Origin of the sequence: Deinococcus sp. YIM 77859 (assembly GCF_000745175.1) — a bacterium.
Lineage (GTDB): Bacteria > Deinococcota > Deinococci > Deinococcales > Deinococcaceae > Deinococcus.
The window spans coordinates 342,501-397,981 of sequence record NZ_JQNI01000002.1 but is presented as its reverse complement, the minus strand read 5'-3'; the positions used below and the strand labels follow the sequence as shown (position 1 = coordinate 397,981).

The window sequence follows — 55,481 nt, the reverse complement described above, 5'->3', positions numbered from 1 at the left end:
ACGGCAGCAGCACGTCCACCGGCACGGGGGCGTCCGCGCGGCCCGCCTGGAGATGCGTGGGACCGGGAGTGGTGACGGGCCGCAGCACGCCATCCGCCGTGAAGGGCGAATACACGCTGCTCGTCACCCAGTAGGCGTACTGGGCGGGCGGAATGGCCGCGTCGATCACCACGCTGTTTCCCACGACCCGCACGGCCGGGGTCGGCAGGCGCACCACTCCCCCGCCCTCCTCCGCGGCGCGTTCCAGGGTGCTTCCAAAGCCGGTCACGCGCAGGTGGTAGGTCCAGCCACCGCCCCGCGTGTCGAGCCGCAGCTCATCCAGGGTCCGCCGCCCCCCCAGCGCGCTCCCCGCAAAGAGGTCCAGGACACCGGCCGAGAAGCCTGCCGGCGCGTTCCAGGGGTTCTCGATGCGGCCCAGCGTGACCGTCAAGCGCATCCCCGCCCCCCGCGGCTCTGCCCGCAGGCCCCGCAGGTCCAGCGCCTGCGCGCTCACAGCGGGCCGGCTGGGCAGGACGTACCCCCCGTCACCCCGCGCGTCCCCCGCAGGATCAGCAAGAGACAGGACCGCAGCGGCGAGAAGTGTCCACACGCGCGCCAGCATAGCGGCTGAGGACGAAGCTTGAGGAGGGGGTGTGGGGGGGTGCCCTTCTTCAGGTTCCCCCGCGCTTGCGGGCGAGCACCGCCAGCAGCGCCTGGGCGAGGGCAGCGGGATCATGGCGGGCGACCGCACCCGCCTGCAGCAGGGGCGCCCGCCACACCCGGTCCCGCAGGCCACGGCTCGCCCCCTCCAGGGTGAGCATCTGCGCGCCTTCGGCAGCGTAGCGGGCCTGGACATCGGGGGGAATGGGCGTGCTGTTCACCAGCACCCAGTCGGGCGTGCGGCCTAGGTGCCGGCTGATCGCGTTCACGTGGTCTTCAAGGGTCAGGCTGGTCGTCTCGCCGGGCTCGGTCATCAGGCTGGCGACGTACACCACCGGCACGCCTGAAGCGCGCACCGCCCGCGCGATGCCGGGCACCAGCAGTGCGGGCAGAATGGACGTAAAGAGGCTTCCTGGCCCCAACACAATCAGTTCGGCGTGCGCGATGGCGTCGAGCACCGCGGGCAGGGCGGGCAGGTCGGGCGGCTCCAGCCGCACGTCCTCCACGCGGGCGTCCCCCACCTGCCGGGCCAACTCACTCTCGCCGCGCACCTCGCGCCCGTCCGAAAGCCGCGCGACCAGGGTAACGGGCGTGGTCGTGGCCGGAAAGACCTGGCCACGCACGCGCAACACCTCGTGCACGTCCCTCATGGCGCCCTGGAGTCCGCCCTGTTCCTCGCTGAGGGTGGCGAGCAGCAGGTTGCCGAAGGTATGTCCCTCCAGGCCGTCCCCACGCCCAAAGCGGTGCAGCAGCAGCCGAGCGAGCACCGGGCTGTCAGAGAGGGCGGCGTAGCAGTCGGTGAGATCCCCCGGCGCGATCATGTCGAGCGACTCGCGCAGCCGCCCGCTGGACCCACCGTCATCGGCGACCGTCACGATGGCCGTGATGTTGGCCGTGTGTTCCTTGAGGCCGGAGAGCAGGTTCGAGAGGCCCGTTCCGCCCCCAACCGCCACGATCCGCGGTCCGCGCGCCAGGGCCCGCCGGGAATAGATCACGTCCACCGCCGTATCGGGGGCCGTGCCGGTCGAGTGCAGGATGGAGCGGTTGAGCATCACGATGCTGGCCAGAGCGCCCAGCAGCGCCAGGGCCATCACCGTCATACCGCCCACATAGAGGGGCATGATGTCGGGCTCGGTCAGCGCGTTCAGCCACAGAATCCAGCGGGTGGCCACGAAGTGCAGCGGCCCCGTCCAGGTGAAGTGCAGGAAGCCCACCGCACCGATCAGCGTGCACACGACAAAAAGGAGCAGCCAGCGTTTGACGCCCATGCCGGGCGTGAGCCACATCCGGGCCCGGCGGCCCGCTCGCCAGGCCTGCGATCGCCCCCGCGGCCAGTCGCTCACGCTTCTTCTCCCAGCTGCACGTCACGGTGCTCCGTGACCTGTGCATTCAGGTCCGTCAGGTCACGAGCGAGCCGCTCGGCCACCGATACCGAGCGGTGTTGCCCGCCCGTGCAGCCGACCGCCACCGTGTAGCTGTGCCGCCCCGCCGCCCGCGCCCGCTCGGCTGCCAGCCGCACGAAGTCGCGCACCTCGCGGTAAAAGGCTTCGGACGACTCGTCGCGGAAGACGTAGCCGGCCACATCCGCCTCCAGACCGGTGCGGGGGCGCAGTTCCGCCACGTAGTACGGATTGGGCAGCGAGCGCACGTCCACCACCAGGTCTGCGTCCCGCGGCGGCGCGTGCTTGAAGCCGAAACTCAGCAGCCGCAGGTCAAAGTCGTACTCCAGCCGCAGAGCCCGCAGCACCCGCTGTGCGAGCTCAGGCGCACTGAGCTGGGTTGTGTCGATCACGATGTCAGCGAGGGCGCGCAGCGGCGCGAGCAGCTCACGTTCCCGCGCAAAATCCATCAGCAGCGTCTCGCCGAGGGGATGCACCCGCCGGGTTAGGTTGTAGCGGCGCAGCAGCACCTCTGAGGTCGCCTCCAGAAACAGCACCCGCAGATCCTCCCGGCGGCGCGAGAGCCGCAGGTAACTCGCCTCCAGCGCCCCCAGGAAATCCCGTGTGCGGGCGTCCGTGCTGACCGCCACCCGGGTTAGCCCCCGCGCCTGCGCGAGATCGTGCATCGCCCCCCACAGCTCGGGCGGCAGGTTGTCGGTGGTAAAAAAGCCCGCGTCCTCTAGGGTGCGCAGCGCGGTGCTCTTTCCGCTTCCCGACAGGCCCGACACGATCACGAACGGCATGGGGGCAGTCTAGCGGCTCGTGACGTGGGGCCCGCCTCCCCAACGGCCTGAGCCTCACACCCGCCGCGGGGAAGCGCAGCTCAGCGCACCTTTGTCCCGCTCGGCAGGTCCAGCCGCGTCCCCACCAGGTCGAGATTCCCTTCCTCGTCCTCGGCGGCCAGGATCATGCCCTGCGACTCGATACCGCGCAACTTCGCCGGTTTGAGATTCGCCACCAGGATCACCCGGCGGCCCACCAGGTCTTCAGGTGTAAACCACTTGCGGATGCCGCTCACCACCGTGCGCGTCTCGTCACCCATCTTCACGGTGAGTTTGAGGAGCTTGTCGGCCTTTTCCACGGTCTCGGCGGCAACCACCTCCGCGACCCGCAGATCCACGCGGGCAAACTCGTCGATGGAGATCAGCGGTTCGGTCGCCGCGGGTGTGTCGGTGGGCGTAGGGACTGTGGGCTCCTCGGCGCGGTGGGTCACGGCTTTTTTCTCCTTCTTCGGGGCAGGGGGTTCGGAGGCGGGCTGTTCGGGTTTCAGGAAGAGCACCGGGCCACCCACCACTGACGTTCCGGCGGGGGTCAGGCCCCAGGCCCCGCTGAGGCGGTACGACTGCCCGCCCAGCCCCAGCTGGGCACGAAGTTCACGGGCTTTGGCGGGAATGACGGCCTCCAGCGCCACACTGGCCACCCGCAACCCTTCGGCCGCGGTGTACAGCACGGTATCGAGGCGGCGGGCCGTCGCCTCCGACTTCGCGAGGTTCCAGGGCTGGCTCTCGGCGATGTAGCGGTTGAGGTCCCGCACGAAGTTCATGGCCGCCTCAAGGGCCATATTCACCTTGAGGTCACGCACCAGCGCCATCACCTCGCTGGGCAGCGCCAGGGCCGCCGCCTCAATCTCGCGCTCGCGCTCACCCACGTCCAAGGCGGCCGGAATCACTCCACCCCGGTACTTTTGGATCATGCTGACCGTGCGCGACAGCAGGTTCCCCAGGTCGTTGGCGAGATCGCTCTTTAGACGCGACACCAGAATGCCTTCCCCGTAGGGGCTGTCCGCGCTTAGGGTCGCCTCGCGCAGCAGGCTGTAGCGAATAGCGTCCGCCGGGTACTTCGCCGCCAGCTCTTCCGGGTCGATCGCATTGCCCAGGGACTTGCCCATCTTGCGCCCGTCCTCGGCGAGGATATGGCTGTGGACGACCAGGCGGCGGTAGAGGGGCAGCCCCGCCGCGCGCAGCATGGTCGGCCAAAAGACCGCGTGCGGCTTGAGGATGTCCTTGCCAATCACGTGCCACGCCTTGCCGATGACGTCCTCGCGGCGGCCCCGGCTCACCGGCGCAGACACGTAGTTCAGCAGCGCGTCAAACCAGACGTACGTCACGTGGTCGGGATCCCAGGGAAGCTCGATGCCCCACGGCACGCGCGACTTGGGACGGCTGATGCTGAGGTCGCCGATGGGTTCGCGAAGCATCTCCAGCACCTCATTGCGGTACCCGGCAGGCTGGATAAAGTCAGGGTTCTGCTCGATGTACTCGCGCAGCCAGTCCTGATACTTCTCCATGCGGAAGAAGTAGTTCGCCTCGCGGCGCAGCTCGGGGGGGTCTTTGTCACCGGGGTAACGCCGCACGCCGTCCGGTCCCTCGACAAGCTCCTTTTCCGTCACGTAGCGCTCGGCCCCCACGGAGTACAGGCCCTCGTACTGCGCGAAGTAGATGTCTCCCGCGTCGTACACGCGCTGCAAGACGTCTTGCACGTACCGTTTGTGACGGCCCTCGGTCGTGCGAATAAAGTCGTCGTAGCTGATTTCCAGGCGGTCCCACAGGCTGCGGAAGGCATTGTGGCTGAGGTGATCGGCAAAGGCCTGCGGCGTGACGCCCTCCTGCGCCGCGAGTTTCACGATGCGCTCGCCGTGTTCATCCGTGCCGGTCAGAAAGGTCACGTCGTACCCGGCAAGGCGGTGGTAGCGAGCCAGGGCGTCGGCCAGAACCTTTTCGTAGACGTGCCCGACATGGGGCGGGCCGGTCAGGTAATCAATCGCCGTCGTAATAAAAAACTCTTTGTCCTGGGCTTCAGGCTGTCTCGTCATGCTCGGCTCCCCGCCCGGCCGGTCCCTGCGCAGAGGGCCCCGGGCAACCCTGCCAGGATACGGAAAAACGGCAAGGAACACGTGGAAACGCCCAGGCAGGCGCCCGTGACGGTCCGGCGTCGCCTGCGGGGCTCCGGTCCGCTCGTGCCCCAGCGAGGAGTCACGGCGCGGGCCAAACCGCCTATCCCACGCTGGGTGTTCCCAGAGCGCTCAACACCGCCTGTGTAAAGGTGCGCGTGTCCGCCCGGCCACCCAGGTCACGCGTCGGATGTTCGCGCAGGGCCAGTGCCACCGCCCGCTCGACCTGGTTGGCCACCACCGGGCGGTCCAGGCCGTGGCGCAGCAGCATCGCCACGCTCATGATCGCGGCGGCGGGGTTGGCGACCCCCTGACCAGCGATATCGGGGGCGCTGCCGTGGATGGGCTCGAAGAGGCCGGGGCCGTCACCCAGCGAGGCACTCGGCATCAACCCCAGCGAACCGGGAATCACGGCGGCCAGGTCGGAGAGGATGTCCCCGAAGAGGTTCTCGGTAAGGATCACGTCGTAGCGGCTGGGATTGGCGACGATGAGCATGGCGACAGAGTCCACGTACTCGTGGCTCAGGTGGACGTTGCGGTACTCGCGGTCACGCAGGGCCTGCACGTCGCGGCGCCACAGCTCGGACACTTCCAGCACGTTCGCCTTGTCCACGCTCGTCACGCGGCCCCGGCGCTGCTCGGCGGCCCAAAAGGCGACCCTGGCCACGCGCTCGACCTCGGGCGTGGTGTAGCGCATGGTGTTGTAGGCCGTATCCCCCTCGATCCGGCGGTCACCGTCGAAGTAGATGCCGCCCAGCAGCTCACGCACGATCAGGATATCCACGCCGCGCGCGAGTTCGGGCTTAAGCGGCGAGAGGTGTTCGAGGCCCGGCAGCACCCGCACGGGCCGCAGGTTGGCGTAGCAGCCCAGCGCCTTTCTGAGGGCGAGCAGGCCGCTTTCGGGGCGCAGGTGGCGCGGCAGAGCGTTCCAGGGGCTGTTCTGCGGGCCGCCCACGGTGCCCAGCAGCACGGCGTCCGCGTCCTCCAGGGCGTCGCGGGTTCGCTGCGGGAAGGGCTCGCCGTCCCGCTCGTAGGCGGCACCACCGATGGCGTGTTCCTCGATGCGCACGTCGGGCGCGACCTCGCGCAGCACTGCGGTGGCGGCGGCGGTGACCTCGGGGCCGATCCCGTCGCCGGGCAGGGTGACGACTTTAGGCATGCTGCTCCTCCTGTTGGGGCTGCTGGCTCTGCTTCTGGTCCTGCTCGCGCATGTATTCCAGCCAGCCTCCGGCTCGCTGCACGTCCAGCGCAAACTGGGGCACGGGCACGAAATGCAGCGTCTGCCCGGTGCGCGTATTCGTGATGGTGCCCCCCGTGAGGTCAAGCTCTGCCGGGTCGCCGTCCATAAAGGTCTCGACGACGTTCTCGCACTCCAGCGCCAGAAAGCCGTTGTTGATCGCGTTGCGGTAAAAGATGCGGGCGAAGTTGGGGGCGAGCACGGCGGCCACCCCCGCGCCGCGCAGCGCCCAGACGGCATGCTCGCGGCTGGATCCGCAGCCGAAATCCGCTCCCGCCACGATGATGTCGCCGGGCTCTACGCGCCGCACGAAGTTCTTGTCGTAATCCTCCATCGCGTGGGGGGCGAGTTCGGCTTCCACGTCGGTCGTCAGGTACCGGGCGGGGATGATCTCGTCGGTGTTGATGTGGTCGCGGGCAAAGACGTGAACGGTGGGCATGGGAACTCCTTGGAGAGGGCTCAGTTCTGCGGCAGCCGCAGGGCGAGTTCTGCGGGCAGGTCGCCGTAGAGGTCACGCCAGGTCTGGCCGTCGAAGGTGACCTCCGACTCGATCAAGGCCTGCGCGAGGGGGTCGGGGTCGGTCAGGGCGTCGACCGGAATGTCGAGGCGAATCGCCTGGGGGACCGGCAACTCGTCCACGTCCTCCAGGGCGGGCGTGTCGGGCGTGAACATGTCGCGCAGCACCTCCTCGGTAAAGGCGGCCCAGGCGTCCGGGTTCCCGGCCCCGGTCGCCCGCAGCAGGTCGGCGCGCACCCGCTCGGCCTGGTCTTCGGGGACGTCCCCTTCGGCCCAGTCCACGCGCCCGTCGGCCCAGACCGTCACCTCCACGGTGTCCACGTCGAGCATGTTCTGGATGAGTTCGCTCAGCTCGCCGCCCTTCCCAGACAGGTCAACACTCGCCAGCTCGGCCTCCGGATCCTCGTAGGCATGCCAGGTTTCGCCGTCCAGGGTGTAGAAGCGGTGTTCCAGGGGGATATGAACGTCATGCTCGCCCAGGGACGCAAAGGCCAGGTTGACCAGAGAGCTGAGGGGGACGCGCTCGCGCAGTTCCAGGCGGACCCGGCGGGCAAGGGGAATCAAGGCTTCGTCCTCCTCCTCTTCGGGGAGGTCGAGCGCCTCGAAGTGCGTCTCGGCCCAGCCCTCCGGCGTCTCGCCGTGCCACAGCCGCACCAAGCGTTCCAGTTCCTCGAGCTGCTCGGCCGGGGGGTCCGGCTCGAAGTCGATGCGGCCCTCGCGCCACTGGGTCGCGTCGTAGGTGGCGATGAGCGCGCCCTGCTCGCGAGTCAGGGGGTGCTGCATGAGATACCCGAAGCCCTCAAAGGGGTTTTTGGTGTCTGGGAGGCTCTCCCAGCGCCGCCCGTCCCATGACGTCTCCTGGCGGCGCAGGTGCAAAAAGGCGCCGCCTTCCAGCGGGAGGTACTCCGGCATGGCCCGCAGAGAGCGGTCCCGCAGCGTCTTTGGGTCCAGGTTGAACACGAGTTCGCCCGTCAGCCGCCGCCGTGGGGGCACCGGGATGGCCTCCAGGTCCTCGCGGGTGCGGATGAGTTGTTCGGGCAGGCCCGCCATGATGTAGGCCCGGCGGTAGGCCCGCGCCCAGTCCTCCCCAGCCGGCTGCGTGTCCCGCAGCGCGGCCACGATCTGCTCGCGCAGCGCCGCCTCCACGGGTCCGCGCGTAAGGGCCACATTGCCCCCCGCGTCCAGCTCGGCCTCAAAGGGGTGAACAACCGGCATCAGGCCGAGTTGTTTGCGGCGTTTGGCTTCTCCCATGGCCCCAGCTTAGTGGACGAAGTCTCCAGCGGCTTCTGATCTCGCCGCGTTGTACTCGCGCGGGTCGCTGATGTACCCGGCCACAGCACTTGCCGCCACGGTGGCGGGGCTCGCAAGGTAAATCTGCGCGCTGGGATCGCCCATGCGGCCCACGAAGTTGCGGTTGGAGCTGGAGATACACACATCATTCGGTCCCAACACGCCCGAGTGCATGCCCAGGCAGGCACCGCAACTGGGATAGCTCACGCTCGCGCCCGCCTCCACAAAGATTTCTAGCAGGCCTTCCTGGGCGGCCTGCTTCCAGATCGCCTGGGTCGCGGGCACCACGATCATCTGCACGCCGTCCGCCACCCGGCGGCCCTTGAGGATGCGGGCCACGTCGCGTAGGTCGCTGATGCGCCCATTCGTGCAACTGCCGACATAGGCGTGTGTGACGGGAATGCGGTCCTGGCCCGCCACCCGCCCATTGCTGGGAATGTGCGGATAGGCGACGGTGGGTTCTACCGCCGAGGCATCGAGGTCGATGACGACCCTATACCGCGCGTCGGGGTCGGAGGTGTATTCGGTGTACTGGTCAGGGGTGACGCCACGGGCCGCGAGGTACGCGCGCGTCGTGTCGTCCACAGCCACGATGCCGGTCTTGCCACCCGCCTCGATCGCCATATTCGTCAGGGTGAAGCGGCCCTCCATATCCATCCGCTCGATGGTGTCCCCCACCCACTCCATCACCAGGTAGTTCGCCCCGTCCGCGCCAATACGCCGGATAACTTCGAGCACGAGGTCTTTCGGCGTCACCCCAGGTTGCAGCTCCCCCGTCACGCGGATCAGCATCGTTTCGGGCACCTTGAACCACACCTTGCCCGCATAGATCGCCCCGGCGAGGTCGGTGCTGCCGACACCCGTGGCGAAGCAGCCCAGCGCGCCCGCGTTGCAGGTGTGCGAGTCACCGCTCACGAGCGTTTGCCCGGGCTTGACCAGGCCGGTGTTTTCGAGCACGACGTGGGCAATGCCGCCCCTCCCGACGTCGTAGAAGTGCCGAATGCCCTTTTCCTGCACCCAGGACTTGAGCTTCTGGTACATCTTGGCGGCTTTGATGTTCATGGCGGGCACGGAGTGGTCGGGCACGGCCACGATTTTTTCGGGGTCGAACACCCGGTCCATGCCGCGCTCTTCGAGCATCCGCAGGGCGGCAGGGGTGGTGATCTCGTGGCACAGCACCCAGTCGGTCGTGCACTCGATCAGCTGCCCCGGCACCACCCGGTCATGGCCGCTGTGGGCCGCCAGAATCTTTTCCGCAATCGTCATTCCCATAGGCACAACTCCTCTCCGGCTCCCTCACGAGGGCGCCCCCGAAGCTTGCTGCGGCTTCGGGGGCGATGCGGGCAAACGCTGGGCTTGCGCTCACCGCCCCCAACGAAGAAGAAGCGCCGCGCGGGCGTTCGTGTTGGCGAGCGGGCGGGTGAGCATCAGGAGGAAGTGTAGCGCGGCTGACTTGGCGCCCAGCAGCAGACGTGTAGACGGGCTACCCCTCGGTCCAGGGAACAGCCACAAAGCCTCCCCTCTTCCCCTCCTCCAGCCGCGCAAAGGCTACGTCGGGGTCATGGGGCGTCACGATCACGGCCCCCTCCTCAAACCACTGCGGGAAGTACCGCCTGCGGGTTTCCAGGGTGGTCACGGGGTAGAGGTCGTAGCCCATGATGTAGGGGAAGGGAGCGTGGGCCAGGGTGGGCAGCAGGTCCGCCACGTACACCAGGGTCCGGCCGCCCGAGCGCAGAATCACCCCCTGCTGCCCAAGGTTATGCCCCGGCAACGGCAGCACGCTCAGGCCAGGGAGCAGCTCATGTTCGCCCTCCACCACTTCGAACAGGCCGGCATCCAGAATGGGCTGGATGGTGCCGGGAATGTAGCTCGCGCGGCTGCGTTCGTGGGTGTGGAGGGCGTCGTGAAGTTCTTGCCGCTGCACCACATAGCGGGCGTTTGGAAAGGTCGGCTCGCCCAGCGCGGTCACGTTGCGCCCCGCATGGTCAAAGTGCAGGTGGGTATTCACCACGAGGTCAATGTCCTGTGGCGTGAGGCCAAGGTCCGCCAGGCCCCGGAACACTGTCTCGTCGCGGTCCACAGCGTACATGCCCTCGAACTTCTCGCCGCCCTGGTCCCAGAAGCCGGTTTCGACCAGCACGTTTTTGCCGTGTAGGCGAAGCAAGAGGGGGTTGATGCGCAGCCGGATGCGGTTGAGCTCATCGGCGGGAGCCACGCGCTCCCACAGGACTTTGGGCACGCTGCCGTACATCGCGCCGCCGTCCAGCCGGAACTGTCCGTCAGTGAGGGAAAACACGTCGGCGTCACCGATGCGGAGGAATCGCGTCCAAGACATGCGGTGCAGCATACCTATTGTTCCCAGCGGGGAGCGGTAGGGTGGCGCGCGTGACGGACCGTTCCACCTCACCCGAACCTGCTGCCGTCAGCCTGGCGGACGTGTGGCGCCTGCCGCAGCTCCCTCGCCTGGCGACCAGCGTCCTGTTTCTGGGGCTGGCCCTGTCGTTCGCCAGTCCGTACCTCGCGCTGTTTGGCGTCGACCGGGCCGAGATGTCGCCGCTACACCTGGGGCTTTTTCTCACGGTGACTGCCGTGAGCAGCGTTTTGATCAGCACCCGGCTCGCCCGCCTGTCTGACCGGCTCCTCGACCGTAAGCCGCTGGTGCTGCTCACCCTGGGAGCGGCGGTCGTGGGGTACGGGCTCCTGAGTGTCTTGCGGGCCTATCCGGCACTCCTGCTTGTCGGCGCGCTGCTGCTCGGAACAGGAGCGGCGGCCTTTCCCCAGCTGTTCGCCTTCGCGCGCGCGCAGCTGGCAGAGGCGACCGGCGCCCTGCCTGACCGCGCCATCACGCTGCTGCGCTCGGTGTTCTCGCTCGCCTGGGTGGTCGGGCCGGGCGCGGGCGCACTCGCACTGGCGCGCTGGGACTTTCCAGGGCTCTTCCTGCTCGCGGCGACCTGCTTCGTGCTGGCGGCCGTGGCGGTCGGGCAAATTCGCGGCACACGAGCGCCCGCTCCCATCACAACGCCCCCGGCTCCTGTCCCCGACCAGGAGGCGATCAGCCCCCGGCGGCCTCTGGCGTGGGTCGCGCTGGCCTTTGTGCTGTACGGGATGAGCATGAGTATGGGCATGAGCATGTTTCCGCTGTTCATCACCCATGACCTGAAGGGCACGGAGGAGCAGGTGGGCTTTTTGGTCGGTCTGTGCGCCCTGCTGGAGATTCCCTTGATGCTCGCCTTTGTGGTGGCCCGGCGCCTGCCACCCCTGGAACGGCTGGTGAAGTACGCGCTGGGGCTGTTCGTGCTGCACTTCGCGCTCATCTTCCTCGCGGGGGGGATGCCCCTTCTCGTCGTCACGCAGGTTGTTCGGGCGATTGTGCTGGCGGTGACGGCGGGCCTGGGCATGGCGTACTTTCAGGAGCTGCTGCCGGGAAGGGTAGGAGCTGCCACCACGCTTTTTTCCAACACCACCAACGTCGGGGCGATGCTCGCGGGGATCGTCTCGGGCACCTGCGCCCAGCTGTTCGGGTACCGCGCGGTGTTTCTGCTGTGCGGCCTGCTGACGCTCGCCGCCTGGCTGGTGATGCAGGCAGTCACCCGGAGGCGCGCTCCCGGGGCGGATGAAGCGGCGTTCACAACCCGCCCATGACCCGGGGGTGTCCTGGCCGGAAGACTGGGAGCAGCACCTGACCGAACAGGAGCGGGGCAAGGAGGGCAGCGATGACGCCAATGAGCATCCAGATGACAGACCTGCAAGACCTCTACCTAGAGCAGCTTCAGGACGTGTACTCGGCCGAGCAGCAGCTTCTGGAAGCTCTTCCCCGGATGGCGCAGGCGGCGAGCAGCGCGGAGCTGCGCCAGGGCTTCGAGCTTCACACGCAGCAGACCCAAGAGCAGCTGCGGCGGCTGGAACAGATCTTTGAGGCTCTGGGGCAGCCCCCCGGCGGCAAAACCTGTCAGGCGATGCGGGGCCTGGTCGCCGAGGGCCAGGAGATGACCGAGAAAAAGGCCAACCCCGCCGTGCGTGACGCGGGGCTGATCGCGGCCGCTCAGCGCGCCGAACACTACGAGATCGCGGCCTACGGCACCCTGCGCACCTACGCGGAGCTTCTGGGCCGAACGCAGGACGTGCAACTGCTCCAGGCGAGCGAGGACGAAGAAAAGGCCACCGACCAGAAGCTGACCGGCCTCGCGCGCAGCATCAACATGGAAGCGCTGGGCTGAAGGCGGCCATCACGGCAGAGGGGGGCTGTCAGCCGTCCCGGCGGCACCCCTCTGCGATCTGTGCCGCCAGTGCCCCCACGTCCTGCCCGCCCCGAAGGGCGTTGATAAAGGCACTCCCCACAACCACACCGTCGGCCACCTGCGCGACCTGCTGGGCGGTCTGACGGTCTTTGACGCCAAAGCCCACGGCGACGGGCACGCGGGCGTACTGGCGGGCCAGGGCAACCATCGCGGGAACCTCGCTCAGGGCGGAACCCTCCCGCGCTCCGGTCACGCCCGTCACGCTCACCGCGTACAGGAAGCCGGTGCAGGCGTCCGCCACGAGCCGCACCCGCTCGGGCGTGCTTGTCGGGGCGATCAGAAAGGTGACGGCCAGGCCATGTTCGGCGGCGAGGTCGGCGAGTTCGAGATCCTGATCGGGCGGGAGATCAGGAAGAATCAGACCGTCAACTCCGGCGTCCTGAGCGAGGCGCATAAACTCGCGCGGCCCGACCGCATAGATCGGATTCACGTAGGTCATAACCACGATGGGCTTGTGATGCCGCTGACGCAGGTCTCTGACCAGTTCTAGGGTACGCCGGGTGCTGGTGCCGCCCGCCAGGGCCTCCTCACTGGCCCGCTGGATGGTGGGGCCGTCACCCAGGGGGTCACTGTAGGGAATGCCGACTTCCAGCAGATCGGCCTGCGCAAGCAGCGTCTCCGCCACCCTGGGGAATGCTGCGGCGCTTGGATACCCGGCAGTCAGAAAGGGGATAAAGGCGGCGCGGCCCTGGGCCCTCGCCCGGTCGAACGCGGCGTGGATGCGCGCCGCTCCTCTCGTTGTGGTCGCGGTCATGCGCTGACCTCCTCGTGGGTGTGGTCGAGAGCGAGCAGCCGCATCACCTCGGCCACGTCCTTGTCACCGCGCCCGGAGAGGTTGACCACGATGACCTTGCCCGGCCCCAGTTCCCGGGCGAGCCCTACGGCGTAATAGACCGCATGGGCACTCTCGAGCGCGGGGATGATGCCTTCGAGCCGGGTGAGGAGTTGCAGGCCCTCCAGCGCCTGCGCGTCGGTTACCGGCACGTACTCGGCCACGCCCGTTTCACTGTAGTGGCAGTGTTCGGGGCCGATGCCGGGATAGTCTAGACCCGCGCTGATGGAGTGCGGGGGGACGATTTGGCCTTCAGCGTCGTTAAGCAGGTACATCATCGCGCCGTGCAGCACGCCGACCCGCCCGCCCGCCACGCTCGCGGCGTGCTTTCCGCTCTCCACTCCCTCCCCGGCCGCCTCGGTGCCGATCAGACGCGGGCGCTCCCCTGCCGGGAGGTAGGCGTAGGGCGCGAAGATGCCGATGGCGTTGCTGCCGCCGCCCACACAGGCGACGATGGCATCCGGCACCGCCCGGCCTTCCAGCGCCTGAAGCTGAACTTTCACCTCTTCGCCAATCACGCTCTGAAAGTCGCGAACCATCGCGGGGTAGGGGTGGGGTCCCACGACGCTCCCCAAGATGTAAAAGGTGTCGCGTACGTTGGTCACCCAGTCACGGATGGCCTCATTGGTAGCGTCCTTGAGGGTGCTGGTGCCGCTCTTGACCTCGCGCACCTCCGCGCCCAGGAGCCGCATCCGAAAGACGTTCATCGCCTGACGGCGGATGTCTTCGGCCCCCATGTACACGATGCACTCCAGACCCAACAGAGCGGCGGCGGTCGCGGTCGCAACGCCGTGTTGCCCCGCTCCCGTCTCGGCGATCACCCGGCGTTTGCCCATGCGCTTGGCGAGGAGGGCCTGCGCCAGGCAGTTGTTGATCTTGTGGGCACCGGTGTAGTTCTGGTCCTCGCGCTTGAGGTAGATTTTGGCTCCCCCCGCGTACGCGGTGAGCCGCTGGGCATAGTAGAGCCCGCTGGGGCGGCCGACAAAGTCCCGCAACAGGCGCGCGAGCTCGTCCAGGAATTCCGGGTCGTGTTTGGCAGCCGCATACGCCCGCTCGAGCTCGTCAAGCGCCGGAATGAGCGTCTCGGGCACGTAGCGTCCGCCAAAGCGTCCGAACCTTCCCCGCGCGTCCGGCTGCGGGTAGGTGGGAAGAAGCAAAGACATATGCTGTTAGGGTAGAGCCCACCGCCAAACACCTGTTAGGGAAACTTAGACATCCCGTCTAAATTTGTGAGGAGGGTGGGATTTGCGGCGAAGAGCCGGCCTCGCCACAGCGGCAGCAAGTCGCGGGCCGTCACCACCTCGGGGACGTCCCACCCCAGGGAGCGGGCCAGAGCCGCGAGGAGACGCCCCGCCTCCTCTCCCCCCTCCCGCAGCGCCTGCACGGGCGGCGCCCCCCCGCGTTTGGCGAGCCGCTCCCCACGAAAATCGGTCATCAGCGGCACGTGCAGGTAACGGGGCGTAGGAAAGCCCAGGGCTCGCCCCAAGGCGACCTGCCGCGGCGTGGCTGCCCAAAGGTCTGCGCCGCGCACCACGTCGGTCACGCCCATGAGCGCGTCATCGACCACCACCGCGAGGTGATAGGCGTACACGCCGTCATTGCGCCGCAACACGAAGTCGCCCGCCGCCGCAGGGAGGTGCTGGCAGAGCGTCTCACCGGTGAGGGCGTCCGTCACACAGACCGTCTCGTCGGGCACATGCCAGCGGATCGCGGCGGGGCGGCCGGGACTTGCCGGATGCAGGCGGCAGGTGCCGGGGTAGACGGGTTCCTGGCCGTGCGGCGCCCCGGCGCTGTCCTCGATCGCCTGCCCAATCTCGCGGCGGGTGCAGGTGCAGGCGTACGTTTCCCCTGCCGCCGCGAGCCGGGCCAGCGCCTGCTCGTACAGCTCCTGCCGCTCGGACTGCAAAGACTCCGCGTCCCAATCCAGGCCCAGCCAGTCCAGGTCACGCCGAATGGTGTCGTAGGCCCAGGGACGCACCCGCCCGGTGTCCAGATCCTCAAAGCGCAGGAGGTACCGGCCCCCCAGCGCCCGCGAGTGCAGCCAGGCGAGCAGGGCCGTCCGGGCATTGCCCAGGTGCATCGCCCCGGTCGGGCTGGGCGCGAAGCGGCCCACCACCGGAAGGACGTTCATTCTTCTAGGCTAGCGCGGCATCATGGCCCCATGACCGAGGACCGCTTGCCGACACTGCTGGGCTCCGAGACGTACTGGACCGCGCGGGCGATGCGCGAGCAGGGCAGCCGCTTCTACCGCGCCCTGGGCGAAGCGCTGGAGGCCGCCGACCTCACCAACCGCCGCCGGATCTACGAGACGTGGACCGAGGAACTCTGGGATTTCTACAAGCGCGGCTTGCGCCTGGAAGAAGCGGCGCGGGCTTCAGGCGACGGCTGAAGGGTGAGGGCGTAGAACGCCTCGCGGGCGGCGATTCGCAGGGCACCCAGGGCACCGATCCGGCCCGTTTCCCGCTGCATCTGCTCCTTCTGCCGGAGATTCCGTTCGCGTTCCGCGCGGCTCTGCCCCGGCAGCAGCAGTTGCGGGAGCAGGGTCCAGAGGGCGCGGAGCATGGCCTTCATGCTGGCGGGTACGTCCCCTGAGGCCGGGAAGTTTCCGGCGTACACTGCCGCCCATGACCTCTCAGCCTCAAGCGACCCTTCTGGCCGTGTTCGCACACCCCGACGACGAGGCGTTCAGCGTCGGCGGCACCCTCACCCACTACGCCCGGCGGGGCGTGCGGGTGGTGCTCGCCTGCGCCACACGCGGCGAGGCGGGCAAAATCACGGTCCCCGGCATGACCGTGGACGATCTGGGCCAGCAGCGCGAGCGGGAGCTGCGGGCCGCCTGCCGCGCCCTGGAGATTCCCGAACCCGTCTTTCTGGACTACCACGACTCAGGCCGCTATGAGCGCACCCGCTTTGATGACCCGCTCGCTCTGATGAACGTGAACCCGCTTGACATAGAGACCAAGATTCGCGCCCTCATCGCGGACGTGCAGCCGCAGGTGATCGTGACCTTTGATCCGCACGGCGGCTATGGGCATGTCGACCACCTCCAGATCCACCGCGCGGCGACGGCGGCTTTTTTCAGCACCGGGCACCTTCCCGGAGGCGGCCCCCAACGGCTGTACTACACCGCCCTGCCCCACGCTGCGGCGCAGGGCCTGGCGCGCATGGGCCAGAACCTTGATCCGCTGGTGTATGGCGTGAGCGAAGGCACCGTGGCCGTCCGTATGAATGTGGCTCCCTACGCCGCCAACAAGAGGGCGGCCCTCATCGCCCACGGCACCCAGACGGGCGAGCAGAGCCTGCTGGGCCAGATGACCCCCGAAGAACGCGCCGCGATGGAGACTCGGCTTCTGGGCACGGAAACCTTTGCCATCGGCGGTACGCGCACGCCCCTGCCGCAGTACCCGCTGCGTGGCCTCTTCGACGGGTTGCCGGGGCTGGAGGACCTGGACGGCGAGCGCCGGTGACGGCAGGGATGACCACCCGGGCGCTAGCCCAGCAGCCGCCTGACTGCGAACCGGATCCGCCCCAGGCTCGCTACGTCGTCAAAGGCCGTGAGCAGCACCTGATCCCCGTGGGGCGTGAGCAGGACGGGACCGTCCTCCACCGCAAGCAGCAGGTCCTGCCACTCACCCCCGCCGAGCGCCGCTTTGAGGCTGGCGACGATGGCGCGCCCAGCCTGCGCCACCGTGATGTCCGCGCCGCTTCCCGCGCTTTTGACAATGCCGCCCTGCGCGTCGATCAGGGCGACGTGCCGAATCCCCCGCACCTCCAGAAGCTGCCCGATCATACGGCCTCCGGCCGGGGCAGATCGGTGAGGTCGAGGGCCAGGCGAGCGAGAAGCTGCTGCGCGGCGCGGGTATCGGTACCGCGCGTCTGCGCTGCCCCAAGGATAAAGTCGCCGCTGATCACCGCCACCACCTCTACCCGCTCGCTCGTCAAGGCGAGGCGGGTGATGTTTCCCGCGCCCAGGCGGCGGCCGATGCGGTCTAGGCCCACCCGCAGCGAGGCGAGTTCGGCAGCCAGGGCCTCGCCCCCCTCTCCCACGACTTCAAGCGGCAGGCCGTCCGGGCCGACCAGAGCGCTCGCCACGACCCCCGGCACACCCCGCAAAGGATTCAGGCGAGCACTCACAGGTACCCCTCCAGCTGACGAGCGGTCTCGCGGCCATACAGCCGGGCCTGGCCCAGGTTGCTGCGGCCGTCAAGCGCCAGCAGCAGGAAAAAGTCCGGGGTAATCGGGTGCAGGTACACGCTGAGGCGCTCGCCGCGCAGATAGAGCTCACAGGCGTTGCCGACGCCGAGGGTACCCCCGTAGGCCGTCTGGGCCGCGCGCAGCAGACCCGCGTGCTCGGCGACAAGAAGATTCAGGTCCGTGTTGGCCGCGCTGTGGCCCTCGACCAGCAGGCCGTCAAGCCCGCCGATCGCCGCCGCCCACGCGCCATCCACGTCCGCTACCAGTTCTCTGAGATGAGACAGCATCGGCAGGCATGATAGGGGGCGCCGCAGTGCAAAATTCTCACAAGGGGCCTCCTCGCTCGTGCGCTAGAATGTCGGGAGCGAAAGGCGTAGGGAGTCGTTACGCTATCAGCGTAATGTGCTATACTCATTCCATTCCCGGCGAGGGTGCCGGGCCTCTTTCTCCTGCGCTCAGCCGGTGTTCTTCTCCGACTGGCGTGCCCATGACTGGAGCCTTATGACTGGAATCCATCCCGTTGACATCACCAGCGAAGTCAAGACCAACTTCATCAACTACGCGATGAACGTGATTGTAGACCGCGCGCTTCCCGACGTGCGCGACGGTCTTAAGCCCGTGCAGCGGCGGATCATGTACGCCATGCTGCAAGAGGGCTTGGCGAGTCACCAAAAGCACGCCAAGTCCGCGGCGGTCGTCGGCGAGGTGATGAAGAAGTACCACCCGCACGGTGACGCCTCCATCTACGACGCGATGGTGAGGCTGGGCCAGTGGTGGAACATGCGCTACCCCCTGGTGGACCCGCAGGGGAACTTCGGCTCGATCGACGGCGATCCGCCCGCCGCGATGCGCTACACCGAAGCGCGGATGACCAAGGTGGCCGAGGAGGTTCTCGCCGACCTCGAAAAGAACACGGTTGACCTCAAGCCCAACTACGACGAGACGACCGAGGAACCCACGGTGCTGCCCTCGGCGGTCCCGAATCTGCTGATCAACGGCGCGGCGGGGATCGCGGTGGGCATGGCGACAAATATTCCGCCCCACAACCTCACCGAGATCTGTAACGGCCTCCTTGCCCTCATCGATAAGCCCGGCATCACCCTGGACGAGATGATGACGCACGTGCTGGGGCCCGATTTCCCCACGGGTGGCCGCATCTCCCGGCAGGGGATCCGCGAGGCGTACGCGACCGGGCATGCGGGCCTCAAGGTGCGCGGCAAGGCGCGCATCGACGAGAAGAACGGCCGCGCGCAGATCGTCATCACCGAAATCCCGTATCAGGTCAACAAGACCAACCTCATCCAGACGATCAGCGCGATGTACAAGGCCGGGAAGATTCCCGATATCGCCGCCCTGCGTGACGAGTCTGACCGCAAGGAACCCGTGCGCATCGTCGTAGAGCTCAAGCGCGGCGCTCTTCCTACGCTGGTCTTGAATCAGCTCTACAAGTACACCCAGCTCCAGAGCACCTTTACGGTCATCAACCTCAGCATCGTGAACGGCGAGCCGCGCGTGCTGCCCCTGATCGACACGATGCGCGCCTTCCTGGACCACCGCCGCGACGTCGTGACTCGCCGAACGCAGTACGACCTGAACAAGGCCAAGGAACGCGCCCATGTGCTTGAGGGGCTGATCAAGGCGCTCGACCACATCGATGAGGTCATCTCGCTGATTCGCGGGAGCAACACGGGGGCAGAGGCCCGTGACACCCTGATGGTCCGCTTCGGCCTCACCGAGATTCAGGCGCAGGCGATCCTGGACATGCGCCTGCAACGCCTCGTCGGCCTGGAGCGCGAGAAGCTCCTCGCGGAATACGACGAGCTTCAGAAGACGATCACCCGGCTGCAGGCCATCTTGGGTGACGAGCGGCTGCTGTGGCGCGAAATCAAAAAGGAGATTCGCGAGATTCGCGACCGCTACGGCGACGAACGGCGCAGCACCATCACCGATCTGGAAGACGACATCTCCAAAGAAGACCTGATCGCCGTCGAGGACATGGTGATCACCATGACGCGGGCGGGGTACCTCAAGCGCACCAAGCTGGACGCCTACCGCGCCCAGAGCCGTGGAGGGCGCGGGTCGTCGGGCGGCAGGCTGCGCGACGAGGACGCGAACACCAGCGTCTTTGTGGGTTCCACACACGACTACCTGCTGTTTTTCACCGACCAGGGCCGCGTCTTCCACGAAAAGATCTACGACCTGCCGGAAGCGGGCCGAGACGCCAAGGGCACACACATCCGCAACCTGCTGCCGGGGCTGCGCGAGGACGAGAACATCGCGTCCGTGCTCAGCGTCAAAGGCTTTAACGAGCCGGGCAGCTTTATCTTCGCCACCAAGCGCGGCATGATCAAAAAGACCCTGATCACCGAATACGGCAACATCACCTCGGCGGGCCTCATCGCGATCAACCTTCAGCCTGGAGACGAACTGATCGGCGTCGCGATTCAGCGCGATGGGGACGACGTGGTGTTGGCGACCCGGGAGGGCCAGGCCATGCGCTTCGCGGCGACCGAGGTGCGTGACACGGGCCGCGCGACCCAAGGTGTGATCGGCATACGCCTGCGCGAGGGTGACGAGGTGGTCAGCATGGCCCTGGTGCCCGGCGACGAGGGCAGCGAACTCCTCGCCGTCAGCGAGTACGGCCTGGGCAAGCGCACGCCCGTCAGCGATTACCCCAGCAAGGGCCGCGGCGGCCTGGGCGTGATCACGCTGGACGTGACCGACAAAACCGGCAAGCTGGTCACCCTGACCCACGTGGCCGGCAACGAGGAGCTGATGGTCCTGACCGAGAAGGGCACCGTGATTCGCACCCGGGTCGAGGAGGTCCGCGTGACCGGCCGCAACGCGCAGGGCGTGAAAGTGATTAACCTCGGTGACAAGGACCGCGTCATCAGCGCCTTCCCCATCCGCCGCGAGGACGAGCTGTAACAGGTTCTTGCCCCTCACGGAACTCGAGGCTTCTGCTCGGCGTGCCCGGCCCGCGTGGTCGGGCACCTCTTGTCGCGGAGCGGGCAGGCTTGGCCCAATGAGGCCAAAGTGAGGAAAAGATACCCACCCGCTTCCCCTTTTTCTTCGTCCTGGTGGGCGCGGCCAGCCCGGGGCCTACCGCCGAGCTTTGTAAGCTAAATGCTGCTTAAAGAAACAAAAGTGTTTACAAAATAGTGATCTTGGCTTACACTGTGACCTGTACCGGGATGGCCCCGGCAACACGACACCAACGCCCAGGAGGCGAGCACAATGACGCAAAGCAACCTCACTTCCTCCCTGAACAAGACGTTTGTGGACACGGTCACCTACCGTCCTGGTGCAGTGATTCTGTACCCCGGCAAGAGTGACATGCTCTACCGCGTCGCCAGCGGCCTGGTGCGCATCCACACCATGGACGATGACGGAAACGGCCTGACCCTGCGCTACGTCAAGCCCGGCGAGTACTTCGGCGAGGAGGCGCTCGCGGGGGTGAACCGCGCCTACTTCGCGGAGGCGGTCACCGACTCCACCGTCGACGTGATCAACCCTGCCCTGATGAGCGGCGAAGACAACCTGGTGGTGATCACCCACCTGGTCAGGACGCTGGAACGCGCCTACGAGAGCATCTACCGCCTGGTGGGCAAGCGGCTGCGCGCCCGCATCGCCGGTGAGCTGCTCGAACTCAAGGACACCGCCCTCGCCACTCGGCTCGATAGCGGCGAGACGATGATCTACGCCACCCACGACGAACTGGCCGCCGCCGTGGGTTCCGTGCGCGAGACCGTCACCAAGGTCGTCGGCGAGCTCAGCCGCGAGGGTGTGATCAGCGCCGGTTACGGCAAGATCACCCTCAAGGACGAACGGGCCCTGGCCGAGATCGCCGCGGCCTAACGTCCACCCCTCCCCAACCGTCCGGTGCACGCCGGGCGGTTGTTGTTGTGCAAACCCGAGTGGATTCGTCCAGATTCCTCAGACGGCGCCACCGCACGGGCCCGCTAGACTCAGCCTGATGACGAGTGCTCTTCCCTTTACACCGGAACGGCCGCTGCGGGTGGCCGTGATCGGCAGCGGTCCCAGCGGCATCTTTGCCACCGAAGCGCTGCTCAAGCAGCAGGACGTGCCGGTCGAGGTGGACGTCTTTGACCGCCTCCCCACCCCCTACGGGCTGGTTCGTTACGGCGTCGCGCCCGACCACCTCACCATCAAAAGCGTCACCCGGGGCTTTGAGAAAACCCTCTCGGATCCCCGCGTGCGCTTCTTGGGTAACGTCGAGTTCGGGACGGACCTCACCTATGAGGAGGCAAAGGCCCACTATGACGCTCTGGTGTACACCGTCGGGGCATCCTCAGACCGCCGGCTGGGCATCCCCGGCGAGCACCTCCAGGGCTCCATGAGCGCCACCGAATTCGTCGCCTGGTACAACGGCCATCCTGACGCCGCCACCCGCGAGATAGTGCTTCATGCCACCGGCGTCGCCGTGATCGGTGTGGGCAACGTGGCGCTGGATGTGAGCCGCATCCTGGTGAAGACCGTGGACGAGCTGCGTGAAAGTGACATCGCCACCCACGCCCTGGGCGCCCTGGAGCAGAGTCACGTCAAAGACGTGTGGGTGTTGGGCCGCCGCGGTCCTCTCCAGGCCAAGTTCACCACCAAGGAACTGCGCGAGTTCGGGGAGCTGAGCGGCGCGGACCCCGTTGTCCGGGCGGAGGAGATCGCCGTGACTGCCGCAGAAGAGGCTAGGGTGACCGACAACGTGGTCAAAAAGAACCTGGAGGTGCTGCGTGACTTTGCCGGGCGCACCCCGGAGGGCAAGGACCGGCGCATTCATCTGCGGTTTCTGGTGTCGCCGGTGGAGATCCTGGATGACGGTCAGGGTCACGTGGGCGGCCTCAAGGTGGAGAAAAACCGCCTGGACGAACAGGGGAACGCGGTGGGAACCGGCGAGTACGAGGTGCTCCCCGTGCAGATGGTGCTGCGCTCGGTCGGGTACAAGGGAGTCGCTCTGCCCGGCGTGCCCTTTGACGAGCGCCAGGGGGTCATCCCCAATGTGGAGGGCCGGGTTGCAGGTCGGGTGGGCGAGTACACGGCCGGATGGATTAAACGCGGCCCCAGTGGCGTGATCGGCACCAACCGCAAGGACGCGGTGGACACGGTCTCTCACCTGCTGGAGGACGCGAACACCGGCAGGCTTCCCCTCGCGCCTCAGCCTGCACGCGCAGCAGTGGACGCTCTGCTGCGTGAAAAGGGCGTGGACGTGTACACCTTCCACGACTGGCAGGTGCTCGACGCCCACGAACTCGCCCAGGGGCAGGCCCAGGGCCGTCCCCGCGCCAAGGTCGTCCACAGGCACGAGATGCTTCAGCACCGCCGAACGGCAACGCAGGAGACGGAGGGCTGACTTCTCCATGCCGACTCGGGCGCCGCTGGGCGCGGACATTGTGGTGATCGGTGGCGGCCCAGCAGGGCTTCACGCCGCCTTTTATGCAGCCTGGCGGGGGCTGAGCGTGCGCGTGCTGGAGGCGCGGAGCGAACCGGGCGGACAACTGACGGCCCTCTACCCCGACAAGACGGTGTACGACGTGCCCGGCGTGCCGCAGGTGCGCGCGGGCGAATTGGTCGCGGCGCTCCTGCGGCAACTCTCGCCGCTGGATGTCGAACTCCACACCAGTGAAGTGGCCCGTACCCTCAAGCCAGACGGGGCGAGCGGCTGGGTGGTGGAGACGAGCCAGGCACGCTACGTGGCGGGCGCGGTGATTCTCGCGGCGGGCATGGGCGCGCTCCTGCCGCGCGAGGTCCGAATTCCCGGCGCAGCTGCGCACCCCGACGTGCGGACCGACCTGCCCGAACCCGGCGAGTTCGGCGGACGAACGGTTCTGGTCGTGGGCGGCGTCCCCCAGGCCGCGCGAGCCGCGCTCGAGCTCGCCGCGGCGGGTGCGGCCGTGACGCTGACCCATCGCCGGGTGGGCTTTCGGGGAGACCCCCAAACCCTGTCCAGCCTGGAGACGGAGCGGCGGGCGGGGCGGGTGCGCGTGCTTGCCCCGGCCACGCTGCAACGCCTAACCCCGACCGGAGCGGAGCTGACGGCAGACGAGCAGCTCATCCACGTGCCGGCGGACACGGTCTTTGTGTTGAACGGTTATCTGCCCGACCTCTCGCCCCTGCTGCCCTGGCCGCTCGCCTGGGACGGCGAGTACGTGCCCGACGGTCCCGGTGGCCGCACGGCGCTTCCGGGGGTGTACGTCGTTGGCGACCTTGCCCGTTCGGGGGGAGACTTCAAGCTGCTCTCGGTGGCCTTTGCGCAGGCCGCCATTGCCGCCAACCACGCGGCGCGGCACGTCCGACCAGAACTGAAGGTACGCCCGGGCCACAGCAGCGAGCGGGGTGGGTATCCGGCGAAAAAGGCGTAGGCCTCTGCCACCCAGCTAGAATGCCCCGCATGGCCTTTTTGTCCGTGCTGCTCCTGGGGATCTCGTTTGTGGTGGGGAGCCTGCCGCTGGGGTACTGGCTGCTCTCGCGGATGGGTGTGGACCCACGAGTGAACAGCGCGTACAACCTTGGTGTCGAAAACGTGCTGCGGCGGGTGGGGCCCGGGCTGGCCCTGGCGAGCGCTGCCCTCGATTTCAGCAAGGGGTTTTTGGCCGTGCTGATGGCCTCGGCGCTGGGCTCGCCCGAACTCTGCGTGCTGGCAGCACTTGCGGCGTACCTGGGGCACCTCAACCCACCCCACGTTCTGTACGGCGACACGCCGCCACGTGGCCGCGGCAACCTGGTGCTGCTGGGCGTGCTGGCCGGGCTTGCCGTGGCGGGCGGCCTGGGCTTGTGGCTGACGGTGCTGCCCGTGGTCGTGTATGCGGGAGCGCTGGGCTTCTGGGGCTACGTGAGTGGGGCGACGCTGGCAGGCCTGCTGGCCTTTGCCGTGCTTGTCGCGCTCTCACCGCTGGGCATTCCCGCGAAGCTGGCGGCGCTCGCTCTGCTTGTGGCGGCCACCTGGCGCTTCAAGGAGAATCTGGGCCGCATCCTGGACGGCACCGAGCCGCGGCTGGGCGAAGATGTCCCGGTCGCCGGAAGGCGGCCTGACCAGGTGGTGACGGCCTTTATGATTCATCCCATGACGCTCGCGGACTTCTGGCAGTCGCCCCGGTTCGCGTGGATGCGGCCCCTCGTCGAACGCGGCGTCCTCAGCGAGGCGAGCGTGCGCCGACTTGCGCAAAATATCCGGCCTATGAAGGTCGGAGAGCTGCACGGCATCCGAACGGTGGAGGGCAAGGAAATCCGCTGTTACCTGCTGAGTAGTCCTCTTCTGCCGGACGTCTTTCGGGAACAACCCGAGCTCGCGACCCGGCGGGCAATCGAAGGCGCGCGGCTGGCGCGCGAGCTGGGCGCAGAAGTGTTCGGTCTGGGAGCCTTTTGGAGCGTGGTCGGCAACAAGGGCCTGGACGTGCAGGCGGCGGTCCCAGAGATCACGGTCACGAACGGCGGGGCATACACCAGCGGCACCATCAAGGCGGCCATTCCCGGTATCCTCAGGCACTTCGAGGAGACGGGGCGCGACCTGAAGGGGGCGACGGCGGGCATCGTCGGGGCGAACGGCGTGGTGGCCTTTGGCATCGCGCGCACCATCGCCCCGCAGGTCGGGAAGGTCATTCTGATCGGGCGGGACATGGAGCGGCTCACACGCAGCGCGAACACCCTGCGCCGGGCCGCAAAAGAGACGGAGATCGTCGCCACCACCGACTACAGCCTGTTGAGGGAGGCGGATTTGATCTTCAGCGCGACCTCTGACCCCAACCCGGTGATTTTCCCGCAGCATGTCAAGCCCGGCACCTGGATCTTCGACGAGGGCCGCCCTGCCGACGTGGACGAGAGCGTGCGGGAGGTCCCTGGCGTGCGCGTTATTCCCGGCGGCGTGGTGCGCCCACCTGGGGGCATGACGAGCAACATCGACCTGCAATTCGGGGAGGGCGCGGTTCCTGCCTGTCTCGCGGAAACGCTGATCATCGCCGCTACGGGTGAACACCAGCGCAAGAGCCTGGGGCCTCAGACCCTCACGGAGAACATCAATTTCTTCGTGGAGCAGGCCGACCGGCTGGGCTTCACGGTCGTGGACTAGGAGCTTTCCCGCAAAGCTTCACGGATCGTCAGGAACCTCATCCTTGCCGTCAGGTGGGCCGCCGTATCCTCCGGGCGTGAAGGTACGTCTTCCCCCGCCCGCGCGCTGGCTTCTCGCTGCTCTGGGTGTGTTGGGAGGAGGAGCCGCCGCCGCCGAGTTTCCGGTGGGGCTAGGCGGGGTGGCCCCGGCGCTGAGCCTCAATCCCTCCGGCCTGACCTGCGCTGCCCCCACGGATCCGCTGGAACGGGCCCTCTGGCAGGTGACCACCGAGGGCGGACGACCGGACCATTCCTGCCACAATGCCTTTGTGGGCTTCCTGCGAACCCCGCGGGGGCCCGGACAGGCGGACGCCTTTGAGGTGACGGCCGAACAGGTGAGGCAGGCCCGCGTGGAGGTCCTGCTCGCCAGCATGGAGTGGCACGCGGGTGAGGGACACCCCGGCTGGACGTTTGCCGAAGCGGTCCGCGACCTGTACCGCGGCGTCAAGGCCAACCCCGGCGCCTACCCGCAGGGCATGACCGTACGCGTCTCGCTGGGCGGCTTTCCCGACCTGAAACGCGAGGACGGCGGCACGCAGGCGCTGGAACTGGTGCGCGACCTCACGCGCCTGGGCGTACCGCTCAACGACGCGGCGGCCGGGTGGCATCTGGCGGTGGCGAACTACAACTACTTTCCTCACAGCCACGTCAAACTGCACGTGATCGACGGGCAGGACCTGACGGTCGCCGGGTACAACTACACCGACTGGCACCTTCCTGACACCTCCCCGGGTGGGCGGAACCTGCACGACCTGGGGCTGCGGATGCGTGGCCCCGTCGCGCAGGACGGCGTGGCCGCCTTCGACGACCTGTGGCGGCACTCGCGGCAGGTGAGCTGCCCTCCGGCGCTTACGGCCGAAGCCGTCGGGCTTGCCTGCACGCTCGTTCCGGCAGAACAGCCCACGCACCCGGCGGCGGCCCGCACGCTGACACCCGCTGGAACTGCGCGGGCCTTTCTGCTGTACCGCCGTCCCGGCTTCGACCAGGGAGACCGGGCCCAACTGGCGCTCTTCGGTGCGGCGGAGCGGCGCATCGACCTGATGCAGGCCAACTTTAGCCCCAGCCTACACTGCTGGTACGCCTACCTGAACCCCGATGGCTGCCCGGTCGAGGAATGGCCGCCCTACCTGCGCGCCCTGCTTGCAGCGCTGGAGCGGGGCGTAAGGGTCCGCGCCCTCATGGTCGATTACGGCTTTGACCGGGTGGCCAACCGCAGCGGGGTAGCGTTGCTGCGGCTGGAAGCGCGCCGCCGCGGCCTAGAAGACCGCTTCGAAGCGCGCTACGTCACCTTGAATATGCACACCAAGGCCATGACGGTGGACGACCGAATGGTGCTCGCAGGCAGTCAGAACCTGCATTTTTCTGCCTGGGGCCCCTTGGGCCTGAACGAGGCGATGCTGGCGACCACAGACCCGCAGGCCGTGGCCGAGCAGCGCAGGAGCTTTGAGGACGTCTGGACCCAGCACAGCCGCGACGTGCCGCAGGAATGGTGGATGCGGAACGTGACACCGGGGGGCGCTGGGCTTCCGGGACTTCCTGCACCCTCGGGCATGGCTGCGCCCCCTACACTGGGAGGGATGAGGAAGGGGCAGCATGGTTGAACGCATTCATCTCGCCAAACCACGCGGCTTCTGCGCGGGGGTGGTCATGGCGATCCAGGCCGTCGAGAAGGCGGCGCGGACCGAGGAGAAGCCGGTCACGGTCTATCACTCCATCGTGCATAACCACACCGTCGTAGAGCGGCTGGAGCGGCAGCACAACGTACATTTCGTGGAGAGCCTAGACGATATCACGGCCCTTCCCGAGGGCAGCGAGACCGTCGTGTTCAGCGCCCACGGCATTAGCCCGGCGGTGCGCGAGCGAGCACGTCAACTGGGCCTGGCCACCATCGACGCGACCTGCCCCCTCGTCACCAAGGTCCACACCGAGGCCAAAAAGTACGCGCGGGAAGGCTATACCATCCTGCTGATCGGTGACAGCGCCCGGCATCAGGAGGTGATCGGCACGCGCGGCGAGGCCCCCGAACAGACCATCGTGGTGGGCGTGCTGGGCAAGACCGGCGAGGGCCTACACGACCCGCACACGGTCGAGGTACCGGACCCGGCGCGGGTGGTGGTCCTCACCCAGACCACCCTCAGTGTGGACGACACCCGGCGCACCATCGAGATCCTCAAGCGCCGCTTTCCAAAGCTGGTGGTCCCTCCCAGCGAGGACCTCTGCTACGCCACCAAAAACCGCCAGGACGCCGTCAAGGCCATCGCCCCGCAGGTGGACGCCTTTTTGGTGCTGACCAGCCCACACTCCAGCAACGGCATGAGGCTCCTAGAACTCGCCCGTGACCTGTGCGGTCGGGCCGAGCGGCTAGAAACAGACGCAGACCTCGCGCTTCTCGATCTCAGCGGCGTGCGCTCCCTGGGCATCACGAGTGCCGCCAGCACACCCGAGGACCTCGTGCAGAACGTGGTCACACATTTCCGCCGCCTCAACCCCGCGTTGGAAGTGATCGAGGAGGGCGAGTGGGAGAACATCGAGTTCCGCGAGCCGAAGAAGATCGGGCCGGGGCAGGCGCTCCCGCGCACGCTGCAGTAGGCGCCGCTCGCCTACCCTTCTCGGATATACCCCGTTCGCAGGTACTCCTGCACGAGCGGTTCGAGGTCGTGGAGGGCGAGATCACTGCGCATGGCGTACTCTGCCGGGGTCAGTTTCTCGTGCAGGGCCCGCAGGAGGGCCAGGCCCGCCTCGCCGTACTGCGTGCGAAAGGCACGGTGAACGTCCAGGATGGGATTGAGGGCATCACGGCCGCGCAGCATCAGGCGGTAGGGACGGTGGGCCCAACCGGCGAGGCTACTGGGCAGAATCAGCGTCTGGGGACGCAGGGGGGCGGGAAAGGCCCCCTCGTAGGGCAAAGAGGCGGGCATGGTCGCGATGATCTTGCCCAGGGCATAGAAGATGGCGCCGCTTGGCCGGGCATACAACCCGGTGAAGTCCTCGGTCAGGTTGAATTTCCAGGCGCGGCTGCCGACCCCGCTGAGCACGTGCGCATGCGCTCGCGGGAGGGGATGCGCGCTGAGGGACGCCCCCTGCTCGTAGAGGTTGAGGAGTTCCCCCAAAGCCTGTTCACCCGTGGTGCTCGCGGCAGCGGCGGTGACGGCCCGGCCCTCAAAAATCAGCACCACTGCATGCTCATCGTCGAGCCGGGCGTGCAGGTAGCCGTACCACGACCGCTCGTGCAGGTGCTTGAGAAAGGCATGCAGGTCACAGAAGTGGACGTTCAGGCCAGTGTGCGTGGGCGGCGAGTGCGGCAGAAAGCGCGCGAGAAACGGTCCCGCGCCGGGGAACATCGGCGCGAGTTCCGGAATCAGCTCGGTCTCCTCAGGCGGAAAGGAGGGCTTGCGGTCAGGACGAGGGCCCTCCCTCCCGGTGCCCCCCTCGTGCAGGCCGTCACCGGGAGGCATCCGCTGTCTCCTCTGCTTCTGCTCGCGTGAGGCTCTGGCGGTAGCGGGCCGCGTTCTCCACGTAGCGCGCGGCGTTGTCCATGCGCTCCACCTTGCGGACCACGCGGGCGGGCACGCCCACGGCGAGCATCCCAGCCGGGACATGCTGCCCCTCGCGCAGCAGGGCGCAGGCGGCCAGCACCGCCCCAGCACCCAGGCGGGACCCGTTGAGCATCACGGCCCCCATCCCCACCAGGCTGCCGGGCTCGCAGTGTGCGCCGTGGACAACCGCGCGGTGCCCAACCGTCACGTCCGCTTCCAGAACACAGGGAAAGCCAGGATCGCTGTGCAGCACCGCCCCGTCCTGCACGTTGCAGCGCGGACCGATGGTGATGGCTTCGGTATCCCCGCGCGCGACCGCTCCAAACCACACGCTGGCCCCCTCGCCGACCGTGACACGCCCGATCAGGTCAGCGCTGGGCGCGAGAAAGGCGGTGGGATGAATGTCGGGGGACTCTCCAGCGAGGGCGTACAGCGGCATGGTTCCTCCAGGAGCCGGGCTCACGAGCTCCCCGCCGAGAGGGCGGGGCCGAGCGCGGCGCGCAGCAGTTGCTGATCTTCAGGGTAGGTTAACATCCTGGCAGCCACGTCTACCGGGTAAAAGCCGCCTTCTGGGAAAGTGTCTTCCAGGGTGGTGGGCGCTCCGGGAGCGGCCTGCATGACAAACCAGTGAATCACACGTGCCTCGCCCCGGTCGTTGGTATAGCGCGTCTCGAACAGGGGGCGCACGACCGTCGCGCGGATGCCCGTTTCCTCACGCACCTCGCGCACGGCGGTTTGTTCCAGCGTTTCACCGGGTTCGAGGTGGCCTTTGGGAAAGGCCCAGGCGCCGCTGCGGTAGCGCACCAACAGCACCTGCCCATCACCGTCAAACACCACGCCACCCGCACCGGGGATGGGCACAGAACCAGGAGAAGTCATGCGGGGAGTATAGGCGCACCCTACCGCGCCTCAGCAGAGTTGCACACCTCGCGAAGCGGAACGTGCGATAATGCTCATGTCTCACATCCACCCATGAACAGGGCTCGGCTCAGAGGGCCGGGCGCCGGGCCAGGATGACGGGATGCAAGGAGAGTTATGCCTCAAGGTCGAGTGAAGTGGTTTAACGTCGAAAAGGGTTACGGGTTTATCGAGCACCCCGGCAACCCCGACGTGTTCGTGCACTACAGCGCCATCCAGAGCAGCGGCTTCCGCAAGCTGAACGAGGGTGACGAGGTGGAGTTCGAGGTCGAGGCCGGCCAGGGCAACAAGGGCCCCCAGGCCAAGAACGTGGTCGTCACGAACGCCGCTCCTGCACCCATGGGCGGGCAGGGTTACTCGGGCGGCGGAAACCGGGGCGGCCGCTACTAAGCGGGACACCTACACCAGGGGTGAGCGCCCACGCGGCGTTCACCCTTTCTCCCGTGGTTGTACCCGCCCACCCCGACTGCTGCCCCGCGTAACCCCTCCGGCAATCAGGTGCGCGGCCCGCAGCGGTTCGGGAATACGGCCCGTGACCGTCAGGGCGGCAAGAGCCGTTTCTGCCTCCGCCAGGTGCAGGCCGACCCGCTGCACCCAGACGCCCCGGCAGGGCTCCATTGGGCCCAGCGCCTCGATCAGCCGCCACTTTTCGGCTCCACCGGGCACGCGGGTCAGGAGCGCCGCGCGGAGGCGGGCCCAGTCCGGCGGGCGGCGGGCCACGATCAGCACCGGGAGGCCGGTGAGCGCGCGCAGGGTGGGGGCGTCCACCACGTTAAAGCCCGCGAGCGCCACGCCCTGCAGCAGGATCAGGTGCAGATGCTCGGCCGCACCGCTCGCCGCGACGAGCCGCGCGAGTTCTGAAGTGCTGTCCTGTCCGTCGCGCTGCACGCGCCCGCTCACCACGCCGTGAAGCGTATGCCGGGCGTAGACCGTGCCGAACACGGCAACGTCCCCCCGGTGCTCGCGGGCAAAGGGGGCGTCGTCGAAGCCGATGGCGTGTGAGAAGGACACAGGAAGCTCAGAAGGGGAACGGGGGCCGAACCGTCCGCGGGTCTAGAGGCCTGCTTGCAGTCCTGCTCGGGGAAGGGTGCAGGCCTCTGCCCACCAGACGACAACACCGATCGCCCGAGCTTCTTGCGCCCAGGTGGAGGACCATAAACCACCGCTGGCCACCGATTTGCCCATTAACCTTCCGCTCGTTGACCCGCGACCTCCTCCAGCGCCCCCTCGAGATCGCCCAACAGGTCTCCGATGTCCTCGATGCCGACCGAGAGCCGAAGGAGATTCGGCGTGATGCCCAGGCGGCGGCGCTCGGCTTCCGGTAGGGCGCGGTGGCTGGTGCCCCACGGCCACGAGAGGCTGGTGAGGACGTCTGCTAGGCTGGGCGCAAGCGGAATACGGCCCGAGAGCGCGCGCACAAAGGTGGGGGCGTCCTCGATCTCGGCGCTGAGCATGCCGCCGAAGCCGTTCGGAAACAGCTCCTGCGCCCGCTCGAACTGGGGGTGACTGGAGAGGCCGGGATGATAGACGGCCCGTACCCGCGGGTGGTTTGCCAGCACGTCCGCCACCGCCTGCGCGTTGCCGCTGTGGGCGCGCATCCGCAGGCCCAACGTCTTGAGGCCCTGAAGCGTCATCCAGGCGTCAAAGGCGCTCATGGTGCCGCCCAGGCGAACGAGGCGCGTACGGGCAGGGGCGATCAGGTCCGCCGGACCGCACACCACGCCCCCGAAGGCGTTGGAATGCCCGCTGAGGTACTTGCTGACGCTGTGGGTGACCAGGTCGGCTCCATGGAGTGCCGGGCGAAAGACAGCGGGGCTGGCAAAGGTGTTGTCCACACTCAGCAGCACGCCATGGGCGTGGGCGAGTGCAGCCAGCCGCGGCACATCCGGCACCGTCATGAGGGGGTTGGTGAGGCTCTCGACGTGCAGGAGGCGCGTTTCCGGGCGAAAGGCCGCCTCCACCGCGCCGGGATCGCAGGCATCCACGAAGGTGGTCGTGATGCCCAGGCGCGGAAACTCCTCGGCGAGGAGAGCGTAGGTCACGCCGTAGATGCGGGCATCCGCGACGACGTGGTCCCCGGCTTTCAGCACACCCAGCAGCGCCGCGCTGATGGCCGCCATCCCGCTGCCTGCCACCAGCGCGGCCTCGGTGCCCTCCAGCGTAGCGAGGGCGCGTTCAAGGGTGGCCGCGTTGGGCGTGCCGTTGCGGTAGTAGAAGCTGCCTGCCTCCTCGCCGCTCATCACGCGCTCGAGCGCGTCCAGGTCGGAAAAGGCGTACACGGTAGACTGGTAGATGGGCTCAACCAGGGGCACGCTGCCACTTGGGCGGGCCTCCTCCCCAGCGCGAGCGGCGAGGGTGGTGAGGTCATAGTTGGGCGTGGGCATAGGGCGAGGATACGTGACCGACCCCGGTCGAAAGCCAGGCTTCTTAGGGGCATAGGGCAACCCACGACGTTCGGTCCTGAGGGCAGGGGTTTCCTTGGACTTGCCGCCGGCTCTGGCCCTCCCTGCGGTTCTCAAGGCAAGAAGGCTTTGGCCAGGGCCACGGCGTTCGCCGCCTTCCTCGCCACGGGGGGCGACCAGGGAAAGCGGGGCGCTTACCCGAAGACCCGCGCCGGGTTCTGCACGGTCATCTGCTCGATCTGTTCGCTGGTGATGCCGCGCCGCCCCAGCTCGGGCAGGATGTCGTCCAGCAGGTGTGTGGGGTGCCAGTCCCTGACGGCAGGCAGCATCGCCTCGGGCAGGGGCAGGGGCCGCCCCAGCCAGTGCCAAATGCTGTCGTGCGAGAGCAGGATGCGGTTGGCGTACCCTTCTGCCAGCAGGGCTTCGATCACCCGCAGGCGATCACGGTCTAGCGGCATGCCGACGATCCCCTGGAGCCCAATTCGGTCAAAGGCGATGTTCACGCCGTAGCGCAGCGTCTCCTTGTGGTACTCCGGATCGGTGTTCCCGTCCATATGGCCGATCATGATGCGCCCCGGATCGGCTCCCTCACCCACCAGCAGCTCGGCCTGCTGCGGTCCCTGCCGCCCCTCCTGGGTATGGGTGATGATGGGCACGCCCGTTTCGCGCTGGACCCGCGCCGCTGCCTGGAAAAACACCCGCTCGTAGGGGGTGATTTCATCTCGGCTGCTCGCCACCTTGAGGACGCCCGCCCGAATGCCGGTCTTCCCGATCCCCTCCGTCACCTCGCGCAGCATCATCTCGTAGACCTCCTCGACGCCCGCCCCCAGGGAGAAACGGAACTTGAAGTAGGTGGTGGCCCCCTCGCCCTCGTAGTAGAAGCCGCTGGCGCAGAGGATGTTCAGGCCCGAGCGTTCGCTCACCTCGCGCAGAAAGGCGGGATCGCGCCCGCAATCGTTGGGAGTGGCGTCCACAACCGTTTGCACGCCGCGCGAGCGAAGGGTTTCGGCCACGGCCACACACTCCACTAGGGCGGCGTCATGGTCAAAGGCCCCTAGCGTGTCGCCCTGGTAGCCGGGATAACCGAATATCACGTGCTCGTGCGGGAGGGTCAGGCCAAGCTGGTCGGCGGGGACGGGGCCGGTCACGGTCTGGGCGCTCATGGGGCACTCCTGGAAGCAAGAGAAGAACGAGGGCCGGATGAGGGCAGCCCTCATCCCGTGGCGTAAGGGGTGACCCTTCCACTAGAACACTGCGTTGGCCGGGCGTCAATCGCTTGGCCGCTCGCTCGGCTGTGCCCCCGCCCACAACCCTTGCCTTTGGAGGGCCGCCACCAGATGCGGCTCACGCTGTTCCATGCTGCCGCCGGGCCCGAAATACGCGCGCAGGAGGCGCACCCAGTCGCCCGGCCGGTCCCCCCGCGCCGCGATGGGATTCATGATCGCGGTCGCCTCGCGCAGCTCCTCTTCCGACGCGTCCCGGTAGCGGTCCTCGTGGACGACCAGGGCCCGGGGCACGCGCGGGCGCAGCGGCGGCTGCTCGGCGGGGAGGCCGATCGTCAGGGCCGCAAAGGGCAGCACTCCAGCCGGAAGTTCCAGCAGGTCCAGGATGCCTCCCAGCCCGTTGAGCACGCCCCCGATCCAGCAGCCCTGGTAACCCAGCATCTCAGCGGCGGTAAGCAGGTTCTGTCCGGCCATGACCGCGTCCCCGATTCCGAAATGCACGGCGATGGCGGGCCAGTGGCCTCCCCCCTGCCCAGCCACCTCCAGCACCCGGCTCACCCGGCGCACGTCCAGACACACCACAAACGCCTCTGAGGCCGTGGCGATGTGCGGGTTGGTGGTGAGCTCGGCCATCCGGGCACGCACCTCGGGCGCAACGAGGCGAATCAAGGAGTAAAGCTGCGCGGTCGCGTCGGTGGGGGCACGCTGGGCGGCGTGGAGGATGGCATCCAGGTGCTCAGCGGGCAGGGGCAGCGGCGTTCCGTCCTCCCGAGTGGCGTAGTGGCGAACGGTGCGGTGAGCGTCGTAAAAGGCGCGGACCTCTTCGGGCGTGCGGGTGGTCATGCGGGGCAGGATACGCCAGGGCCCCGCCTCCGCCGGAACGGGTGGCGGGACGATCAGCGCGCTCAGGCCCCCAGCTGCAGCACCCACGCAGCCACAGCGAGAAAGCGGGCGTGAAGCAAGGCTCCAGGCTCTTGGAACGCTCAGTGCAGTTGGTCGGGGCTGGTCTCCACGTACTCGAAGCGCGCCCCCAGCCCTTCCAGGTGGCGAAAGAACAGGGGGTAGCTCTTGCGGATGTGGTGCGCGCCGCGGATCCGAATGGGTGCGTCGGCCCGCAACCCCAGCAGCGTGAGCAGCATGATCATACGGTGGTCGCCGTGTCCATCGGCGCTGACGCCTCCCGCGATGTGGCCTGCGCCCGTCACGCTCAGGCTATCGGCCGTCTCCGCAGCGCTGAGGCCTAGCCGAAGCAGTTCCCGGCGAGTGTCGCTGATGCGGTCGCATTCCTTGAGGCGCAGCGTCGCCACGTTTTCCCAGGTGGTCGTTCCCCGAGCCGAGGCAGCGGCCGCAGTGAGGGCCTGCACGGCGTCGGTAAAGGCGTCGCCGTCGCGCGTTACCGCGTGCAGGGGCCGTCCCCCCCGCACCGTGACCCGGTCACCCTCGCGCGTGAGATCCGCACCCATCTCCCGCAGCACCTCCAGCGCCGCCCGCTCACCCTGAAGGTCGTCCGGGCGAAGGTTAGAGACGGTCACCTCACCGGGGCGGATGGCGGCGGCGACAAGCAGGGCGGCGCTGCCCGGATAGTCGCCCGGCACCAGGACGCGGCCTGCACGGTACGCCTGCGCTCCGGGGATGGTGACGCGCGTGAGGTCCGGGCTGGCCGCCGCCTGAATGCCAAAGGCCGCGAGCGTCGCCAGCGTCTGCCGCAGCGGCGCGCGGCTCTTGATCTCCCCGGTGAGCCTCAGGTCCAGTCCCTCCGGAAGAAGCGGCGCGAGGAACATCAGCGCGCTCGCGTACTGGCTGGAGTTCTCCGCCGAAACCTCCACCTGCCCGCCCCGCACCGGGCCGCTGATGGTCACGGGGAGGCGGCCGCCCGCACTCCTGACCCGGGCGCCCAGGCGTTCCAGCGCCTCCAGCAGGTCGCCCTGTGGCCGCTTCCCCAGCGAGTCGGCATAGTCGGTGACGAAGGTGGTGTCGGTTGTCAGGGCCGCCACACCCATCAGGAAGCGCGCGACCGCGCCCGCGTTGCCGGGATTCAGGGTCACGCCCGCACGGGGACGCGCCCCAAAGCCGCGCACCACGGCGTCTTCTCCCACGCGCGTCACCTCCGCGCCCCAGTCGCGCAGACAGTCCAGCAGGGCTCTGGCGTCCTCGCTGGTCGCCGCACCCACCACCCGCGTCTCACCCTCCGCCAGAGCCGCCGCGAGAAGGTAGCGGGTCGTGTAGTTCTTGCTGGGCTGCGCGCGTACTTCCCCCCACAGTGCGGAAACGGGGTGGACGATGACGTCAAAACGCTCGGGCAGGCCGTCGGTCATGGAGGGCAGGCTAGCGTGCGCCGGGCCGCCAGCGGGGGCAGGGTCGAGACAAGCCGCCTTTTCGCTAGGGGCCGACGCGAAACGTTCGCCCGCCCTCCAGCGTCACAGTGGCGGCCTTCTGCGTGCCCTCCACCTTGACCACGCAGGCTTCGACCAAGCTGGGCGGCTCACGCTTGAGCAGTTCAGAGCAGGGCGTCTCTGTGCTGGTCAGCCCCGCGCGGGTCGCTGCCTGCACCGCCTCCTGCCCGTAGCCGCGGGCCGCCCGGCCCTGCCAGGCAAAGGCGGCGACCATCATCAGAACGCCCGCCACAAAGGCCAGCAGGATGAGCAGGAAGGTCCTCATACCCCAAAGAGGCTAGCAAACCGGCACGGGCATGACCGGAAGGGCGCAGGAGCGGGTACACTGGCCCGCGATGAGCAAGGTCATGATTATCGGTGCGGGCGGCGTGGGCAACGTCGTCGCAAAGAAGTGCGCGCAAAACGACAGCGTCTTCACCGAGGTGCTGCTTGCCAGCCGTACGGTGAGCAAGTGTGACAAGATCGTGCAGGAAATCCGCGAGCACTTTCCGCAGAGCAAGACGAAGTTCACGACGGCGGCGGTGGACGCCGACAACGTCCCAGAACTCGTCGAGCTGATTCGTTCTTTTGGTCCCGAACTCGTCATCAACGTGGCGCTGCCCTACCAGGACCTCACGATCATGGACGCCTGTCTGGAGACGGGCGTGCACTACCTCGACACCGCGAACTATGAGCCGCGCGACGTGGCGAAGTTCGAGTATTCCTGGCAGTGGGCCTACCGCGAGCGCTTCGAGCAGGCAGGTCTGATGGCTCTGCTGGGCTGCGGCTTTGACCCCGGCGCGACGAACGTCTTTACCGCCTACCACGCCAAGCACTACTTCTCTGAGATCCACTACCTGGACATCGTGGACTGCAACAACGGCAGCCACGGCAAGGCCTTTGCCACCAACTTCAACCCCGAGATCAACATCCGCGAGATCACCGCGAACGGGCGCTACTGGGAAAATGGCCGCTGGGTCGAAACGCAACCCCTTGAAATCAGCCAGGACATCTATTATCCCAATGTCGCCACCCGCAAGAGCTTCGTGCTGTACCACGAAGAACTCGAGTCGCTCGTCAAGAACTTCCCGACGATCAAGCGCGCTCGCTTCTGGATGACCTTTGGCGAGCAGTACATCAAGCATCTTTCCGTGCTGGAGGCCGTCGGCATGACCTCCATCAAGCCGATCAACTTCCGCGGCCAGCAGATTGCACCCATCGAATTCCTCAAGGCCGTGCTGCCCGCACCCGAGTCGCTCGCGGAAGGCTACACCGGGCAAACCTGTATCGGCGTGCAGGCCAAGGGCACCGGCAAGAACGGCGAACCCAACAAGGTGCACTTCATCTACAACGTCAAGGATCACGCCGAGTGCTACCGGGAGGTGCAGGCCCAGGCGATCAGCTACACGACGGGCGTGCCCGCCATGATCGGCGCGATGCTGATGCTGCAAAAGACCTGGTTCCGGCCTGGCGTCTACAACGTCGAGGAGTTCGACCCCGATCCCTTTATCCAAGCGATGAACGAGTGGGGTCTACCGGTGGACGAGCTGAGCGGGATTGAACTCGTGCGGGACTGAGCGGAAGCACAAAGCGGCCCTGGGCTCTCCGGGCCGCTTGTTCTTCTCCACGAAGGCGAACCGCTCAGCGCCCTCACCCGAGGATCAAGCGCTGACCAGCCTCCTTAGGCCGCGCCCTGCCGGTCCACCTTCGCAAAGATCATCCGTCCCACGTTCGTCTGGACGTTGTTCACGACGAGCACGCGCGTCGCCTTGCCGCGGAACTTCAGGCCGTCCTCCACGACGACCATGGTGCCGTCTTCGAGGTAGCCGACGCCCTGGCCCTGCTGCTGGCCGCTCTTGGTGACGGTCACGGTGAGCAGGTCCCCGGCCTGCACCTGGGGCCTGAGGGCGACAGCGGCCGCGTGAATGCTCAGCACCGTCAAGCCGTGCAGCCGGGCGATCCGGGCCAGGTTGCCATCATTCGTAAGAAGCTTGCCTCCCGTTTCCCGAGCGAGGCGGAGCAGCTTGTCGTCCACGGTGGCGACGGCGGGATCGTCCCAGTCCTCAACGCGCAGGGAACACACCTGCCTCAACTCCTCCAGCAGGCTCAGACCACGCTTACCGCGGGTACGTTTCTGCGGGTCCGTATGGTCGGCCAGCACCTGAAGCTCGCGCAGCACGAAGGCGGGCACGACGAGGTCACCCTCCAGAAAGCCACTGCGCGCCAGTTCGAGAATACGTCCGTCAATAATGACGTTGGTGTCAAGAATCTTGCTGCCCGCCTTGTGGCGCACCTGTGGAAAGGCGAGCGGCGCGAAGGCGTCTGCGTGGCGGGTGGCAAAAGGCACGAAAAAGGCCGCCAGGACCAGGGTCACGCCCAGGCTCCACACCCAGGAGGAAAAGGGCAGGGCGCGCAGCACGTTACTCAGCAGCACGCTGAGCAGGAGCGCCACCAGCAGCCCGAAGGTGGCTGCCGCGACTGTCCGCGGGGAGAGCCTCGCATACCAGCGGTTCAGGCGCGTCAGGCCCTGCTGCGCGAGCTTCTCGGCGCGGGGGGCGAGCAGCAGGGCCGCCAGCACCCCCGCCAGCATCAGGCTGAGGGTATTGACCTGCGCCATTTGAATGTCGGCGTTGCTCAGGGCGAGCACGCGACCTGCCGCCCAGCCGACCAGCAGGCCGAGGAGCAGGACCAGCAGCCGGAACACAAGCACGCCTTTCAGTGTACCTGACCCCGCTGCGCTCGCGCGGTAAGTCGCTGCCGGGTGATGACAGGGGCATCACCCCGAACGGAGCGAGAAGGCAAAAAGTCGCTGGTGGTGGAGGTGGAGCGCTTCTCGGTGCCCTTCCTGGGAAGGGCGTAACCGCAGCCGCCAGCGACGTATGAGGAAGCTGACGAAAAGATGTGGCCTTCAAAGTGGACGCTCATGGGAGGCAGGTACCATGCCAGCCATGCTTAACGTTTCCAAGGCCGTTCGCGTTGCGGGTCTGTTGCTGACCGGCACTCTGGGCACGGCGGGCGCGCAGGCCAGCGCCCCCTCCACTCCCCCGGCGCCCGCTCACGCTGTCTCTGCGGCCACCACCCGCACGGTGAGCAGCGTGGCGGTGGAGGTCAGCGGCACCGTAAAGGGCCAGATCGTCAGTTGTCCAAAGAGCCTCAAGGTGAGCCCCGCCGCCGTGTGTCTGTACGTCCAGAACACGCCCGCCAGCCTGCGTCCCCTCATCCGCGGCAAGCTGGGCACGCGCGCGCTGGGGGACTGGAAGACTTCGGGGCAAGCCAGCTCGCTTCTGGTCGCGAGCACGGCAAGCGGCCCGGCGGGTGCAGCGGTGCTGATGGCGCCCCTGAGCGAGCGGGAAACGCTCCTGATCGTGGACGCCGTACAGGCACCTACCGCAGCTCGGCCAGCTCCTCCGGCGGGTGTGGTCAAGGGTCAGCCCTACGTGCTGGGCCGTGACCTGGTCGGTGTGGTGAGCGTCACGTCCCTGGGCGGCGGCAAGTACCGCCTCACCCGCAGCGGCGAGGCACCCCTGACGGTTACCGTGGGGCAGAAAACCGCGCAGCTTGGAAGCGGCAACGTCGAACTTCCGCTGGCTCCTGCCACCGACGGCCAGCAGCTTATTTTTCCGCTGGCAGGCCTGCGCGCCCTAGGGTGCACCCTCACGCCGACGAGCGGCAACATCACCGTGGCTTGCGGAACGGCGAGCGTGGGGCTCAAGCCCATCGTGTTCTAACGCTCGGGCTGAGCGCACTGCTCCTCTCCTGAACGGGTCTGGGCGGGACTTTAGGTTGTCTTCAGGGTCCGGCACGCACAAGCCCGCCGCACGGCAGGTACGGCATCATGGCCCTGAGGAGGAAGATCCATGAGCATTCTTGATCGCCTGTCCCGCCTGATTCGTGCCAACGTCAACGACATGATCAGCCGCGCTGAGGACCCGGCCAAGATTATCGATCAGGCCCTGCGCGACATGCGCGGCGCGTACAGCGAAGCCCGCAGCGAGGTGGCCGACGCCATGAGCCAGATGGCGCGGCTGGAGCGCGAGGCCGACACCAACCGCAAGTTGGCCGGGGAGTACGAGAAGAAGGCCGAAGAAGCCCTGCGCGGCGGCAGCGAGGAGCTCGCCCGCGAAGCGCTGCGCCGCGCGCAAAACCACAAAGACCTCGCCAAGGGCTTTGAGGAGCAGGTCAGTGTGCAGCGCAACACCGTGGATCAGCTCAGGACGCAGCTTCGCGCCCTGGAAGCCAAGATCGACGAGATGGAGTCTAAGCGGACGCTGCTGGCCGCCCGGCAGAAGACGGCGGAGGCTGGAGCGACCCTGGACCGCGTGAGCGGCTTTGCCAAGGCGGGGGGCGCGCTGGACGCTTTTGAGGAGATGGAACGCAAGGTCGCCAGCATGGAAGACCGCAACCGGGCCATGACCGAGCTGCGACAGGAAAATGACCTCGACGCGCAGCTCCGCGACCTGGGCCGCGACCGCGAACTGGACGAGGCGTTCGCGGCCCTCAAGGCGCGGGTGCAGGGCGGGGACAAGCAGGGCTGAACCGGCGGAGATCACGAGAAAGGGGGTCCGAGAGGGCCCTTTCTCTTTTTTCTGTTGATGGCCGCCTGATGGCTGGCTTCAGGCAGGACCAGGAACGACCCACTCAATGCCGTACCTGCGCGCTTCCGTGAGCAACTGCGTAAAGTCTTCGGGGGTCGGGGGTGCCGGGTCGTTGGCCCAGGGCCGCGCCAGGGTCAGGAAGAAGCGTTCGAACCCTCCGGGCGTCAGGAGGACCAGCATGTGCGCCGTGGGGGACCTCAGCTTGAACGCGTGGGGAATGCCGCGCGGCAGGAACACGCAATCACCCCTTGCCATGTCGTAGGTAACGTCGCCCACCTGGAATTCCACTTCGCCTTCGAGCAGGTAGAACGACTCGTCCTCCCGGGTGTGGAGGTGTGCCGGTGGCTCCAGACCGGCCTGAACGAGTTCCTCGATCAGGGCAAAGGCCCCGCCCGTTTCCTCGCTCCGGATGAGGACCGTCTGCTGTTGCGAGAGATAGAGGTGGCTGGTCTCAGGGCCAGCCCGGCGGGTCAGGGGACGAAGCGGAGCTGAGGTCATGACCTTCCTCCTGCTGCCGAATGGGGCGCAGAACTCGGGGGCGGGTTGCCGGAGGCCACCAGAAGAAGTAAGATCGTCTGCCCAAATGGTACGAGAGTCTGACGAAGTAGTCAAGCTATCTGACGAAGCGCCGGCCCCCCTGATGGGTGTCCTGCTTACCACACCGTTCCGCGTTCTGGACGAACACGTGCACCACGCCCTGCAACGTGCCGGTTACACCGACATCCGTCCTGCCCACCACGTCGTCTTCCGCCTGACCGGGGCCGGGGGTGCCCGCCTCGTCGATCTCGCGGAACAGGCGCAGATGACCAAGCAGTCCATGAACTACCTCATCGAACACCTGGAAGCCTGCGGGTATGTCGAGCGCGTTCCCGACCCCAGCGACCGCCGCGCGAAAATCGTCCGACTGACCCCACATGGTCGGGAGGCCGAAGCGACGGCGCGGGCCGCCATCACCGACCTTCAGGAAGAGTGGGCACAGCACCTCGGGCCGCAGGAGTTCAAGCAACTCCTGGCCTTGCTCCGACGCCTCAACGCGCACATCAGGCAAGGAAACCCGTAGTGCCGCCAGGTTCTCTCCCCTGAGTCACCCGTGTTTCTCTTCGAACATCTCGCGGGGACGAGCCGCGTCATATCCAGGGCACTGCTCCGGGGAGCGTTCCACGGCGGCTGGACACAGCACCGAAGCCGCAGCGCCTTTCTCTTCCTTCTGCCTGCCTGGGCGAGCGTGGTCAGCCCAACTTCAGCAATGCTGACAGAATAGAGGTGATGTCGCGCTTTACCCTAAAGCCCATGCGAGGTCGTGCCTCCGCCCTTTGCGCCGTGCCGCTGCTCGCCCTGTTGGGAGCGTGCGCGCCCGCGGCCACGAAAACAGCGGCGCCGGTTCAGGCGAGCACCCCCGTCAGCCGCGTGTCTTTTTATCCTCTGGAGACGGGGCTTGCCTGGACGTACCTCCCAGAAGGCGAGGCCGCGGGCAGCCTGCCGTACACGCTGCGGGCGCTTGGCCCGACCGTCTTCGTGGGGCAACCTGTCTTCGCCTTTGGGCTGACCGGGCGCGGCGCGGAGCAGACGTGGTACCGGCAGGTGGGCGCGGATGGCGTGCGGCTGCTGGGCTTTCGCAAGCCGGGCGTGACGGTGCGCCTGGAACCGGCATGGGTCGAAGCCCCCGCCGAGGGTGCCTGGCGGGTGGGCCTGAGCTGGGAGGGCCAGAGCCGGGTCACGCTGACAAGCGACAACGGACAGGTGCAGGCGCAGGGCACGTTGCGCTACCGCTACGACGTGCAGGACCGCCGCCGGGTCAACACCCCCGCCGGAAGTTTCGATGTCTGGGTCATTACTCGCCAGATCAGTGACGACGTGGGCGGCCTCTTTCCGCAGGTGCAGCAGGTGTGGTTCGCGCCCTTTGTGGGTGATGTCCGCACGCCTGAGGGCCTGCTGCTCACAGCACGCAACTTTGGTGGGAAGTAAGCGTGCGGACCTTCCGCTACCCTGGGGGGATGACCCTCACCGCCCCACCTTCGACCCATCAGGGAGGCCAGCCATGAGCGAGCCGACAGCCCACCTCCAGCCTGCCAGCCGCACCCCGCTGCTGGACCGAGTCAACAGCCCGGACGACCTCAAAAAGCTTGCTCGCGAGCAGCTTCCCCAGCTTGCCGCCGAGCTGCGCGAGGAGATCGTGCGGGTCTGCTCGGTGGGGGGCTTGCACCTCGCGAGTTCCCTGGGCGCGACCGACCTGATCGTGGCCCTGCACTACGTGCTGAATTCGCCGCATGACCGCATTCTGTTCGACGTGGGCCATCAGGCCTACGCGCACAAGATGCTCACCGGGCGTCGCCACCTGATGCACACCGTCAAAAAGGAAGGCGGGCTGTCGGGCTTTACCAAGGTGAGCGAGTCCGAACACGACGCGATCACCGTGGGGCACGCGAGCACCTCCCTCGCCAACGCGCTGGGGATGGCGCTGGCCCGGGACGCGCTGGGGCAGGACTACAAGGTGGCCGCCGTGATTGGGGACGGCTCGTTGACGGGAGGAATGGCCCTCGCCGCGCTGAACACCATCGGGGACCTGCAGCCGCGCCTGCTGATCATTCTGAACGACAACGAGATGAGTATCAGCGAGAACGTGGGGGCGATCAACCGCTTTATGCGCGGCCTTCAGGTGCAAAAGTGGTTCCAGGAGGGTGAGGAGGCCGGGAAAAAGGCCGTGCAGGCGGTGAGCAGGCCGCTGGCGGAGCTGATGAGCCGCGCCAAGAGCTCAACGCGGCACTTCTTTGACCCCGCGAGCGTCAACCCGTTTGCGGCGATGGGCGTGCGGTACGTGGGGCCGGTCGACGGCCACAACGTCCAGGAACTCGTGTGGCTTATCGAACGCCTCTCCGACCTGGATGGGCCGACCATCCTACACGTCGTGACCAAAAAGGGCAAAGGCCTGAGCTACGCGGAAGCCGACCCCATCAAGTGGCACGGTCCGGGCAAGTTCGACCCCGCGACGGGTGAATCCACCTCCAGTTCCGCCTACTCGTGGAGTAGCGCCTTTGGGGACGCGGTCACCGAACTGGCCGCCCAGGATCCGCGCACCTTTGTGATTACCCCTGCGATGCGCGAGGGGAGCGGGCTGGTGCGCTATAGCCAGGTGCATCCCCACCGCTACCTCGATGTGGGGATCGCGGAGGAGGTGGCCGTCACCACGGCGGCGGGGATGGCCCTGCGCGGGCTGCGGCCGGTCGTGGCGATCTACTCGACGTTCTTGCAGCGCGCCTATGACCAGGTGCTGCATGACGTCGCCATCGAGAATCTGAACGTGACCTTTGCCATCGACCGGGGAGGCATTGTGGGGGCGGACGGTGCCACCCACAACGGCGTCTTTGACCTGAGTTACCTGCGCTCGATTCCCAATGTTCGAATCGGGCTGCCCAAAGACGCCGCCGAGCTGCGTGCCATGCTGAAGTATGCCCAGGAGCACCCCGGTCCCTTCGCCATCCGCTACCCGCGCGGCAACACCGAGCGGGTGCCCGAGGGCACCTGGCCCGAGCTGCAGTGGGGCACCTGGGAACGCCTGCAAGACGGTGACGACGTGGTGATCCTCGCGGGAGGCAAGGCGCTGGAGTACGCTCGCCAGGCCGCCGCAGGTCTCCCCGGTGTGGGCGTCGTGAATGCCCGTTTCGTCAAACCGCTCGACGAGACGATGCTGCGCGAGGTGGCGACCCGAGCCCGCGCGCTCATCACAGTAGAGGACAACACCGTGGTGGGCGGCTTCGGCAGCGCGGTGCTGGAAGCCCTCAACCGCATGGAGCTGAGAACACCTGTGCGGGTGCTGGGCATTCCCGACGCCTTTCAGGAACACGCGACGGTCGAGAGCGTCCACGCGCGCGCTGGAATGGACACGGCGGCCATCCGCACGGTGCTTGCCGAACTCGGGGTAGATGTGCCGCTGGAGGTGTAGCGCAGGGAACCTCTAGACCCGTACCTGTCCGTCCCCCACCACCACCCACTTCGTCGTCGTGAGTTCGCGCAGCCCCAGCGGTCCCCGCGCGTGCAGCTTCTGGGTGCTGATGGCGACTTCTGCGCCCAGACCAAGCTGCCCGCCGTCATTGAAGCGGGGGCTCGCGTTCACCATCACGGCGGCGCTGTCCACGTCCTGCACGAAGCGCTCGACCTGAGCAGGATCGCGGGTCAGCAGGACGTCCGTATGGTTGCCGTACTGGGCGATCAAGTCGAGGGCCTCCTCCAAGCCGCGCACGGTGCGAATGCTGGCGGTAAGGGCCAAAAACTCGGTGCCGTAGTCAGCGTCGGTCGCGGGCTGGGCCTCCACTCCGGCGGCCCGAAGCGCGGCGAGAGCGGGCGGATCCGCACGCAACGTGACGCCGTGGGCGCTGAGGTCATGGGCGATGGCGGGCAGGGCGTGAAGGGCCCCCTCATGAATCAGGAGGGTATCCAGCGCGTTGCAGGCACTCGGCTTTTGCACCTTCGCGTTGCGGATCAGCTCCACCGCCCGCGCCACGTCGGCGGGGTCACGGGTAAAGCTCTCGTCGAGGTAGATGTGCACCACACCGATGCCGCCCACAATCACCGGGACGGTGGCGTTTTCGACGCAGTAGCGGTGGAGCCCCGCGCCGCCACGCGGAATGATGGCGTCCACCAGATCGTCGAGGCGCAGCAGTTCACCCATGCGCTCGCGGGCCGGGTCGCGGATCACCTGCACGGCGCCGTCCGGAAGCGCCTGGGACGCGAGGGCAACGCGGATCGCTCTTTCGAGCGCGGCATTGCTGTGTGCCGCCTCCTTGCCGCCGCGTAGGATCACGGCGTTTCCGCTCATCAGGGCGAGGGCCGCCACATCCACGGTCACATTGGGGCGGCTCTCGTAGATCACCCCGAGCACGCCGAGGGGCACCCGCCGTCTTGAGACGCGGATGCCGCTGGGCCGCACCTCCTCCGGCGTGGTCTCCCCCACCGGGTCGGGCAGGGCCGCCACCGCCTCCACGTCGCGGGCGATCGCGGCGAGGGCCGGGCCGTCCAGGTGCAGGCGGGCCACCATGGGCGCAGGCAGGCTTGCCGCTTCCGCCGCCGCCACGTCGCGGGCATTGGCGGCGAGGATGTCCGCCTCCCGCGCCCGCAGCTCACGGGCAATCGCGTGCAGGACCGCCCTCTTGTGTGCGGTCGGGAGCGAGCGCAGCACCCGCGCCGCTGCCCGCGCCCGCAAGCCCATCTCCCGGACCGTCAACGTCTCGGTCGTCATGGAGGCAGGGTAGCAGGCCCCGCAGCCCGCTGCCGCCGGCTTGTCGAGGTGGAGGGCTGGGGGCAAAGCGCCCGCCTGCGCCGCTCTCCACACGCGCTCCCCTAGAGCCTCACCAGGTCGTCCCGGTGCACCACCTCCGGGCCGTAGGTGAAGCCCAGAATGCCCTCGATGTCGCGGGAGTGGTGCCCCTTAATGCGCGTGAGGTCGGCGGCAGGGTAGCGGGTCAGGCCGCGCGCGATCTCGGTGCCGTCCGGAGCGAGGAGGCGCACCGTCTGACCGCGCCGGAAGTCGCCCTCCACGGCGGTGATCCCGGCGGGCAGGAGGCTGCCGCCCCGCTCGCGGATGGCCCGCGCCGCCCCCGCGTCCAGCGTGACGCGACCCGCGGCGATCTCGGCGAGAATCCAGCGTTTGCGGGCCTCCAGCCGGGAGCCGTGTGCGAGAAAACGCGTGCCCAGGTCCTCCCCGTTCAGGAGGCGGGGAAGGGCCTGTTCGGCGTCACCAGGCGCGATCACGACGGGCGTTCCGGCACGGGTGGCGATCTCTGCCGCCTGAATCTTGGTGTGCATGCCGCCCGTCCCGCGGTGGCTGCCCGCCCCGCCCGCCAGCGCCCAAACCTCGGGGGTCACGCGCTCGACGACGGGAATCAGGGACGCGTCGGGGTCGGTGCGCGGGTCGGCGGTGTACAGGCCAGGCGCGTCCGTCAGGATCACCAGCAGGTCGGCCTCGACCAGGTTCGCCACGAAGGCGGAGAGGGTGTCGTTGTCACCCACCTTGAGCTGCGCGGTCGCGACCGCGTCGTTCTCGTTGATGATAGGCAGGACGCCGCGCGTGAGGCAACCGTTCAGCGTGGTGCGGGCATTGAGGTAGCGGGTGCGGTCGCGAAAGTCGCCAGCGGTGAGGAGCACCTGAGCGACCGGCACACCGTACAGCTCCGCGATGCTGGCGTAAAGGTGCATCAGGCGACCCTGTCCAACCGCCGCCAGCAGCTGCTTTTCTGCGAGCGTTCGGTCCCGCGGGGGAAACCCCAGCGCCTCCCACCCGGCCAGCACGGCCCCGCTGGTCACCAGCACGACCTCGTGACCCGCCGTGCGAACCGCCGCGATGTCGCGCAGCAGGTCCACCAGGCGGGGCCGGTGCAGGCGGTCGGTGCCCGCCGTGAGGACGCTGGTACCGAGCTTCAGGACGACGCGCATGGGCTTCAAGATAGGACGGGCAGGACCGGTGAGGACCGGCTCACCTATGCACGGCGGCGCAGCCCCCTTTGGTTCCCCGCAGGCCCCGGAAGGTTTCGCGCAGCAGCCGCGCCGCCTCCCCGGCCCGGACGCCACCCGTCACGGCAGGTCGGTGGCCCCAGTGCGACGCCAGCAGGTCCAGCACTCCCCCCAACGCTCCCGCTTTGGGGTTCGCAGCCCCGTACACCACCCGCCCCACCCGCGCTTCTAAGGCCGCGCCCAGGCACATCGGGCAGGGCTCGAGGGTGACGACCAGGGTGCAGCCCGTCAGGTAGGGGGTGCCGAGCCTCCGGGCGGCCTCCCGTAACGCCCCAAGTTCGGCGTGGCGGGTCATGTCCCCGTGTTCGCGGCTGGTGTTGCGACCCCGCCCGATCACGGCCCCATCCGGGCCCAGCACCACCGCGCCCACCGGAACCTCGCCCACCCGCGCCGCCTCACGGGCTAGGGCCAGCGCCTCACCCATCGCGGTGTAGAGGGGGTCTTCGGGGATGTTCGCCTCCTCCCGTGCCCCGACTGCCCACAGGGGGGGATGCACTCCAACCCAGCGCACATTCGTCCCCACCGCCAGCAGCGGCACGCGGTCCCGCTCCTCACGGGGCACCTTTGCATCGGTGAGGACGTCGCTGAGCCTGCGCGTGCCGCCGGGGAGGCGCAGGCGATCTCCCGGCTGCCGGGTGCGCCGGGTCCAGCCCGCCGGAAGGGGGAAGTCGGGGGCAGGCCAGCGCCGCGGCGTGAGGTGCAGCCGCCCGCCGGTCACCGTCACGTCCCGTGCGCCGGGCAGGGTGACGTGGGCGGTCTCCCCTGCCCCCAGGGCGGCCGCAAGCTGTTCCACATGACCGGCGTGGTACGAGAAGCCCGCGTCCGCCAGAGCCTGCGCGACGTACCGGCGCAGAACCGCGGGCGGCTGAGCGGCCAGCGGGGCATGTGCGGTGAGGCGGGCGGCAAGGGCACGCAGGGCCGCGTCATCCTCGCGCGACAGGCGGGCAAGACGGGCCAGGGCGGCCTCCACGTCCGGAAAACGGGTGGCCAGAAGAGGCAGCACCTCCAGACGGAGCCAGGCGCGGGTCTGGGTGGGGTCCCCGTTGCTGGGATCCTCGCGCCAGTCCTGGCCCAGCGACTGCAGGAAAGCTTCTACCTCGGCCCGTGAAACGTCCAGCCAGGGGCGACGGACGCGGCCCCAGACCGGCGCAATCCCCTTCAGGACCGCCTCGCCGCGGACAAGCTGCATCAGGACCGTCTCGGCCTGATCGCGGCGGGTGTGGGCGGTCAGAATCGCCTCGGCCCGGTGCGTCCGCGCAGTGCGGGAGAGAAACTCATACCGGACCCGGCGACCGGCGTCCTCCAGATTCCAGCCGCGCCGCGCCGCGACCAGGCCCACCTCGACCCGTGTGGCCTCGACAGGCACGGCCAGCCCTTGCGCCAGGGCACGCACCCACGCCGCATCCTGCGCGGAATCCGGGCGCAGGGCATGGTCGAGGTGGGCTGCGACGGGCCGCGCCCCGGCGAGCAGCAGGGCTCGCAAAAGGGCCACGCTGTCCGCTCCGCCCGAGACGCCCACAACCACGACCCGGCCCGCATAGGCTTCGAGGGGACGCCGCAGGGCCGCGGCAAGCTCAGACACAGGCGCCTTAGCCACAGGGGGCATTGTAGGGCGGCTCCGTACAATAGGAGTATGTCTGCGCACGTCGGTCAGCCCGCCCCCAGCTTTACGGCCCGCAGCGACGATGGCCGCCTCATTCGCCTCGCCGACCTGCGGGGCCGCTGGGTGGTGCTGTACTTCTATCCGCGCGCGGGAACGCCCGGCTGCTCCCTCGAGGCGCGGCGCTTCGAAGAAGCCCTGCCCGAATTCGAGCGCCTCCATGCCGCCGTGATCGGTGTCAGCACCGATACAGAAGCCCGCCAGGCCAACTTTCGCGACCGCTGTGGCCTCTCCTTTCCCCTGATTCCTGATGGGGACCGCACGCTCTGCCGCGCCTACGGGGTCACAGGCGGCCTGGGCGGCCTGCTGGGTCTGGCGGCCCGGCAGACCTTTCTCATCGATCCAGCGGGCCTGGTCGCTCGGCATTGGCGGCTGGTCAACCCGGCCACCCATGCGGCAGACGTGCTGCGTGAGCTGCGCGAGCGGTCTAGCGCAGGCTCGAAAGCGCCTCCCGCATGATCATGAGCCCTGTCTGCGCCTCCTCGCGGGTCAGGATCAGGGGCGGGCTGATCCGGATGACGGCCTCGCCGCAGTCGAGGTTCAGCAGGCCGCGCTCAAACATCGCCAGGCTGGCGCGGTCGCGCAGCTTGCCGTCGGGGCGGCCGTCCGGCTCCACGAACTCCAGACCGATAAAGAGGCCCCGACCGCGCACATCCCCCAAGAACGGGAACTCGGCCTGCATCTTCCGCAGCTCGGTCATGATGAACTCACCCACGCTGGCGGCATTGTCTATCAGGTTCTCGCCGCAGCCGGGGTGCCGCACCACCCCTTCGAGCAGGTCGAGCGTGGCATGCGCCGCCGCCGCCGCGACCGGGTTGCCGCCGAACGTGCTGCCGTGCGAACCCACGGGCCAGGTCATCACGCTTTCTTTGGCCAGCAGCGCGCTGATGGGCAGGCCCGAAGCGATGCCCTTCGCGAGCGTGATGAGGTCGGGCTGCACGCCGAAGTGCTGAAAGGAGAACATCTTCCCGCTGCGGCCCATCCCGGCCTGCACCTCGTCGAAAATCAGCAGGATGCCGTAGCGGTCGCACAGCGCGCGCAGCCCCGGCAGGAAATCGGCGGGCGGCACGATGTAGCCACCCTCGCCCTGCATGGGCTCGATGATGATCGCGGCGACCTCGTCGGCGGGAAGAACCGTTTGGAAGAGGGACTCGATGTGGTCTATCACCGCCTGCCCGCAGGTTTCCGGGGTGCTGCCCAGCGGCGGGCGGAAGGGGTTGGGGTAGGGCACGTGGGTCACATTGGGGAGCAGGGGCCCGAAACCGCGCTTGTACTTCGTCTTGGAGCCCGTCAGCGTGATCGCGCCGTAGGTCCGCCCGTGGAAGCTGCCCAAGGTGGAGATGACGTGGCTGCGCCCGGTGTGGTTGCGGGCCAGCTTGACGGCCGCTTCGACCGCCTCCGCGCCGCTGTTGCCGAAGAAGACGCGCCACTTCTCGCCGGGCTTCTCGACGTGCCTGACCAGCCGCTCGGCCAGGCTGGTGGTGATCTCCTGCGGGTAGTCGGTCAGGCAGACGTGGCTGAACTTCGTCACCTGCTCCTGCACGGCCTTGACCACATGCGGGTGCGCGTGACCCGTCGTGCTGACCGCGATGCCCGCAAAGAAATCGAGCATTGTATTCCCGTCCACGTCGGTGAGCCACACGCCCTCGCCGTGGTCGGGCACGAAGGGGTAGGGCCGCATGTACGAGGTCGAGAGGTGCTGCGCGTCGCGTTCCATGATGGCCCTGGTCTTGGGACCGGGGAGGGCGGTCTTGAGGAGGGGCTGGCGGGTCTGGGTGGCGGTGGTCATCGGTTCTCCTTGCACGGGCGATCAGCGGTGAGTGATGAAAAAGACAAAGGAGGCGGGACAGCCTGGGCGGGAGTTTCTTGCTCAGCGCCCAGGGCTTCAACGCTGGGTCAGTCCCCACCCACCGGCTGCGGTGCGTTCACCTGGCCGTCCGGCGCAGTGTCCGTCACCAGCGTGCTGTGGGTGAGGGGGCCGCTGTGTTCGCCCACCCCGTACGCCGCCCATTTGTCCTCGCGGCTATTGAGGCGGTGCTGGATCGCGCCGGGCCGCGCGCGGCTCTCGCTGAATTCCTTGGGCTCGATGGAGATGCGCTCGCCCTCCATCAGGCCGTAGATGCCGGTCTGACCGGGTTCCTTGCGGTACCACTCCTCGGGAACGGCCATATCGGGCCCCGTGTAGTCGGTCGGCTCGGAGTAGGCGGCGATGTAACCCTCGAAGTTGCGAAGAATGAGCTTTTCCGGGCTGTGCGAGAGGACGTAGTTGGGCGCGACGGGAATCTTGCCGCCGCCGCCGGGCGCGTCCACGACGTAGGTCGGAACGGAGTAGCCGGAGGTGTGGCCGCGCAGGCTCTCCATGATCTCGAGGCCCTTGGCAACGGTGGTGCGTAGGTGTCCGGCGCCGTGCACGAGGTCACACTGGTAGATGTAGTAGGGACGCACGCGAATCTTGACAAGCTCGCGTACCAGCTTCTGCATGATGACCGGGTGGTCATTCACGCCGCGCAGCAGCACGCTCTGGTTGCCCAAAGGAATGCCCGCGCGGGTGAGGCGGTCGCAGGCTTCGGCGACCTCCGGCGTGATCTCCTTGGGATGATTCACGTGGATATTCATCCAGAGGGGATGGTGCTCGGCCAGCACGTCGCAGAGTTCCTGCGTGACACGCATGGGCAAAAAGACCGGCACGCGCGTACCGATGCGGATGATCTCGATGTGCTCAATCTTGCGCAGCTCTGCGAGCAGGCCCGCGAGGACTTTCGGCGCGAGGGTGAGGGGGTCGCCGCCGGAGAGCAGCACGTCCCGCACCTGCGGCGTGTTGCGCAGGTACTCGAGTTGCAGCCGGTACTCGTCGGGTTTAAAGGTCTCGCTGGGATCACCCACGATGCGCGAGCGAGTGCAGTAGCGGCAGTAGCTCGCACACTGGGTCGTGACCAGCATCAGCACTCGGTCGGGGTAACGGTGAACCAGGCCAGGCACCGGGCTGTGCTTGTCCTCCGCGAGGGAATCCTCCATCATCGAGGTGAAGGGTTCGAGCTCGTGGTGGGTAGGAATCACCTGACGCCGCACCGGGCAGGTGGGGTCTTCGGGGTCCATCAGGGAAGCGAAGTAGGGCGTGATGTCCAGGCGAAAGATGCCCTCGGCGCTTGCCCCGGCCCGCTCGGAAGGCGTCAGGCGAATGACCTCCTCGAGTTCCTCCACCGAATTGATGCGGTTCTTGAGCTGCCACTTCCAGTCGTACCACAGTTCATCCGGCACGTCCGCCCACCTGGGAGCGCGGTGGCCACGGGGCAGCATCTGTTGCGACCGCACGGTCGCCTGTGGGTGCAGTTTGCTGGAACTCGGCATAAAGAGCCCTCCTCAAGAGAAAACGTGAGTTGCGTTTCTCTATTCTGAGCGCCCCAAAACCCCTTTGGAAGACGCGCAGCACGGCTCCAACACGCCTCTCTCCCCACACGAAGCTGGCAAACGCCACCCCTTACCTTGCAAACGTTAAGATGGGGAGCATGAAGCAGTACGGCGGCTCTCTCGATCCCCTCGATCACCGCATTTTGGAAGAATTACAGACCGACTCCCGCCTGAGCATGCGCGAGCTCGGCCGCCGTGTCGGCCTTTCCGCCCCCGCCGTCACCGAGCGAGTCCGGCGCCTGGAGGACGCGGGCGTGATTCTCGGCTACGGGGTGCGCGTCGCGTCCAAGCCCCTTGGCCGGGCCATCACCGCCTTTATCGGCGTGCAAGACAGCGGACGCAACGATCCCACACTGGTGCGGTGGGCCAAGAAGCATGACAGCGTGCTTGAATGTCACAGCGTCACCGGTGACAACTCCTGTATCCTCAAAGTCGCCGTGCCCGATGTGGGCGCGCTTGAGGCCCTGCTCTCCGAACTGATCGCGATGGGCTTTACCTGTGACACCAGCATCGTGCTGAGTACGCCCCTAGAGGGCAAAGTGCTGCTGCCACCCAAGTAAGGGGCGCTCAGGACTCCGCTTGACGGGTGTGCGCGGCGTACCGCTGCAACAGCTCCCATGCCGCGCCGCTCGCCATGACCTCGCGAGCCTGCGCTACGCCCTCGCGGATGCTGCCCACACGCTCTGCCGTGCGGAGGGCCGCTCCCGCGTTTAGGGCCACGATATCGCGCTGTGCGGGCGTCCCGCCACCGGTGAGAAGGGCGCGGGTGATCTCCGCATTCTCGGCGGGTGTGCCGCCTACGATCGCCTCCTTGGGGTGTAGGCTCACGCCGAACTCTTCGGGGTGCATCGTGCGGTCGATCACCTCGCCTTCGCGCAGGCCAGTCACGGTGTTCAGGCCGCACACCGTGAATTCATCCAGGCCGCTGCCGTGCACGACGGTCGCTCCCCGCGTTCCCAAGCGCCGCAGCACCTCGGCGAGCATGGGCGTCAGCTCAGGTTTAAAGACACCCACGACCAGGTGGGTCGCCCCCGCAGGATTGGCGAGCGGTCCCAGGATGTTAAACACCGTGCGGGCGGCGAGGTCGGCGCGAACAGGCGCGGCGTGGCGCAGGGCCGGATGGTAGTTGCGCGCGAACATAAAGCCAATGCCGAGCTCATTGACCCCGTCCGCCACGACCTGCGGCGAAGCGTCGAGATTGACACCCAAGGCTTCGAGGACATCGGCACTTCCGGCACGGCTGCTCGCGGCGCGGTTGCCGTGCTTGGCGACCGGAACCCCCGCCGCCGCCACCACCAAGGCCGCGGTGGTGCTGATGTTGAAGGTGTGGGCGCCGTCGCCTCCCGTGCCCACCACGTCGAGCAGCACGTCACGCGGTTCCACGTGGACCTGCACGGCGTTCTCCCGCATGGCTTGGGCAAATCCCGCGATCTCCTCTGCGGTCTCGCCCCGCACCCGCAGCGCGGCGAGCGCCGCCGCCAGCCGCACACCGCTGACATTCCCGTCCATCACCTCGCGCATAAAGGCCGCTGCCTCCGCCTGCGTCAGCCGCTCGCCGTTCATCAGGCGGATGTGCGTCGCCCGCGCGTCCAGTGCTGCCGTCCCCGAGGTCATGCCCGCGCCTCCCGCTCTGCCCGGTAGACCCGAACGAGCTTCAGAAAGTTGTGGAGCATCGCCATCCCGTCTGCGGTGGCGACGCTCTCCGGGTGAAACTGCACGCCGTACACGGGATACTCGCGGTGGCGCAGCGCCATCAACACCTCCTCCTGCGGATCGCTTGTCCAGGCGACGGGCAGAAGTTCGGGCGGCAGGTCGCGGACGAGCAGCGAGTGGTAGCGTGTGACCCGCACCTCTTTCCCCAACCCGGCAAAGAGGCCTGTGCCGTCATGCCGCAGCACGCTCGTCTTGCCGTGCACGGGGTGCCGCGCCCGCTCGACCCGGGCCCCGAACGCCTCTCCGATGCTCTGGTGACCCAGACACACCCCCAAGGTCGGGTAGGTTGGCCCCAGCTCGCGGATCACCTCCACGCTGCGGCCCGCCTCACGCGGCGTACAGGGACCGGGCGAGACGACGATGGCGTCGGGGTCGAGGGCACGAACGTCGTCCAGGGTAAAGCGGTCGTTGCGCCACACCGTCAGCTCGCAGCCGAGTTCACCGAAAGACTGAACGAGGTTGTAGGTAAAGGAGTCGTAATTATCGATCAGGAGGATACGCAGGGGCATGCTCACGCCGTCACCGTCACTTTCTCTGTTCGCAGGAAGACCGGGGCCAAGGCGCTCGGTCTGACCTCCTCCGGCGCTGCCCACAACCTTGCGCACCGAACCGGTGACCCGCCCGTCCAGCACACCTTTCAGGATGGTCTGCGCCGTGGCCGGGAGGTCCTGCGGGGCAGCGCGTTCAATCATCATGACAATCCCCCCGCGGCCATCTCCGCCGCCCGCATCAGCGCCGCCGCCTTGCCCCGCGTCTCCTGTTCCTCTGCGGCCGGATCACTGTCGGCCACGATGCCCGCCCCAGCCTGAATGTGGAGGCGGCCACCCGCGATCACCATCGTACGCAGGGTCAGGGCCATATCCAGGCTGCCGTCGAGGGCGATGTAGCCAAAGGCGCCGCCGTAGGGACCGCGGCGAACAGGTTCGAGCTCGTCGATGATCTCCATCGCGCGAATCTTGGGAGCGCCGCTCACCGTTCCCATCGGGAGGACGCTGGCAAGCGCGTGCAGGGGTGTCTGACCTTCCCGCAGCTCGCCCCTGACCGTGGAGACGATGTGCATGACGTGGCTGTAGCGCTCTACGGCAAAAGCGTCCTGCACCTGCACGCTGCCGTAGCGGCTCACCCGCCCGAGGTCGTTGCGGCCCAGATCCACCAGCATCAGGTGTTCGGCCCGCTCCTTTTCGTCGGCGAGGAGTTCAGCGGCCAGCTGCTCGTCCTCCTCCGGCGTCGCGCCACGCCGCCTTGTGCCCGCGATGGGGCGCGTGACCACCAGCCGCCCGTCACTCCGCAGCAGGCTTTCCGGGCTGGAAGCGACCAGGGTCACGTCCCCCAGCGCGAGGTAACCGAGGTAGGGACTGGGATTGACCCGCCGCAGCGCGCGGTACAGGGCGAATGGATGCACCGTGAGGTCGGCGCTGAAGCGCTGGCTGGGGACCACCTGAAAGACGTCTCCGGCGCGGATGTACGCCAAGCACCGCTCCACCACCCCCATGAAGCCCTGCGGCGTAAAGTTGCTATGAAAGGTGGGGGCGGGCGCAGGGTCGCGGCCAGGGAGATCGTCGGGAAGGGGACCACGCAGGCGCGCAGCGAGGGTCGCCACCACCGCTTCCGCCTGTTCCTGTGTCTCGGCAGTGGCGACCGCAATCAGCCGGTGCTTGAGGTGATCGTAGACCACCATGCCTTCCGGCGCGATAAAGAGG

General features: G+C 67.7%; 55 protein-coding genes (2 of these 55 cut by a window edge). 20 read left to right on the top strand and 35 right to left on the bottom strand.

The genetic code is table 11. From position 1 onward, the window contains the following. From EI73_RS02135 to EI73_RS02095, 9 genes are all read right to left on the bottom strand, one after another. Window positions 1–589 carry the 5' portion of a glucodextranase DOMON-like domain-containing protein gene (locus tag EI73_RS02135; protein ID WP_231557259.1) on the bottom strand. The gene continues 149 nt to the left of window position 1, outside the view, so only the first 589 of its 738 coding nucleotides appear in the window; the start codon lies at window positions 587–589; the stop codon falls past the left edge of the window. A 61-nt stretch (window positions 590–650) separates the two neighbouring features. Beyond that, the gene (yvcK, locus tag EI73_RS02130) at window positions 651–1,982 is read right to left on the bottom strand and encodes a YvcK family protein (protein WP_034383716.1); all 1,332 of its coding nucleotides are present in this window, start codon (window positions 1,980–1,982) and stop codon (window positions 651–653) included. Then, window positions 1,979–2,821, bottom strand: a complete 843-nt coding sequence (gene rapZ, locus EI73_RS02125) for an RNase adapter RapZ (RefSeq protein WP_034383714.1) — start codon at window positions 2,819–2,821, stop codon at window positions 1,979–1,981. Before rapZ ends, yvcK begins: the two co-directional genes overlap by 4 nt. A gap of 80 nt (window positions 2,822–2,901) precedes the next feature. After that, a complete protein-coding gene (gene metG, locus EI73_RS02120) occupies window positions 2,902–4,890 on the bottom strand; it encodes a methionine--tRNA ligase (RefSeq protein WP_034383711.1) in 1,989 nt (662 codons plus the stop codon). 181 nt (window positions 4,891–5,071) lie between these two features. Beyond that, a complete protein-coding gene (gene leuB, locus EI73_RS02115; RefSeq protein ID WP_034383708.1) occupies window positions 5,072–6,127 on the bottom strand; it encodes a 3-isopropylmalate dehydrogenase in 1,056 nt (351 codons plus the stop codon). Then, on the bottom strand, window positions 6,120–6,644 hold the full coding sequence (locus EI73_RS02110; protein WP_034383705.1) for a 3-isopropylmalate dehydratase small subunit: 525 nt from the start codon (window positions 6,642–6,644) through the stop codon (window positions 6,120–6,122). The genes leuB and EI73_RS02110 overlap by 8 nt, the downstream gene beginning before the upstream one ends. A gap of 20 nt (window positions 6,645–6,664) precedes the next feature. Then, window positions 6,665–7,972, bottom strand: coding sequence for a hypothetical protein (locus EI73_RS02105; protein WP_034383703.1), 1,308 nt, complete (start codon window positions 7,970–7,972; stop codon window positions 6,665–6,667). 9 nt (window positions 7,973–7,981) lie between these two features. Continuing rightward, window positions 7,982–9,283 (bottom strand): 3-isopropylmalate dehydratase large subunit, encoded by a 1,302-nt coding sequence (locus tag EI73_RS02100; RefSeq protein WP_034383700.1) that lies wholly within the window; start codon window positions 9,281–9,283, stop codon window positions 7,982–7,984. A gap of 211 nt (window positions 9,284–9,494) precedes the next feature. Beyond that, window positions 9,495–10,346: an MBL fold metallo-hydrolase gene (locus tag EI73_RS02095; RefSeq protein ID WP_034387526.1), complete on the bottom strand. Its 852-nt coding sequence runs from the start codon at window positions 10,344–10,346 to the stop codon at window positions 9,495–9,497. Window positions 10,347–10,396: 50 nt separating this feature from the next. Between EI73_RS02095 and EI73_RS02090 the strand changes: the two genes are divergently transcribed. After that, window positions 10,397–11,653, top strand: a complete 1,257-nt coding sequence (locus EI73_RS02090; protein WP_034387524.1) for a sugar efflux transporter — start codon at window positions 10,397–10,399, stop codon at window positions 11,651–11,653. Between the two features lie 71 nt (window positions 11,654–11,724). Next, window positions 11,725–12,228, top strand: a complete 504-nt coding sequence (locus EI73_RS02085; RefSeq protein WP_051935378.1) for a ferritin-like domain-containing protein — start codon at window positions 11,725–11,727, stop codon at window positions 12,226–12,228. Between the two features lie 28 nt (window positions 12,229–12,256). On the opposite strand, the gene trpA is transcribed toward EI73_RS02085, so the two are convergent. The 3 genes from trpA to gluQRS are packed head-to-tail and all read right to left on the bottom strand — an operon-like array spanning window position 12,257 to window position 15,272. Further along, entirely contained in the window at window positions 12,257–13,063 is an 807-nt protein-coding gene (gene trpA, locus EI73_RS02080; protein ID WP_034383695.1) for a tryptophan synthase subunit alpha, read from the bottom strand. Then, the gene (trpB, locus tag EI73_RS02075; protein WP_034383693.1) at window positions 13,060–14,304 is read right to left on the bottom strand and encodes a tryptophan synthase subunit beta; all 1,245 of its coding nucleotides are present in this window, start codon (window positions 14,302–14,304) and stop codon (window positions 13,060–13,062) included. The genes trpA and trpB overlap by 4 nt, the downstream gene beginning before the upstream one ends. Window positions 14,305–14,339: 35 nt before the next feature. Continuing rightward, entirely contained in the window at window positions 14,340–15,272 is a 933-nt protein-coding gene (gluQRS, locus tag EI73_RS02070; RefSeq protein WP_051935377.1) for a tRNA glutamyl-Q(34) synthetase GluQRS, read from the bottom strand. Window positions 15,273–15,302: 30 nt separating this feature from the next. Between gluQRS and EI73_RS02065 the strand changes: the two genes are divergently transcribed. Then, entirely contained in the window at window positions 15,303–15,530 is a 228-nt protein-coding gene (locus EI73_RS02065) for a hypothetical protein (RefSeq protein ID WP_034383691.1), read from the top strand. Here the strand turns inward: EI73_RS02065 and EI73_RS02060 are convergent. Next, the gene (locus EI73_RS02060; RefSeq protein WP_156103436.1) at window positions 15,476–15,712 is read right to left on the bottom strand and encodes a hypothetical protein; all 237 of its coding nucleotides are present in this window, start codon (window positions 15,710–15,712) and stop codon (window positions 15,476–15,478) included. The two genes, EI73_RS02065 and EI73_RS02060, sit on opposite strands and share 55 nt — an antisense overlap. A gap of 53 nt (window positions 15,713–15,765) precedes the next feature. Between EI73_RS02060 and EI73_RS02055 the strand changes: the two genes are divergently transcribed. Next, a complete protein-coding gene (locus tag EI73_RS02055; RefSeq protein WP_034383686.1) occupies window positions 15,766–16,608 on the top strand; it encodes a PIG-L deacetylase family protein in 843 nt (280 codons plus the stop codon). 23 nt (window positions 16,609–16,631) lie between these two features. Here the strand turns inward: EI73_RS02055 and EI73_RS02050 are convergent, their stop codons facing one another. The 3 genes from EI73_RS02050 to EI73_RS02040 are packed head-to-tail and all read right to left on the bottom strand — an operon-like array spanning window position 16,632 to window position 17,622. Beyond that, on the bottom strand, window positions 16,632–16,931 hold the full coding sequence (locus EI73_RS02050; RefSeq protein WP_034383683.1) for a roadblock/LC7 domain-containing protein: 300 nt from the start codon (window positions 16,929–16,931) through the stop codon (window positions 16,632–16,634). Then, window positions 16,928–17,275 carry a roadblock/LC7 domain-containing protein gene (locus tag EI73_RS02045; RefSeq protein ID WP_034383680.1) on the bottom strand — a complete coding sequence of 116 codons (348 nt, stop codon included), beginning with the start codon at window positions 17,273–17,275 and terminating at the stop codon, window positions 16,928–16,930. Before EI73_RS02045 ends, EI73_RS02050 begins: the two co-directional genes overlap by 4 nt. After that, the gene (locus tag EI73_RS02040; protein WP_034383677.1) at window positions 17,272–17,622 is read right to left on the bottom strand and encodes a roadblock/LC7 domain-containing protein; all 351 of its coding nucleotides are present in this window, start codon (window positions 17,620–17,622) and stop codon (window positions 17,272–17,274) included. The genes EI73_RS02045 and EI73_RS02040 overlap by 4 nt, the downstream gene beginning before the upstream one ends. A gap of 214 nt (window positions 17,623–17,836) precedes the next feature. Between EI73_RS02040 and gyrA the strand changes: the two genes are divergently transcribed. From gyrA to ispH, 7 genes are all read left to right on the top strand, one after another. Then, window positions 17,837–20,263 carry a DNA gyrase subunit A gene (gene gyrA, locus EI73_RS02035; RefSeq protein WP_034383674.1) on the top strand — a complete coding sequence of 809 codons (2,427 nt, stop codon included), beginning with the start codon at window positions 17,837–17,839 and terminating at the stop codon, window positions 20,261–20,263. 309 nt (window positions 20,264–20,572) lie between these two features. Further along, window positions 20,573–21,193, top strand: a complete 621-nt coding sequence (locus EI73_RS02030; RefSeq protein WP_034383672.1) for a helix-turn-helix domain-containing protein — start codon at window positions 20,573–20,575, stop codon at window positions 21,191–21,193. 118 nt (window positions 21,194–21,311) lie between these two features. Further along, the gene (locus EI73_RS02025) at window positions 21,312–22,700 is read left to right on the top strand and encodes an FAD/NAD(P)-binding protein (protein WP_034383669.1); all 1,389 of its coding nucleotides are present in this window, start codon (window positions 21,312–21,314) and stop codon (window positions 22,698–22,700) included. A 7-nt stretch (window positions 22,701–22,707) separates the two neighbouring features. Continuing rightward, window positions 22,708–23,709 (top strand): NAD(P)/FAD-dependent oxidoreductase, encoded by a 1,002-nt coding sequence (locus EI73_RS02020; protein ID WP_034383667.1) that lies wholly within the window; start codon window positions 22,708–22,710, stop codon window positions 23,707–23,709. Window positions 23,710–23,738: 29 nt separating this feature from the next. Beyond that, window positions 23,739–25,412 carry a glycerol-3-phosphate acyltransferase gene (locus EI73_RS02015; RefSeq protein WP_034383663.1) on the top strand — a complete coding sequence of 558 codons (1,674 nt, stop codon included), beginning with the start codon at window positions 23,739–23,741 and terminating at the stop codon, window positions 25,410–25,412. Window positions 25,413–25,488: 76 nt separating this feature from the next. Beyond that, complete coding sequence (locus EI73_RS02010) at window positions 25,489–27,051, top strand: phospholipase D-like domain-containing protein (protein WP_051935376.1); 1,563 nt, start codon at window positions 25,489–25,491, stop codon at window positions 27,049–27,051. Next, window positions 27,044–28,039, top strand: a complete 996-nt coding sequence (ispH, locus tag EI73_RS02005; RefSeq protein ID WP_034383661.1) for a 4-hydroxy-3-methylbut-2-enyl diphosphate reductase — start codon at window positions 27,044–27,046, stop codon at window positions 28,037–28,039. Before EI73_RS02010 ends, ispH begins: the two co-directional genes overlap by 8 nt. A gap of 11 nt (window positions 28,040–28,050) precedes the next feature. On the opposite strand, the gene EI73_RS02000 is transcribed toward ispH, so the two are convergent. The 3 genes from EI73_RS02000 to EI73_RS01990 are packed head-to-tail and all read right to left on the bottom strand — an operon-like array spanning window position 28,051 to window position 29,865. After that, entirely contained in the window at window positions 28,051–28,905 is an 855-nt protein-coding gene (locus tag EI73_RS02000) for a hypothetical protein (RefSeq protein WP_081908942.1), read from the bottom strand. Continuing rightward, entirely contained in the window at window positions 28,892–29,425 is a 534-nt protein-coding gene (locus EI73_RS01995) for a gamma carbonic anhydrase family protein (protein ID WP_034383659.1), read from the bottom strand. The genes EI73_RS02000 and EI73_RS01995 overlap by 14 nt, the downstream gene beginning before the upstream one ends. A gap of 20 nt (window positions 29,426–29,445) precedes the next feature. Continuing rightward, a complete protein-coding gene (locus EI73_RS01990; RefSeq protein WP_034383656.1) occupies window positions 29,446–29,865 on the bottom strand; it encodes an NUDIX hydrolase in 420 nt (139 codons plus the stop codon). 156 nt (window positions 29,866–30,021) lie between these two features. Between EI73_RS01990 and EI73_RS01985 the strand changes: the two genes are divergently transcribed. Continuing rightward, complete coding sequence (locus EI73_RS01985) at window positions 30,022–30,294, top strand: cold-shock protein (protein WP_034383654.1); 273 nt, start codon at window positions 30,022–30,024, stop codon at window positions 30,292–30,294. Window positions 30,295–30,333: 39 nt separating this feature from the next. Here the strand turns inward: EI73_RS01985 and EI73_RS01980 are convergent, their stop codons facing one another. The 6 genes from EI73_RS01980 to EI73_RS01955 form a co-directional block, all read right to left on the bottom strand. Next, the gene (locus EI73_RS01980) at window positions 30,334–30,915 is read right to left on the bottom strand and encodes a DUF99 family protein (protein ID WP_034383651.1); all 582 of its coding nucleotides are present in this window, start codon (window positions 30,913–30,915) and stop codon (window positions 30,334–30,336) included. 173 nt (window positions 30,916–31,088) lie between these two features. After that, window positions 31,089–32,288, bottom strand: a complete 1,200-nt coding sequence (locus EI73_RS01975) for a PLP-dependent aspartate aminotransferase family protein (protein WP_034383648.1) — start codon at window positions 32,286–32,288, stop codon at window positions 31,089–31,091. A 212-nt stretch (window positions 32,289–32,500) separates the two neighbouring features. Then, the gene (locus tag EI73_RS01970; RefSeq protein WP_034383645.1) at window positions 32,501–33,469 is read right to left on the bottom strand and encodes a phosphotriesterase; all 969 of its coding nucleotides are present in this window, start codon (window positions 33,467–33,469) and stop codon (window positions 32,501–32,503) included. A 105-nt stretch (window positions 33,470–33,574) separates the two neighbouring features. Beyond that, complete coding sequence (locus tag EI73_RS01965; protein ID WP_034383643.1) at window positions 33,575–34,372, bottom strand: nitroreductase family protein; 798 nt, start codon at window positions 34,370–34,372, stop codon at window positions 33,575–33,577. Window positions 34,373–34,512: 140 nt separating this feature from the next. After that, window positions 34,513–35,844, bottom strand: a complete 1,332-nt coding sequence (gene aroA / locus EI73_RS01960; RefSeq protein ID WP_034383640.1) for a 3-phosphoshikimate 1-carboxyvinyltransferase — start codon at window positions 35,842–35,844, stop codon at window positions 34,513–34,515. Window positions 35,845–35,908: 64 nt separating this feature from the next. Next, window positions 35,909–36,187 (bottom strand): hypothetical protein, encoded by a 279-nt coding sequence (locus EI73_RS01955; RefSeq protein ID WP_034383637.1) that lies wholly within the window; start codon window positions 36,185–36,187, stop codon window positions 35,909–35,911. A 70-nt stretch (window positions 36,188–36,257) separates the two neighbouring features. On the opposite strand from EI73_RS01955, the gene EI73_RS01950 reads away from it, so the two are divergent. Next, window positions 36,258–37,478, top strand: a complete 1,221-nt coding sequence (locus tag EI73_RS01950; RefSeq protein ID WP_034383634.1) for a saccharopine dehydrogenase family protein — start codon at window positions 36,258–36,260, stop codon at window positions 37,476–37,478. Between the two features lie 104 nt (window positions 37,479–37,582). On the opposite strand, the gene EI73_RS01945 is transcribed toward EI73_RS01950, so the two are convergent. After that, window positions 37,583–38,611 carry a PIN/TRAM domain-containing protein gene (locus tag EI73_RS01945; RefSeq protein ID WP_034383632.1) on the bottom strand — a complete coding sequence of 343 codons (1,029 nt, stop codon included), beginning with the start codon at window positions 38,609–38,611 and terminating at the stop codon, window positions 37,583–37,585. Window positions 38,612–38,849: 238 nt separating this feature from the next. Here EI73_RS01945 and EI73_RS01940 point away from each other — a divergent pair, with 238 nt between their 5' ends. Next, window positions 38,850–39,629 (top strand): hypothetical protein, encoded by a 780-nt coding sequence (locus EI73_RS01940; protein WP_034387514.1) that lies wholly within the window; start codon window positions 38,850–38,852, stop codon window positions 39,627–39,629. A gap of 129 nt (window positions 39,630–39,758) precedes the next feature. Continuing rightward, a complete protein-coding gene (locus EI73_RS01935; RefSeq protein WP_034383629.1) occupies window positions 39,759–40,436 on the top strand; it encodes a PspA/IM30 family protein in 678 nt (225 codons plus the stop codon). Window positions 40,437–40,514: 78 nt separating this feature from the next. Here EI73_RS01935 and EI73_RS01930 read toward each other — a convergent pair whose 3' ends face one another. After that, on the bottom strand, window positions 40,515–40,994 hold the full coding sequence (locus EI73_RS01930; RefSeq protein WP_034383626.1) for a quercetin 2,3-dioxygenase: 480 nt from the start codon (window positions 40,992–40,994) through the stop codon (window positions 40,515–40,517). A 142-nt stretch (window positions 40,995–41,136) separates the two neighbouring features. Between EI73_RS01930 and EI73_RS01925 the strand changes: the two genes are divergently transcribed. The 3 genes from EI73_RS01925 (at window position 41,137) to dxs (ending at window position 44,436) form a co-directional block, all read left to right on the top strand. After that, the gene (locus EI73_RS01925; RefSeq protein ID WP_034383623.1) at window positions 41,137–41,556 is read left to right on the top strand and encodes a MarR family winged helix-turn-helix transcriptional regulator; all 420 of its coding nucleotides are present in this window, start codon (window positions 41,137–41,139) and stop codon (window positions 41,554–41,556) included. 230 nt (window positions 41,557–41,786) lie between these two features. Continuing rightward, a complete protein-coding gene (locus EI73_RS01920) occupies window positions 41,787–42,461 on the top strand; it encodes a hypothetical protein (RefSeq protein ID WP_034387511.1) in 675 nt (224 codons plus the stop codon). A 73-nt stretch (window positions 42,462–42,534) separates the two neighbouring features. After that, window positions 42,535–44,436 carry a 1-deoxy-D-xylulose-5-phosphate synthase gene (gene dxs, locus EI73_RS01915; protein WP_034383620.1) on the top strand — a complete coding sequence of 634 codons (1,902 nt, stop codon included), beginning with the start codon at window positions 42,535–42,537 and terminating at the stop codon, window positions 44,434–44,436. A gap of 12 nt (window positions 44,437–44,448) precedes the next feature. Here dxs and EI73_RS01910 read toward each other — a convergent pair whose 3' ends face one another. The 3 genes from EI73_RS01910 to tilS form a co-directional block, all read right to left on the bottom strand. Then, window positions 44,449–45,729: a glutamate-5-semialdehyde dehydrogenase gene (locus tag EI73_RS01910; protein ID WP_034383616.1), complete on the bottom strand. Its 1,281-nt coding sequence runs from the start codon at window positions 45,727–45,729 to the stop codon at window positions 44,449–44,451. 101 nt (window positions 45,730–45,830) lie between these two features. Next, window positions 45,831–46,922 (bottom strand): glutamate 5-kinase, encoded by a 1,092-nt coding sequence (gene proB / locus EI73_RS01905; RefSeq protein WP_034383613.1) that lies wholly within the window; start codon window positions 46,920–46,922, stop codon window positions 45,831–45,833. A gap of 40 nt (window positions 46,923–46,962) precedes the next feature. Beyond that, window positions 46,963–48,597 carry a tRNA lysidine(34) synthetase TilS gene (tilS, locus tag EI73_RS01900; RefSeq protein WP_231557258.1) on the bottom strand — a complete coding sequence of 545 codons (1,635 nt, stop codon included), beginning with the start codon at window positions 48,595–48,597 and terminating at the stop codon, window positions 46,963–46,965. 36 nt (window positions 48,598–48,633) lie between these two features. Here tilS and EI73_RS01895 point away from each other — a divergent pair, with 36 nt between their 5' ends. Next, window positions 48,634–49,119: a peroxiredoxin gene (locus tag EI73_RS01895; RefSeq protein ID WP_034383608.1), complete on the top strand. Its 486-nt coding sequence runs from the start codon at window positions 48,634–48,636 to the stop codon at window positions 49,117–49,119. Here the strand turns inward: EI73_RS01895 and EI73_RS01890 are convergent. Beyond that, entirely contained in the window at window positions 49,088–50,449 is a 1,362-nt protein-coding gene (locus EI73_RS01890) for an acetyl ornithine aminotransferase family protein (protein WP_034383605.1), read from the bottom strand. The genes EI73_RS01895 and EI73_RS01890 overlap by 32 nt on opposite strands. Window positions 50,450–50,556: 107 nt before the next feature. After that, on the bottom strand, window positions 50,557–52,008 hold the full coding sequence (gene ablA / locus EI73_RS01885; protein WP_034383602.1) for a lysine 2,3-aminomutase: 1,452 nt from the start codon (window positions 52,006–52,008) through the stop codon (window positions 50,557–50,559). 158 nt (window positions 52,009–52,166) lie between these two features. Here ablA and EI73_RS01880 point away from each other — a divergent pair, with 158 nt between their 5' ends. Then, complete coding sequence (locus EI73_RS01880; protein ID WP_034387508.1) at window positions 52,167–52,628, top strand: Lrp/AsnC family transcriptional regulator; 462 nt, start codon at window positions 52,167–52,169, stop codon at window positions 52,626–52,628. Window positions 52,629–52,635: 7 nt separating this feature from the next. Here EI73_RS01880 and trpD read toward each other — a convergent pair whose 3' ends face one another. The 3 genes from trpD to trpE all read right to left on the bottom strand — a co-directional run. After that, window positions 52,636–53,682, bottom strand: coding sequence for an anthranilate phosphoribosyltransferase (trpD, locus tag EI73_RS01875; protein WP_034383599.1), 1,047 nt, complete (start codon window positions 53,680–53,682; stop codon window positions 52,636–52,638). Next, window positions 53,679–54,290, bottom strand: a complete 612-nt coding sequence (locus tag EI73_RS01870; RefSeq protein ID WP_034387505.1) for an aminodeoxychorismate/anthranilate synthase component II — start codon at window positions 54,288–54,290, stop codon at window positions 53,679–53,681. Before EI73_RS01870 ends, trpD begins: the two co-directional genes overlap by 4 nt. Before the next feature lie 182 nt (window positions 54,291–54,472). Then, window positions 54,473–55,481, bottom strand: the 3' portion of a protein-coding gene (trpE, locus tag EI73_RS01865) for an anthranilate synthase component I (protein WP_034383596.1). The gene runs 419 nt beyond the window's last position; the window shows 1,009 of its 1,428 coding nt (coding positions 420–1,428); its start codon lies off the right edge, out of view; its stop codon occupies window positions 54,473–54,475.

Coding starts and splice junctions, on each gene's coding strand:
- rapZ (WP_034383714.1), bottom strand. CDS start 2,821: ATGCCGTTCGTGATCGTGTCGGGCCTGTCGGGAAGCGGAAAGAGCACC.
- metG (WP_034383711.1), bottom strand. CDS start 4,890: ATGACGAGACAGCCTGAAGCCCAGGACAAAGAGTTTTTTATTACGACG.
- leuB (WP_034383708.1), bottom strand. CDS start 6,127: ATGCCTAAAGTCGTCACCCTGCCCGGCGACGGGATCGGCCCCGAGGTC.
- EI73_RS02110 (WP_034383705.1), bottom strand. CDS start 6,644: ATGCCCACCGTTCACGTCTTTGCCCGCGACCACATCAACACCGACGAG.
- EI73_RS02105 (WP_034383703.1), bottom strand. CDS start 7,972: ATGGGAGAAGCCAAACGCCGCAAACAACTCGGCCTGATGCCGGTTGTT.
- EI73_RS02100 (WP_034383700.1), bottom strand. CDS start 9,283: ATGGGAATGACGATTGCGGAAAAGATTCTGGCGGCCCACAGCGGCCAT.
- EI73_RS02095 (WP_034387526.1), bottom strand. CDS start 10,346: ATGTCTTGGACGCGATTCCTCCGCATCGGTGACGCCGACGTGTTTTCC.
- EI73_RS02085 (WP_051935378.1), top strand. CDS start 11,725: ATGACGCCAATGAGCATCCAGATGACAGACCTGCAAGACCTCTACCTA.
- trpA (WP_034383695.1), bottom strand. CDS start 13,063: ATGACCGCGACCACAACGAGAGGAGCGGCGCGCATCCACGCCGCGTTC.
- trpB (WP_034383693.1), bottom strand. CDS start 14,304: ATGTCTTTGCTTCTTCCCACCTACCCGCAGCCGGACGCGCGGGGAAGG.
- gluQRS (WP_051935377.1), bottom strand. CDS start 15,272: ATGAACGTCCTTCCGGTGGTGGGCCGCTTCGCGCCCAGCCCGACCGGG.
- EI73_RS02065 (WP_034383691.1), top strand. CDS start 15,303: ATGACCGAGGACCGCTTGCCGACACTGCTGGGCTCCGAGACGTACTGG.
- EI73_RS02060 (WP_156103436.1), bottom strand. CDS start 15,712: ATGAAGGCCATGCTCCGCGCCCTCTGGACCCTGCTCCCGCAACTGCTG.
- EI73_RS02055 (WP_034383686.1), top strand. CDS start 15,766: ATGACCTCTCAGCCTCAAGCGACCCTTCTGGCCGTGTTCGCACACCCC.
- EI73_RS02050 (WP_034383683.1), bottom strand. CDS start 16,931: ATGATCGGGCAGCTTCTGGAGGTGCGGGGGATTCGGCACGTCGCCCTG.
- EI73_RS02040 (WP_034383677.1), bottom strand. CDS start 17,622: ATGCTGTCTCATCTCAGAGAACTGGTAGCGGACGTGGATGGCGCGTGG.
- gyrA (WP_034383674.1), top strand. CDS start 17,837: ATGACTGGAATCCATCCCGTTGACATCACCAGCGAAGTCAAGACCAAC.
- EI73_RS02030 (WP_034383672.1), top strand. CDS start 20,573: ATGACGCAAAGCAACCTCACTTCCTCCCTGAACAAGACGTTTGTGGAC.
- EI73_RS02025 (WP_034383669.1), top strand. CDS start 21,312: ATGACGAGTGCTCTTCCCTTTACACCGGAACGGCCGCTGCGGGTGGCC.
- EI73_RS02020 (WP_034383667.1), top strand. CDS start 22,708: ATGCCGACTCGGGCGCCGCTGGGCGCGGACATTGTGGTGATCGGTGGC.
- EI73_RS02015 (WP_034383663.1), top strand. CDS start 23,739: ATGGCCTTTTTGTCCGTGCTGCTCCTGGGGATCTCGTTTGTGGTGGGG.
- ispH (WP_034383661.1), top strand. CDS start 27,044: ATGGTTGAACGCATTCATCTCGCCAAACCACGCGGCTTCTGCGCGGGG.
- EI73_RS02000 (WP_081908942.1), bottom strand. CDS start 28,905: ATGCCTCCCGGTGACGGCCTGCACGAGGGGGGCACCGGGAGGGAGGGC.
- EI73_RS01995 (WP_034383659.1), bottom strand. CDS start 29,425: ATGCCGCTGTACGCCCTCGCTGGAGAGTCCCCCGACATTCATCCCACC.
- EI73_RS01990 (WP_034383656.1), bottom strand. CDS start 29,865: ATGACTTCTCCTGGTTCTGTGCCCATCCCCGGTGCGGGTGGCGTGGTG.
- EI73_RS01985 (WP_034383654.1), top strand. CDS start 30,022: ATGCCTCAAGGTCGAGTGAAGTGGTTTAACGTCGAAAAGGGTTACGGG.
- EI73_RS01975 (WP_034383648.1), bottom strand. CDS start 32,288: ATGCCCACGCCCAACTATGACCTCACCACCCTCGCCGCTCGCGCTGGG.
- EI73_RS01970 (WP_034383645.1), bottom strand. CDS start 33,469: ATGAGCGCCCAGACCGTGACCGGCCCCGTCCCCGCCGACCAGCTTGGC.
- EI73_RS01965 (WP_034383643.1), bottom strand. CDS start 34,372: ATGACCACCCGCACGCCCGAAGAGGTCCGCGCCTTTTACGACGCTCAC.
- aroA (WP_034383640.1), bottom strand. CDS start 35,844: ATGACCGACGGCCTGCCCGAGCGTTTTGACGTCATCGTCCACCCCGTT.
- EI73_RS01955 (WP_034383637.1), bottom strand. CDS start 36,187: ATGAGGACCTTCCTGCTCATCCTGCTGGCCTTTGTGGCGGGCGTTCTG.
- EI73_RS01950 (WP_034383634.1), top strand. CDS start 36,258: ATGAGCAAGGTCATGATTATCGGTGCGGGCGGCGTGGGCAACGTCGTC.
- EI73_RS01940 (WP_034387514.1), top strand. CDS start 38,850: ATGCTTAACGTTTCCAAGGCCGTTCGCGTTGCGGGTCTGTTGCTGACC.
- EI73_RS01935 (WP_034383629.1), top strand. CDS start 39,759: ATGAGCATTCTTGATCGCCTGTCCCGCCTGATTCGTGCCAACGTCAAC.
- EI73_RS01930 (WP_034383626.1), bottom strand. CDS start 40,994: ATGACCTCAGCTCCGCTTCGTCCCCTGACCCGCCGGGCTGGCCCTGAG.
- EI73_RS01925 (WP_034383623.1), top strand. CDS start 41,137: ATGGGTGTCCTGCTTACCACACCGTTCCGCGTTCTGGACGAACACGTG.
- EI73_RS01920 (WP_034387511.1), top strand. CDS start 41,787: ATGCGAGGTCGTGCCTCCGCCCTTTGCGCCGTGCCGCTGCTCGCCCTG.
- dxs (WP_034383620.1), top strand. CDS start 42,535: ATGAGCGAGCCGACAGCCCACCTCCAGCCTGCCAGCCGCACCCCGCTG.
- EI73_RS01910 (WP_034383616.1), bottom strand. CDS start 45,729: ATGACGACCGAGACGTTGACGGTCCGGGAGATGGGCTTGCGGGCGCGG.
- proB (WP_034383613.1), bottom strand. CDS start 46,922: ATGCGCGTCGTCCTGAAGCTCGGTACCAGCGTCCTCACGGCGGGCACC.
- EI73_RS01895 (WP_034383608.1), top strand. CDS start 48,634: ATGTCTGCGCACGTCGGTCAGCCCGCCCCCAGCTTTACGGCCCGCAGC.
- EI73_RS01890 (WP_034383605.1), bottom strand. CDS start 50,449: ATGACCACCGCCACCCAGACCCGCCAGCCCCTCCTCAAGACCGCCCTC.
- ablA (WP_034383602.1), bottom strand. CDS start 52,008: ATGCCGAGTTCCAGCAAACTGCACCCACAGGCGACCGTGCGGTCGCAA.
- EI73_RS01880 (WP_034387508.1), top strand. CDS start 52,167: ATGAAGCAGTACGGCGGCTCTCTCGATCCCCTCGATCACCGCATTTTG.
- trpD (WP_034383599.1), bottom strand. CDS start 53,682: ATGACCTCGGGGACGGCAGCACTGGACGCGCGGGCGACGCACATCCGC.
- EI73_RS01870 (WP_034387505.1), bottom strand. CDS start 54,290: ATGCCCCTGCGTATCCTCCTGATCGATAATTACGACTCCTTTACCTAC.